This window comes from Ruegeria sp. P8, from assembly GCF_056534665.1.
Window position 1 is genome coordinate 615,779 of the sequence record NZ_JBQERC010000001.1, and the last position, 56,637, is coordinate 672,415.

Below are 56,637 nucleotides of genomic sequence, written 5' to 3' on the forward strand. Positions count from 1 at the left end.
CCTTGAACACGCGCCCGACTTCGCCGCGCACGCGGATTCGCCCGAACGCGCCTTCCAGCGTGCGCTTCACCTCGCCCGAGACCTCGGAAACCGTGTATTCAGGGGTGTTTTGGCCCGGAATCGGGTCATCAAGCAGGTCGGACATTTCAGCGCCTTGTTTCAAATGCTCACCCAGCTTAGAACGCCGCGCAGGCGAGGCCAAGCAGATCGGAGACGACCCCATGAACATCCTTATTCTCGGCAGCGGCGGGCGCGAACACAGCCTGGCCTGGGCGGTGATGCAAAACCCCAAATGCGACCGTCTGATCGTGGCGCCGGGCAATGCCGGGATCGCTCAGATCGCGGATTGTGCCGCTCTGGATATCGAAAACGGCGGGGCCGTTGTCAGCTTTGCCGAGGAAAACGCGATTGATTTCGTGATTGTCGGCCCCGAGGCCCCCTTGGCCGCCGGAGTGGCGGATCGCCTGCGCGAAGCCGGGGTGCTGGTTTTCGGACCGTCCGCCGAAGCGGCCCGGCTGGAAGCCTCAAAAAGCTTTACCAAGGAAATCTGTGACGCGGCACATGCGCCCACCGCTGCCTATGCGCGGTTCACCGCGCCCGAACCCGCCAAGGCCTATATCCGCGAACAGGGAGCGCCCATCGTGGTCAAGGCCGATGGTCTGGCCGCGGGCAAGGGCGTGATCGTGGCCATGGACGAAGACACGGCGCTTGACGCCATTGACGACATGTTCGGCGGTGCCTTTGGTGGCGCGGGGGCCGAGGTCGTGATCGAAGAGTTTATGGACGGCGAAGAAGCGTCTTTGTTTGTTCTGTGCGACGGCCAAGACATCCTGTCCATCGGCACGGCACAAGACCACAAGCGGGTGGGTGATGGTGACACGGGCCTGAACACCGGGGGGATGGGTGCCTATTCTCCCGCGCCGGTTCTGAGCGCGGAAGTTGAAGCGCGTGCGATGGAAGAGATCGTGCGCCCCACCATTGCCGAGATGAAGCGCCGGGGCACGCCGTTTCAGGGAATTCTCTATGCGGGGCTGATGATCAAGGACGGCCAGCCGCGCCTTGTGGAATTCAACGTCCGTTTTGGGGACCCGGAATGTCAGGTCCTGATGATGCGTCTGGGCGCGCAGGCGATGGACCTGTTGCATGCCACCGCCGAAGGGCGGCTGGGCGAGATGCGGGTCAACTGGGCCGATGATCACGCGATGACGGTCGTGATGGCGGCCAAAGGTTATCCGGGAACCTACGAGAAGGGCACGGTCATCAAAGGATTGGACGGCTTGCCCGAGGACAGCAGCAATATGGTGTTTCATGCGGGCACAAGCGAGGCTGCGGGGCAGGTGCAGGCCGTCGGCGGGCGCGTTCTGAACGTGACCGCGCGCGGAAAAACGCTGCAAGAGGCGCGCGACCGGGCGTACCAGATGGTTGATGCCGTGGATTGGCCCGAAGGGTTCTATCGCAGCGATATCGGCTGGCGTGCTTTGGAGGGATGATCGGGCAGGGGGCTTTGCCCCCCTCGGCCTTTCAACCGCTCATCCCCTCAGGATATTTATGGCCAGATGAAGAAGCGGATCAGCAATTCAAGGCTAATGTGAGATTGTCGCGCTGTTTGAGCGGACCGAGGTCCGTCAGATGCCAGCCATCCTGATAGGAAACACGGATGATCCGCGACCAGTCTGCGCTGGCGAGGATCATTTCGGGATGGTCGCCACAGCTCCTCAGGCCGCCGGAAATGAAATCCTCACCGATCTTGTGGTTGGTCAGGCCGGGCAGAGCAGCGATTTCGGTCAGTCCACCATCTTTGAAGCGCCAGATGCGCAGGGTTTTGGCCAGGTGGGGGCGATCGATATAGGCGATCTCGATATTGCCGTCACCATCCAGATCAGCAGCACCGACCGGGGCGAGCCAGCGGAATCGTGCGCCGATATGAGGTGTGGCTGCGATTTTTTCTCCAGCGGCGTTGTAGATCGCAAGCTGAGCGCCGGTTGTGTCCTGCGTTTCAACGACAATTGTTTCAACCGCGCCGTCCCTGTCGATGTCTGCCAGACGCGGCGCGAGGTCTTCGAATACACGGTCCTGTGGCAGGCGAACCGTTACGACTGTGTCATTGACCACAAGTTCTAGCGCGCCGTATTCGATATTGTCACCCAAAACGCCATGCGCGTATCGCGTGGTTGGTTCCGCGAAGCGGGCGTCGGTGATGGTATCCGCCGCGACGGCGATTGGCAGCGCGCACCACAGGCCAATAGGGAGCAAAGCGCTGCGCACCCGACATTGCCACAGGCGGGCGGGCTGACGCGGCGCTTTGTTGGGCATCAGATCTGCTTTTCGGGCATCTGGACAATCAGGCCGTCCAGCGCGTCGGTCACCTTGATCTGGCAGGTCAGGCGCGAGCGGGCCGGGTCGGGCTCATAGGCGAAATCCAGCATGTCTTCTTCCATGTCGTCCTTGGCCGGGATCTTCTCGACCCAGTCGGGGTGGACATAGACATGGCAGGTCGAGCAGGCGCAGGCACCGCCGCAATCGGCCTCGATGCCGGGAATATTGTTGTCACGGGCCCCTTCCATGACGGTCAGTCCGTTGGCGACCTCGACAGTGTGCTCGGTACCGCCATGCTCGACATAGGTGATCTTTGCCATTGCGTGCGTCTTCCTTTTGCGATGTTCGAAACCTTCCTTAGTGAAGGGAGTTAGGTGTTTCCAGCCTCATTTGCGACTCCTTACGCCGTGTCTGGACTTTCCTGTATTTTTGTTCTATTTTTGTTCCTATGCTTATTGCCCCTTTTCACCGCGCGGTTTCAAACCGGGACTGGCCGCGACCGCCGTCCTGTTTGCCCTCCGCCCAGCTGGAGGCCCCGCCCGAAGGGGCGCGTGTGGCCGTGGCCGGGCTGGTGATCCTGCGGCAGCGGCCGGGGACGGCCAAAGGCGTGATCTTTCTGACGCTTGAGGATGAGACCGGGGTCGTCAACGTGGTGGTCTGGCGCAAAATCTACGAACGCTTCCGCCGTGCGGTGATCTCGGGGCGGTTGCTGAAGGTGACAGGCCGGATGCAGCGGGCGCATTCGGTGACCCATGTAATCGCGGAAGAGATCGAGGATATCTCGGACATGCTGGACCTGCTGGTGCAGGGGCAGGGTTAGATCTGTCGTGCGGATCAATCCGACATAGTCCATCGCAGTGCCGCAAACCCGCGCCTGAAGAACGGGCGATATGTTTTCTTTGCCTCAAATGCGCGTTTAAGGCGCTTTTCCGCCACTTGAACGCGGGATGGTCGACTCTCCGGCGCCGGGCGCGTAGTGACACGCATCTTTGCGCATCGGCTTGCGTCAAAGCTCGGGCCGGATTGCGCATCACTCAACGTCTTTTCAGAGTCAGTTCGGATGCCCAACGCAACACACCAAGGATCGCTCGAAAAAACCGTCTCACGGGACGAAAGCCGGATTTCCGACCGTCTGGCAGAGCTCTCGGAACTCACGCGTTCAGCGGGATATGTTCATACCGCCCGAATGATCGATGAGGCGCTAAGCGCTTATTCCTTCGAACGCAGACAGGCTGAGACTGCAAAAAGGCTTCGGTCAGAGTTGCAGCAACTCAAGCGGATTGAGGCGTCGCGCTCGTCTGACGAAACGGATCGAAAGCCGCATTTGGTTCCGAACTTTCGGTCCCGGCGGTCGGCAAAACCCGATGGGATGCTGTTCGACAGGGCCGAGCGTTCTGACGGCGCAGCCCAGAAAGCCGGGGCGCGCAAAGGGCAGGCCGCATTTGTCCTGACGACCCGGATGCGTGTTGACGGGCGGAACGTTGCAAGGCTGCGCAATGGGCACTGGACAGGAATTTCCATGTCTTTCCCCGCGGAACCTGAATTCCAGTTTCGCTGACAGGTCGCCCGGCGCCAAGGATCCGCCGCCGGGGGCGTTGCAGGGCAGGATTCAGAGGGCAAACTAGGTAACCAATGCGATCGCGGAAAGGATCGAGGATATTCCGGGGATACAGGATGTTTTGGTGTGGGGGAGAGGGTTAGTCCGCTTTGCGGGACAAAACGGACTTCGACAGAATAACGGCTGCTATTCAGCCTCTGCCTGCACGATCGCGATGGCCACTGGTACGCGATATATATTCTTGTCGCGGAAAATAGCGCTTACCGCATCGGTTACTTGATCCCGAATTGCTTCAATCACTTCCGGCTTCTGACCCTTGATAAGCTGGGATGCCGCAACCGTTGCCGTTAGGAAAATATCGAATAATTCACCCGGTTCATCCAAGAGCCAATGCGTCGTGACATTTTCATGGGAAACCATGCGCAAGCCAGATGCCTGCATCATCGCCTTCGCTTCGTCGGGCCGCGCAAAAGCGAAAAGGTCCGGCTGAGGGGGGGCATCGGAAAAATCTGCATTCGTCTTTATCGCTCCAAACACAGTTCCGAATGCCGGAGAAACATCTGGGGCCGCCCAAGTTGCCATCAAGAAACGGCCCCCGGTACGCAGCACTCTGTTGATTTCATCTAACGCTTTCGGTTGCTCAGGTAAGTGCATCATACCAAAGTTGCAGACCACCTGATCGAATTGGCCGTCAGCGAAAGGAAGTGCTGCGGCGTCACCTTGCTGAAGAACAGCATCTGGTGCGGTCTCAGCTGCTAAGGCAAGCATTACTTCCGAAAAGTCTAAGCCAGTAACACGTGAACCCGCCTCGCTAAGCATTGCGGTCAAGGCGCCTTGACCGCAACATAAATCAAGAACCGACATTCCTTTTGGCGATCCACGATTGATCAACTCTTGGGCCGCATAGTCCGTGACAGGGCCAAACTTTCTTACATAAGCGGAGACAATGCTCTCGTCGGCCCAGCCGAGGCGCTCGCGGGCTGCGAATTCGCCAAAATCTTGCATATTTCCCCCGTCCTCCATCTGGCATCCTCATAGGCAGTTGAATGATAGATGAAAACAGAGAGGTCAGCTACGGCCTCAAAGCAGCCCATAAGTCTTACCGCTTGAACAAAACGCTCTGCGCCTGCTTGTCCCGGTGATCCCCTCGCAACTCGGCATACAACGCGCGTCCGGCCTGAACGGCTGGGCGGGCGCTGACGGTCTCCAGCCAGCGGGCAAAGTGCGGCTTGTCCTCCAGCACCTGCTGCTGGCCTTCCCACAGGCTGGCCCAGCCCCAGATCGACATGTCGGCGATGGAATAGAAATCGCCCGCGACATACTCGTTTTCGGCCAGCCGCCGGTCCAGTACGCCGTACAGGCGCGCGACCTCGGCGCGGTAGCGGTCCTTGGCATAGGGCAGGTCCTGTGGCGGGTCCAGTTGCGGGGCGTATTTCAGGAAGTGATGCGCCTGACCCGCCATCGGGCCAACGCCTCCCATCTGCCACATCAGCCATTCCTCGACCGCGATCCGGTCGCGCTCGGTCCTGCCATAGAACCGCCCGGTCTTGCGGGCCAGATACATCAGGATCGCGCCGCTTTCGAAAACCGAAATAGGTGCGCCGTCCGGCCCGTCGGGATCGACGATGGCGGGCATCCGGTTGTTGGGCGCGATCTTCAGGAACCCGGGGTCGAACTGGTCACCCTTGCCGATATTGATCAGATGGGTGGTGTAGGGCAGCTCCATCTCCTCCAGGGCGATGGAAACTTTCCAGCCATTCGGTGTCGGCCAGAAATACAGATCAATCGGGTCAGCCATGTGTTCTCCTGATGTTGACGGGGATCATGCGGGTTTCTGCCGGTTCGGCAAGTACCGCTTACGAAAGCGTGACCGAACCGCAGGCCGGGCTTGACCGAGAACCGCCCGAGGCGTATTGCGATCCTGAAGCTACGTGGCGATTTGTTACCGGATTGCGGGCCACGCTAAACAACACCGCTAAAAGGTCAGGATGAAAGACCCCTTTCGCTTGGCCGCGTCTGGGGTTTTTTGTTTGCCTCCACCCGAGGCTGAAAGGATTGAGATGAGCGAGAACTGGAACAAACGCACCCAAGCCGTCCATGGCGGCATCCGTCGCAGCCAGTATAACGAGGTGAGCGAGGCGATTTTTCTGACGCAGGGTTTCGTCTACGAAAACGCTGAACAGGCCGAGGCCCGGTTTCTGGAATGTGGCCCGGACGAGTTCATCTATGCCCGTTACGGCAACCCGACCGTGTCCATGTTCGAGCAGCGCATCGCGGCGCTGGAAGGCGGCGAAGATGCGTTTGCGACGGCCTCGGGTATGGCCGCCGTCAACGGCGCGCTGACCTCGATGCTGAAGGCCGGGGACCATGTCGTTTCGGCCAAGGCGCTGTTCGGCTCGTGCCTCTATATCCTTGAAAACATCCTGAGCCGCTATGGCGTGGACGTGACCTTTGTTGACGGCACCGATCTGGAACAGTGGAAGGCTGCGATCCGCCCGGACACCAAGGCCGTTTTCTTTGAATCCATGTCGAACCCCACGCTTGAGGTGATCGATATCGCCGCCGTGGCCGATCTGGCCCATGCGGTCGGAGCCGTTGTCGTGGTGGACAACGTGTTCTCGACCCCGGTGTTCTCGCGCGCGATCCAGCAGGGTGCGGATGTGGTCGTCTATTCAGCGACCAAGCATATCGATGGGCAGGGCCGTGCGCTGGGCGGTGTGATCATCGGAACCAAGGACTTCATCCGAGGAACCGTTGAACCCTATCTTAAGCATACCGGCGGCGCGCTGAGCCCGTTCAATGCGTGGATCATGCTCAAGGGCCTTGAGACGATGGCGCTGCGGGTCAATGCACAGGCCGAAAGCGCGCAAAAGATTGCCGAGGCGCTGGAAGGGCACCCGGCATTGGAACGGACGCTTTACCCCGGTTTGAAAACCCACGCCCAGAACGCACTGGTTCAGACCCAGTTGGGCGGCAAGGGCGGGACTGTGCTATCGTTGGACATCAAGGGCGGCAAGGATGCGGCGTTTGCCTTCCTGAACGCGATGACCATCCCGGTGATTTCGAACAATCTGGGCGATGCCAAATCCATCGCGACGCACCCGGCGACAACAACGCACCAGCGTCTCAGCGACGCGCAGAAGGACCAGCTGGGCATTACACCGGGCCTGATCCGCTTTTCCGTCGGGCTTGAGGATGCCGGTGACTTGCTGGCCGACATTCAGCAAGCGTTGGAAGCCTCGCAGAAATAAACCAAAGCCCCCCGCGCCCTTTTCGTGCGTGGGGGGCAGGTTGCCTGCCCACGCGGCCATTTTGTTTCGGGCGGCTGACAGGCGTGCCACCCGCTGTTCCCACCTTCAAAAGGCGCTAACTGTTGCGAGATGACGGTTTTGCGCCGGATTTTTCAATCCGGGCTGCTATTGCCGACGTATCGGGTTAGACTGGTAATAGACCATCAGTCATATATAGTCCGACGACCAACCAAGGAACCGCCGCTGATGAATGTTCACCCGCGCGACATTGATGAAAAACCGGATCGGGACAAGGCCGCCGAGGCTTTGAACGTTCTGCGGCAATGGGCCAAATCTGCCTCGGAAGCCGAGATAAACCAGCTTGACCCGGCTGTGGCCCGGCTGCTGCCCGGTTTGGCAGCGGGCAACTATCCGCCTTTTTCGCGCGCTTACCCCGATGACTTTACCGTCGATGCGGCGTACCGCGCATCCTTGCCGGATTTGCAGAACGGCCCGTCCAGCCTGATCCGAGGGGCCAAACAGCAGATTCAACATGTGGGTATTTCGAACTTCCGCCTACCGATCCGGTTCCACCGGAAAGAGGGCGAAGACCTGACGCTGGAAACCTCGATCACCGGTACCGTCAGCCTTGAAGCCGAGAAAAAGGGCATCAACATGTCCCGGATCATGCGGTCTTTCTACAAACATGCGGAACGGACCTTCAGCTTTGAGGTCATGGAATCCGCCCTGGACGATTACATGTCCGATCTGGACAGCTTTGACGCCCGTATCCAGATGCGCTTTTCCTACCCGGACAGGATCAAAAGCCTGCGCTCGGGCCTTGAGGGGTATCAGTATTACGATATCGCGCTGGAACTGGTCGAACAGAACGGTGTGCGTCAGAAGATCATGCACCTTGACTATGTCTATTCCTCGACCTGCCCCTGTTCGCTGGAACTCAGCGAACATGCCCGGTCGATGCGTGGTCAGCTGGCGACGCCGCATTCGCAGCGCTCCGTCGCGCGGATTTCGGTTGTCGTGGATTGCGATGCGGATTGCCTGTGGTTTGAAGACCTGATTGCGCTGTGCCGCCGTGCGGTTCCGACGGAAACGCAGGTCATGGTGAAGCGCGAAGATGAACAGGCTTTTGCCGAATTGAACGCAGCTAATCCGATCTTCGTCGAAGATGCCGCGCGCCTGTTTTGTGCCGAGTTGCTGGCAGATCATCACGTCGGTGATTTTCGCGTTGTCGCAAGCCATCAGGAAAGCCTGCACAGCCATGACGCCGTGTCGATTCTAACCGAAGGCCCAACCTTCGCCGCGTCCAGCCTTGACCCGAAACTGTTCACGACCCTGTTTCACGTTGGCTGAACGTCTCGGGTAAGTGGCTAGAATTTAATCAGAGATTTACCTGATCGGCGCTCATTCGCCGCAGCGCAGCAAAAATGCTGCAATTGCGCGAAAAACTCCTGTATCCTGACGGGGAATGCAGCTTCGGCACACCGGCGCGCTCAATGGTGTGTCACCCGAAAGGAAGCCGAGACGTGAGACGCCTTGGACTGCAAGACCCCAACCTCCGCCCGGACCACCCGAGCGGGCAGGGCGCTTTACCCTCACTCTTCTGGCTGCATCGTTTTTACAGGAGATCTATGGAATGAATCCGATTACCCAACCACTGGAGCTTCAGGCCGCGGCTATACGCATGGCTGGCTATGCGATCGTCAACCAGATCAAGATTGCACAGATCATGACCCGTTCGGCGCTTGAACTGCCGATGGTGCCGGTCCACGCCCTGCATCTGGCAGCATCAGCACCGGGTCCAGTGGTGGAAGCTCCGGCGGAAAAACCGGCGGCCAAACCCAAACCTGCCGTGGCGCGCACGAAACGCGTACCGGTGAAATCATCAACGCCCAAGAAAAAGCTGGCCCGCAAACCTGCACCGGCCAAGCCGGCGGCCAAACCGGTCGAGTTTTCAGCCAGCCCGCGGCCCAAGGCGGCACCCCCGGCGGCAGCCAAACCGACACCAGCGGTTAGTGATGAAAAAGCAGTAAAACCTGTTGAATCCGCGGCGACACCTGCGACCGAAAGCGTGTCGCCCGTAACGCCCAAGCCCGCCCCTGCGACACCGGCGCCTGTTCAGGCAGCGCAGGTCAGGCCGACACAGGCCGATCCTGCCCCGGCCAAGGTGCAGGCGAAACCAGCCCCGGCGACGGAACTGCGCAAACCGCAGGCGCGAAAATCACGCGCCCCGTCCAAACCGCCTGTGATGCCCGGAACAGATGTCAAAAACTGACAGGTAAACCGGGATCATCTGCTTGACACGGTCGGGTTGGCACGCCAACCCTGCGCGTCATGATGGATCTTCGCCCGGTCGGATATGTGATTGGCTTGCTGGTCGCCATTCTTGGGGCGACCATGCTGCTGCCTATGCTCGCGGACCTGATCGAGGGGCGCGGCGAATGGCCGGTATTTCTGGAAAGCGCCATTATCACGACGCTGACCGGGACCGTTCTGGCGATGAGCTGCTCGAACGGTGTGGGCGAAGGGCTGACCATCCGCCAGACCTTCCTGTTGACAACCGGTGTTTGGGCGGCGCTGCCCCTGTTTGGGGCAATTCCGTTTCTGTTCGGTGAAACCGAGCTGCGCTTTGTCGACGCGTATTTCGAGGCGATGTCCGGCCTGACAACAACAGGTTCAACGGTGATTTCCGGGTTGGATACCCTGCCGCAGGGGCTATTGCTGTGGCGTGGTATCCTGCAATGGCTGGGGGGTATCGGGATCATCGTTGTCGCCATGGTGTTCCTGCCCGAATTGCGTGTCGGCGGCATGCAGATCTTCCGCTCGGAAGGCTTTGAAACAATGGGTAAAATCCTGCCTCGCGCGCAAGAGATCGCGGGTCAGATTTCGCTCATCTATGTTTTCCTGACACTGGTTTGCGCGCTGGTTTACGCCGGTCTGGGAATGAACTTTTTCGATGCGCTGGTACATGCGTTGACAACGCTTTCGACCGGTGGGTTCTCGAACTATGACGCCTCGTTCGGAACCTTTTCGGGCCCCGCCGAATATGCGGCGTCGGTGTTCATGATATTGGCGGCGCTTCCTTTTGTGCGCTATGTCCAGTTGGCAAACGGCCATACAGCGTCCTTGTGGAAAGACAGTCAAATTCGCGCGTTTCTGGCGACCATTCTGGTTCTGGTCATCATCATGTCGATTTTCCTGACATCGGTCTTTCCGCATCACTGGGAACAGGCGTTTCGGGAATCTCTGTTCAACATCACCTCGATCATCTCGGGCACCGGCTATGCCAGTGTCGATTACATGGGTTGGGGCAGCTTTCCGATCATGATGTTCTTCCTGATCGGCCTGATTGGCGGCTGCGCGGGTTCGACCGCATGCTCGATCAAGATATTCCGCTACCAGCTGCTATTCGCCTCGATCAAAAGTCAGATCAAACGGATCAGGTCTCCGCATGGCGTGTTCGTGCCGCTCTATGATGGGCGGCCCGTGGGGCAGGGCATTCTGACCTCGGTGATGAGCTTTTTCATGTTCTTCGTCCTGTCGATGGGCGTGCTGTCCTGGGCGCTGGCGCTGACCGGCCTGGACTTCATCACAGCCGTTTCCGGGGCAGCGACCGCGCTGGCCAATGTCGGTCCCGGTCTGGGCGATCAGATCGGACCAGCGGGCAATTTCGCAAATCTCAACGACACGGCTAAATGGTTGCTGACAATCGGGATGCTGGTCGGGCGACTCGAGCTGTTGGCCGTTTACGCGATCTTCACTGTTCAATTCTGGAGAGGCTGATGAAAAGACCCCTTGGCGCGCAGATTTCGCATATGCTCAAGGATCGTGGCGTGGACGTGATTTTTGGTATACCCGGCGTTCACAATCAGGAAATGTATCGCGGCATGGAAGAGGCTGGCATCCAACATGTTCTGGCCCGTCACGAACAGGGGGCGGGGTTTATGGCCGATGGGTATGCCCGCGCAACCGGCAAGCCGGGGGTTGCCTATGTGATCACCGGGCCCGGCCTGTGCAACATCATGACGCCGATCGGGCAGGCCTACAGCGACTCGGTGCCGATGCTGGTGGTGTCGTCCTGCCTTGATGAAACACAGGCGCTGCGCGGCCAGTTGCACCAGATGAAGGACCAGCGCCTTGCGGCCGGAACCGTTGCACACTGGTCGGCACAGGCCAACACCGCCGAGGCCGCCTATGCGCTGGTCGAACGCGCCTTTGAAGAATTCGAGCTGTCGCGCCCGCGCCCCAAGCACATTCAAGTGCCAATCGCGCAGTTGCAGGCCGAGGCTGACCCGGCACCTTTCCCCAACCAGCCTGCGTTGCGCACCAAGGCGTTGCCGCCTGACGTATCGCCGGTTGTCTCGATGCTGAACCTTGCGCGCAGGCCGCTGTTCATTCTTGGGGGCGGTTGCAAGTCCAACGACTGGCGGCAGATTCTGACACAGCTTGGGGCTGCATGTTTTACTACATATGCAGGGCGCGGGCTGCCGGGCGCAAACTATCCGCTGGATTTCGGCGCGTCGCTGCCGCGCCCAGGCAGCGCCGAGGTTATCGCCTCGGCGGATCTGGTCATCGCGGTCGGCGCCGAATTGGGCGAGGTCGATCTGTGGCGCAGCGACCTTGGGCATTCGTCAACGCTGATCCGCGTTGACCTTGATCCCGAAGTCCTGTCGGACCACCATCGCGCCGCGATCAAACTGCAAACCGACAGCGAAAGCTTTGCCCGCGCCTTGTGGCAGGCGACCGAAAACCTGAAACCGGCAACCGGCTGGTCGCCCGACGAAATATCCGAAACCCGCGCCCGGTGGCGGGCCGAGGTGGATGCCGAACGGCCCGGAATTGCAGCAGTGGCCGATGCGCTGCGCGCCGCGATGCCCGCTGATACCATGATCTATTCCGACATGACCCAATTCGCCTATGTCGCGAAAGAGGTGTGGGACATGGCCTACCCGCATCACTGGCACCATCCGACCGGGTTCGGAACGCTGGGCTATGGTTTACCGGCCGGAATTGGCGGCGCGGTGGCACGGCGCGGCAAACCAACTGCGGTTATCGCCGGGGATTACGGGTTCCACTATACGATGCAGGAACTGGGTGTTGCGGTCGAACTGGGTTTGTCGCTGCCGATCATCCTGTGGGACAATGGCAAACTGAAAGAAATCGAAGACAGCATGGTCCGCAGCCAGATCGCGCCCAATGCAGTGGTGGCGCATAACCCGGACTTCTGCAAGCTGGCCGAGGCTTTTGGCGCGCGCGCCTCAGCCCCTTCATCTCTGGCTGAGATGCAGAGCGCGGTTCGCGCGGCGTTCGATGCACCTGTCCCGACCTTGATCCACGTGACCCCGGACATTCTGTAACAAATAAAAGCGCCGCAGGTTCATGCGGCGCTTTGATGTTTCAATGTCTGGTTTCAATGTCTGCGCGGGCTTAGTCCCAGCAGTGCACCAGAACCGTCATTCCGGTCGCGCGCCGGTTCAGCTCGTTAGGGGAAATCCGGGTGGTTTCCTCGCTTGACTGACCGGAAACGCCGGCTTTCGTCAGGATTTCTGTCAACCGCTCGACCGTTGCCGCAAGGCTGACCGATGCGGGCAGGGTGCGCCCCTCGGACGGTGTGGGCAGCAGCATACCAACCACGTTGCCGCTGTCGTTGAAGACCGGCCCGCCCGCATCGCCGGGCTGTGCGTTCAGCGCCAGCCGTTTGACACTTGTCTCGCCGTTCAGGCCGCGGATATCCGCGATTTGGCCGTAGGTCAGCGTCGGTGCGCCCAAAGCCCCCTGATAGGAAAAGCCGGATACGGCCACTTCGGACTGGATGCGCGGCTGGGTGGTACTGAAAGCAGCAACACTCATCGGTGCAAGGGCTTTTGCAGGGCGCAGGACCGAAACACCAAGCTCCGGGTCGGTCAGCGCCAGCTGAACCTCCTGATCCCCCTCCAGGGTGATCCGGGTGCAGCTTTCGGCGGCTTCAGATACCGTCAGAACCGTACCGTCCGCGCCAGCGAAAAAGCCCGACCGCGACAACCGGGGCTTGCGGATCTGAAGACCCGAGACCAGATCGATGCGCTGTTCCGCATCCGCACCGGCGGCGGCATCCAGAACCGCGTCGGTTGTGCTCAGGCTGGTCGCCATCGCAGCCAGAACACGCAGGCGGCGCGCCTCGTCCCCTTCGGGCCAGACCAGCGTAAAGCCCTTGATTTTCCCATCGGCCAGCCGCGCCTGCGTGAATGACACGATCCCATTGCCGCGCCCTTCAAGGGTGAACTGGTCGCGGCCCAGCTCGCGCGGGCCGTTCAACGGTACAATCTCAAGCGACTGCATCACCTCGTAAAGGGCGCGCAACGTGTTCTTGTTACCCTCCTGACTGATCAAAAGGGCCTGGGCGTTCATATCCGAGGCGCTTTTGAAATGTACGAACGGAGCTTCATAGCGGTCAAAGCTGACTGTACCCAACGGCATATCCAGCGCAATTCCGGCCGCGTCGTCGGAATACCGGTCCATCCCGGCCGAGATCAGCGGCGCGTTGTATTCATCCATCAGGGCCTTGCGCTGCACCGTGGTCAGAACGCCCGTCGCCTCATAGCCGTTGAACCGCTGCCAATCGCCCATCGACCGGCGGGTTCCCTGACCGAAAGCGCCATCGATGGTCGAATTATAGAAACCCGCCGCCTGAAGGGCCGTTTGCAGGTCTTTCCGTTCCTGCGCGGTCAAAAGACGCTCGGATTGCAGCGCTTGTGCGCGGGTTTCATCCGAAACCTGTGGGGTCGTAACCGCCACGGGTTCTTCCGCCTGTGCTGCCGGTTCCGTCGGCGCGCTTACGACGTCGCGGTTTACCGCGTTTTCGCCGACGGGCCAGAATTGCTGCCCCAACGCGCTTGAAAACGCGACAAAGCTGTCACGCGGGATCTGTCCCTCAGCCCGGTATACGCGCAAAACCTGCTCGGCATCGCCGCGCGAATAGGGGCCAATGACGATGGCATACCAGCCACTGTTCAGCCGAAACCCGTTCACATCGGGCAGGGTGCTGGCATAGGCTTGCGCCCGGTCCTGCGCTTCGCGCAGCGACGGCTGCGCCTCGACCTGAACCCAGACGCCGGGGTCTTGTTGTGCGGTCGCGGCGCGCAGGCCGACCAGAAGAAACAAAAGAATTGCTGAAAATACGCGTGTCATTGTCTGCCCGTGTTATGCGGTGTTTGTACTGAGGTGCAGAATACGCGATTTCATTTGCCAAATACCATGCTGAGAATGCGGGGAATTTGTGGTGTGGCCGCGCAGATACAGCCACAGCCCAAAGCCCCGTTGACGCCCCTCGGCCCCTTGCATAGGAAGGGCCAAACCGACCGGAACCGGGCGCACGGGGCGCCCAGAGGGAATGTCATGACCGAACCGACCAGCGCACCGCGTTCATTTCAGGAAATCATCCTCAGGCTTCAGTCCTACTGGGCCTCGAAAGGCTGTGCGATTCTGCAACCCTATGACATGGAGGTCGGGGCAGGGACGTTCCATCCCGCAACCACCTTGCGGGCGCTGGGATCCAAGGCATGGGCCGCAGCCTATGTTCAGCCGTCGCGCCGTCCCACGGATGGGCGTTATGGCGAAAACCCGAACCGGCTTCAGCATTACTACCAGTATCAGGTGCTGATCAAACCCAGCCCTCCGGATTTGCAGGAGCTGTATCTGGGCAGCCTTCAGGCCATTGGCATCGACATGGATCTGCATGATATCCGCTTTGTCGAAGACGACTGGGAAAGCCCCACACTGGGCGCATGGGGGCTTGGCTGGGAAGTCTGGTGTGACGGAATGGAAGTCAGCCAGTTCACCTATTTCCAGCAGGTCGGCGGCCATGACTGCACGCCTGTCTCGGGCGAGCTGACTTATGGGCTCGAGCGTCTGGCCATGTATGTGCTGGGCATCGACCACGTGATGGACATGCCGTTCAACGATCCGCAATCGCCCAGCCCACTGAAATACGGCGATATCTTCAAGCAGACGGAAGAGGAATACGCCCGCTGGAACTTTGACGTGGCCAATACCGAGGTTCTGTTGCGCCATTTCGAAGAGGCCGAGGCTGAATGCGCCACTATCCTGGCGCAGGCGCATGACGATCCGAAAACCGGCAAGCGCATCATCATGGCGCACCCGGCTTATGACCAATGCATCAAGGCGTCACACATCTTCAACCTGCTGGATGCGCGGGGCGTGATCTCGGTCACCGAACGGCAGGCCTATATCGGGCGCGTGCGGGCGCTGGCCAAGCAATGCGCGGATGCCTTTGTGCAGACCGAGGCCGCCGGGTTCAGCGCCGGATGAGGCGATCAGGCCAGCCCCGGCAACAGGGCTTTCAGGCCGTCCGCAATCATGCTGACGGCGATAGCCGCAAGAATCATCCCCATAAAGCGGCTCATGATCACGCGCGCGGTGTCGGACAGGCGTTGGGCCAGCCAGGCCGCGTTCCAGAACGTGATCAGAAGCAGGCCAACAACGGCAAGGAATACGCCTGCATAAACAAAGGCTTCTATAGGCTTCTTGATCTGGTGTGCATACAGGATCAGCGTGGTGATGGTGCCGGGGCCGACCAGAATGGGAAAGGCCAGCGGATAAAAGGCGACGGTGTCGGGTTCGGGGTAAGCGTCCTTTTCCCCCTTCGTCCCGTGATGAGAGGTGCTTTCGTGTCCGTTCAGCATGTTCAGACCGATCATCATGACAACCAGACCACCGGCGACGCGCAGATGATTGACGCTGATGCCAAAAAGGCCAAGCGCCTGACTGCCGACCAAGGCAAAGGCACCGCCAAGGATCAGGCAGTAGATCACGGTTTTGACCGCAATCTTGCGCTGTTCGGCGGCAGACAGGTCCTGAGTGACGCTCAGAAACACCGGCAGGTTGGTGACCGGGTTCATGATCGCAAACAATGCGCCGAAAAATCCGACGGCAAGGGTGGATTCCATCGCGTTGACCTCGTTTCTGCCTGTTCCCCGATGAAACCTGTCCTATTTTACAAGAACTTGAAAGAGGCGGCCTGAAAGATGACGGGAAAACTGCTGGCAATTCTTCTGCTGCTGTCGGCCATCGTGGCAGGCCTCGGCATGTATTATCTACAGGTCTACGGCTATTATTATGAGGTCGAACCGCAACCGGGGCAGGACGTTGCCCTGATGACGGATGCAGGCGGTGTGCCGGAACCCATCGCCTATTCCGGGTTTCAGGCAATCGACGCCGACAGTTCGCCTATTCGGTATCGCGCCTGTTTCGAGACCGAATTGTCGCCGGACCAGATGGCTGGATACGTGCCTGTCGAAAACTCCAAACCCCTGACCGCACCGGGATGGTTTGAATGCTACGATGCGGTGTCTTTGGCGGAAGCGCTTGAATCCGGGCAGGCGCGGGCGTTCATGGGGGTGAAGAACATCCATTTCGGCGTCGACCGGATCGTGGCGATCACCGCGGATGGCAAGGGCTATGTCTGGCATGCGTTGAACAATTGCGGTGAAAAAGCCTATGACGGTACCGCCGTGGGCGAGGAATGTCCGCCGCGCCCGGAAAACTGAAGGAGCAGACCTTGGGCCATGTCATAGAAATCCCCGATTTCCTGACGGCCACTCTGGGGTTTGCGGTCTTTCTTATCGGGGCCGAGATCAATGCCCGTGTGGCAACCCTGCGCAATTTCAACATCCCGGAACCCGTGACAGGGGGCCTGCTGGCTTCGCTGGTTGTTCTGACGCTCTATTTGGTATTCGGGATTGAACTGTCCTTTGGCCTGACGGCCCGCGATTTCCTGCTGGTCCTGTTTTTTGCCGGGATCGGCCTGAATGCCCGCCTGTCTGACCTCATTGCGGGCGGTAAGCCGTTAATCTTGCTTTTGATTCTCACACTGGCGACGATTGTCTTTCAGAATGTGATTGGTGCCGCTGGGGCGGCGATCTTCGGCTATCCCGCACAGGCCGGTGTGTTGTTCGGATCGGCCGCTCTGATCGGTGGGCACGGTACGGCAATCGCATGGGCGCCGGACGTGGCGCAGGCAACGGGGTTAGACGGCGCGACCGAACTGGGTGTGGCCGTCGCCACCCTTGGATTGGTGCTTGCCGCGCTAGTTGGCGGCCCGATTGCGCGCCTGCTGGTCGAGCGGCGCGGCCTGAAGCCTGACCGCCCTGACGAAGAACCCAGCGTCGGATTGCCCGATGAGCATGACGGGCACACCACAAGCATCGATCATCTGACCGTCATGCGCGTCCTGCTGCACCTGAACCTGGCGATCATCTTGGGATATGCACTGAATGAATCAATTGCTGCCGCCGGGCTGAAACTGCCGCTGTTCGTGCCTTGCCTGATCATGGGCATCGTGATCGCCAATCTGCGGGACGCGCTGTTTCCCGGCGCTCCGAAAGTGTCGCGCACACCATCGCTGGCGCTGATTTCGGAATTTGTGCTGGGCGCGTTTCTGGCAATGTCGCTGATGAGCCTGCAACTCTGGACCATTGCGCAGCTTGGCATGGCCATTGCCGTGATCATGACAGCGCAGACGGTGTTCGCGGTGCTGTTCGTCCTCTGGGTGCTGTTCCCGGTCATGGGGTCCAACTATCGCGCGGCTGTACTGGCCGCCGGATTTGGCGGCTTTGCGTTGGGGGCCACACCCACCGCTATCGCAAATATGACAGCCGTGACCAAGCGATATGGCCCATCGCCTATTGCCTTTATCGTGCTGCCCCTTGTATCCGCCTTCTTTGTGGATATCGCCAATGCCATCGTCATTCAGACGATCGTCAATTTCTAAGGACCGACAATGCCCGACCTGCTGATCGAACTGTTCTCCGAAGAGATCCCCGCACGGATGCAAGCCCGTGCCGGCGAGGATCTGAAAAAGCGGATTACCGATGGTCTGGTCGAGGCCGGTCTGACCTATGCAAACGCAGCCGCCCTGACCACGCCCCGCCGCCTGACGCTAGCGGTCGAGGGGCTGCTGGCGAAAAGCCCCACCATCCGGGAAGAACGCAAGGGTCCAAAGGTCGGCGCGCCTGATAAAGCAATCGAAGGGTTCCTGCGCGGCGCGGGCCTGACCCGTGATCAGCTGGAAGAACGCGAAACGCCCAAGGGGGCCATCTATTTCGCCACCATCGAAAAGGCCGGTCGCCCCGCGGCTGAGATCATTGCCGAAGTGCTCGAAACCACCATCCGCAATTTCCCTTGGCCTAAGTCCATGCGCTGGGGCAGTGGCAGCTTGCGCTGGGTGCGTCCGCTGCATTCGATCCTGTGCATTCTGACGGATGAGGCCGGGGCGCAGGTCGTGCCAATGGATGTCGATGGCATTTCGTCCGGCGACACCACAGCAGGACACCGCTTCATGGCGCCCAGCCGCTTTTCGGTCACGTCCTTCGACGATTACGCGGCCAAGCTGAAGCGGGCTTTCGTGGTTCTTTCCCCCGAGGAACGCGCCCAGCACATCTGGAACGACGCCCAGAACATGGCCTTTGCCGCCGGTCTTGAACTGGTCGAAGATCAGGGCCTGCTGGCCGAGGTCGCCGGGCTGGTCGAATGGCCGGTCGTCCTGATGGGGCAGATTGACGACGAATTCCTCGACCTGCCGCCCGAGGTGCTGCAAACCTCGATGAAAGAACACCAAAAGTTCTTCTCGGTCCGCAATCCCAAAACGGGCCGGATTGAACGGTTCGTCACCGTTTCGAACCGCGAAACCGCGGACAATGGCGCGACCATTCTGGCGGGCAATCAGAAAGTGCTGTCGGCCCGTCTGGCCGACGCCAAATTCTTTTGGGAAAATGACCTGCGCATCGCCAAATCGGACATTGCACAGTGGACCCGCGCGCTGGAAAACGTCACCTTCCACAACAAACTGGGAACGCAGGCCGACCGGATCGGGCGCATCGCCGCGCTGGCCCGCGAACTGGCCCCAGTGACCGGAGCCGATGCTGATCAGGCTGAAAAATCCGCGCGCCTGGCCAAGGCCGACCTCAGCTCGGAAATGGTCTACGAATTCCCCGAACTCCAGGGCCTTATGGGGCGGTATTACATCGAAGCGGCAGGCGAAGATGCCGCCGTGGCCGCTGTCGCGCAAGAGCACTACTCGCCTTTGGGGCCGTCGGATGATGTGCCCACGGCTCCGCTGTCGGTGACCGTTGCATTGGCCGACAAGCTGGACACGCTGGCGGGGTTCTGGGCGATTGATGAAAAGCCTACCGGCTCAAAAGACCCGTTTGCCCTGCGCCGTGCGGCGCTGGGGGTTATCCGGTTGATTTTGGAGAACAATGTTCGAATTGGCTTGGATAACCTGTTTGCAAAGAGGATTGTGCTGTTTTTTGCAAACAAAGACATATCTCGCTTGTTAGAGAAAACTCACCAAATAAAGACTTCCCTGTCTGAAGCGAAAAAAGAAACTCTAGGCGATGAAGTTGCTAACTTGGTTCAGCAGAGTCTTAAAGAAGAGTTGAGAGACGAGGCGAGAGGCAAAGTACTCTATGCAAAGTATCTGGGCTACGAATTGCTTGCCTTCTTCCATGACCGTCTAAAGGTCTTCCTACGTGAAGAGGGCATTCGCCATGATGTGATCGACGCTTGCATAGAGTTGGAGCAAGATGACGACCTCAACCTGCTGGTCAAACGCGCCCGTGCGCTGAACGCGGTGATCGCGACCGAGGATGGCGAGAACCTCGTGCAGGGCTTCAAGCGCGCCAACAACATCCTGACCCAGGCCGAAGAAAAGGACGGGGTGGAATATTCCTACGGTGCGGATGTGAAATTCGCCGAGACCGACAGCGAAAAGGCATTGTTTGCCGCTTTGGATTCAGCACAGGCGCAAATCGAACCCGCGCTGAAATCCGAAGATTTCCCCACGGCCATGGCCGCCATGGCCGGGCTGCGCGGGCCGGTGGACGCGTTCTTTGAGGATGTGCAGGTCAACACCGACAATGACATTGTTCGCCGCAACCGGCTGAACCTGCTCAGCCAGATCCGGCAGATCTGCTCCAGCGTGGCCGATCTGACCCGGATCGAAGGGTAAACGACCGGGCGCGCTGGCAGGCGCGCCCACAACGCACTTGCGTGAAGGGCGCAAGCGCTTATGCTGCACGCAAACCAAAAGGTGCTGCAGTGCAGAATAATCCGAATACGACGCTCATTACATCCGACGCGCCTGTCACCGCCCATAGGCATGGCGGGCGGGCCAAATGTCTGCAACGTCTGGTCCGGCTGGACCTGCCGGTGCCCCGAACCGTTGCGTTGTCATTTGATGCCGTTCACCAGATCGCAGAAGGGACAACCCCGGATATTGCGGCGATCCTCGAACAGTTCGATCCGACCTCGTTGCTATGCGTCCGGCCCAGTTCCGAAGACCCCGATTGGGGTGGTCCCGGCGCGGTTCTCAATATCGGAATGAACGATGCCCGTTATGTCGACCTGTCCGACACCATGGGGGCCGAGGCCGCCGCAGCCCTGTATCTGAGGTTCGTTCAAAGCTATGCGATCCACGTGGCGCGGCTGGATGCGGATGTGTTTGATGACATTGACGCTGATGGCCGCGAGGGGCTGCGCCATTCGCTGCGCGCCTACGAGGATGAAACCGACGAGGTCTTTCCGCAGGACAGGGGCGAACAGCTGATCGGCGTTTTGCGCTCAATGGCACGTGCATGGGACGGGACGTCCGCGCGCTTGCTGCGGCAGGCCAAGGGGGCACCCGCTGACGCCGGGCTTGGGTTGGTCATTCAAGAGATGATCCCCGGAGTAGGGAAAGGGGAGTGCGGATCGGGCGTTCTGCAACTGGTTGATTCCACAACCGGAATGCCACAGATCACCGGTCGCTACCTCAGCCAGAGCCAGGGGCGCGATGCACTGGGCAAAGATGTGGCCGCCCTGTTTCTGGAAAAAGACCCGCGCGGCCCCTCGCTGGAAGAGGTCGCGCCCAATGCTTTTGCCGATGTCAAAACGCATGCTGCCCTGATGCGCGAGAAACTGCGCGAAGAGATGCAGGTCGAATTCGTCATTCAGGACGGCACTGTGCATATTCTGGATGGCGTCCGGGTGCAGCGATCGGCTCGCGCGGCCATGCGCATTGCCGTACGTCTTGCCGAAGACGGTATCATACCGCCGCAAGAGGCGGTGATGCGTGTCGACCCGCACGCGCTGAACGAACTTCTGCACCGTCAGGTCCACCCTGATGCGCGCCGTGACGTGCTGACCACGGCCATTGGTGCCAGCCCCGGTGCCTCGACCGGCAAGATCGTGTTCACCTCGGCCGAAGCACAGGCCAGTGCCGCCCGTGGCGAGGCGTGTGTTCTGGTGCGCCGGGAAACCTCGCCCGAGGATGTGCGCGGGATGCACGCTGCTGTTGCGGTTCTGACGGAAAAGGGCGGCATGACCAGCCACGCGGCCGTGATCGGGCGCGGATTGGGCCTGCCCTGTATCGTCGGGGCCTCGGAAATGCGGTTTCAGACGAAAGACAAGATGCTGACCGCACCGGATGGGCGGGTATTTAAAACCGGCGATATTGTCACCATTGACGGCAGCTCGGGTCAGGTTCTGGCCGGTCAGCCCGCCATGCTCGAGGCCGCGTTGGATGACTGTTTCCAGACGCTGATGGGCTGGGCCGATGCCGAGCGTGACATCGACATCCGCGCCAATGCCGACACACCGGCTGATGCGCAGACGGCCCGGAACTTTCAGGCTCAGGGGATCGGTCTGTGCCGGACCGAACATATGTTCTTTGATCCCGGCCGTCTGATCGTGATGCGCGAAATGATCTTTGCGCAAACCTCGGCGGGCAGGGCGGCAGTGCTGGAACGCCTGCTTCCGATGCAGCGCGAGGATTTTGTTCAGCTGTTCAGGATCATGGAAGGCCAGCCTGTCTGCATCCGCCTGTTCGATCCACCCTTGCATGAATTCCTGCCGACAACGCGCACCGGGCAACGGGAACTGGCCGAGGCACTGGACCTGCCCGTGTCCGACGTCGAACGCCGGGTTGAGGCGATGACCGAATACAACCCCATGCTGGGACTGCGCGGCGTTCGTCTGGGTGTCACCGTGCCCGAGATCTACGACATGCAGGCGCGTGCGATTTTCGAAGCCACACTTGAAGCCCGAAAAAACGGTGCCCCGGTGGTGCCCGAAGTGATGATCCCGCTGGTTTCCGCCAAGCGCGAGGTTGAACTGGTCAAATCCCGCATCGACTCGGTCGCCGCCGCCGTTGAATCGGAACGGGGGCAGAAGTTCGAATATCGGCTGGGCGTCATGGTCGAAACACCACGCGCCTGTCTGCGCGCGGAAGAGATCGCGCCGCAGACCGCCTTCATGAGTTTTGGTACAAACGACCTGACGCAGATGACCTACGGCCTGTCCCGCGACGATGCCGGTCGTTTCATGTCCGCTTACGTGCGGCAGGGGGTCTTTACCGAAGATCCGTTCCACGTCCTTGATCCGGACGGGGTGGGTGAGTTGCTGAAACTCGGGGCGGAACGCGGACGTGCCGCGAAGCCGGATGTGACCCTTTCGGTCTGTGGCGAACACGGTGGAAACCCCGAATCAATCGCCATCTGTCGCGATCTTGGATTCGACTATGTGTCATGCTCACCGTTCCGGGTTCCGGTCGCTCGGCTGGCTGCCGCTCAACTGGCGATTTCCTCCAGACTTGGGGGTTGACACTGCGCTGAACCCCAAGGAATAGTGGGTTATCCGGTCACTCGTAGGCGAAAAATATTTTCGCTACGGGCAATTTTCCACTTGCTTTTTTCAAGATACTGGACCTTTGCCTCAGTCTGGGGTATCAGCCTCGTCGCGCCCGCCGGGGGAGGGTATGGCGCGTGATGTGCCTGTGCGAGGTTATCTGATGCTACGTTACATATTGGCTGTTGCCGCAGTGGCGGCAACCGTGCTGCCGAGTGCGTCCTTCGCCGAGAAGGAAGCGACTGATACTGCAAAACAAGAACTTGTCGCCCGCAGCGAGCTGCCAGCGCAAAGTTTTCGGGACTATTTCAAGCTGTTCCAGCCCCGCAAGGCGGTTGAACCTGTCGAAGTGTCCTTCTCCAAAGACTGGCTTGACCAGCAACCAAAGGCCACGGGCGGTGAAAACTGGGAATGCCTGTCCGAAGCCCTGTACTTCGAGGCGCGCGGCGAAAGCGTGCGCGGCCAGTTCGCGGTTGCCGAGGTGATCCTGAACCGGGTCAAAAGCAGCCGTTTCCCGGATTCCCTGTGCGGGGTGATCCATCAGGGGACCGGCAAGAAATACCAGTGCCAGTTCACATACACCTGCGATGGCCGCAAGGAAGTCATCCACGAGAAAAAGGCGTATGAGCGTGTGGCGAAAGTCGCGCGGGCTGCCATTGATGGCGTGGCGGATGAGTTGACCGAAGGGGCAACACATTATCACACGACGTCGGTTCGCCCATCCTGGTCGCGGGTCTACAAACAGACGGCGAAAATCGGCGTGCATGTTTTTTACCGCCACAACTACCGGACAGCGAGCAACTGATTGACGCACCCGCGCTGGAAGCTTGCTGGCGTGGGGCAGGTTGCATCCTATATTGCGGGCCAGGAGGCCCGTGATGATTTTGAACCGCAGACACCTTTTGCAAACGGCTGCAGCAGCATTGCTGATGCCGCGTGTGGCCAGCGCGGGTTTTGCACCGCTTAATGCGCGTGTAGCCAAACACCCGATCGCGCCGGCAAGTTATCCTGAAACGGAAGTCTGGACATATGACGGGTCTGTCCCCGGCGTTGAACTGCGCGTCAGGCAGGGCGACCGCATCCAGCGCACCCTGATGAACCAGCTTCCGCAGGCCACGTCTGTCCATTGGCACGGCATTCGCATCGAAAACGCCATGGATGGCGTACCCGGCCTGACACAGGACGCGGTCGAGATGGGCGCAAGCTTTGATTACTCTTTCTCCGTTCCCGATGCAGGGACCTATTGGTACCATGCGCATAACCAGTCGATGGAACAGGTTGCGCGCGGGCTTTACGGGCCGCTGATCGTCGAAGACACCGTGGCCCCCGATGTGGATCAGGATCTGGTGCTGATGCTGGACGACTGGCGGCTTGATCCGGAAACCGCCCAGATCACGGATGATTTCGACAATGGCCATGACCTCAGCCATGCTGGTCGGCTGGGGAATATCATCACTGTCAACGGATCCCTTGACCCGCGCGTTCAGGCGCGACGGAACGACCGTCTCCGGCTGCGCCTGATCAACGCCTCCAATGCGCGGATTTTCGACCTGGATCTCGACGGGTTGTCGGGTTGGATCGTCGCCCTTGACGGTATGCCACTGGAAACGCCGATCCCAATGTCGGGGGCTTTCCCAATCGCCCCGGCACAACGCATCGATCTGGTTGTGGATGTCGTGGCTGCGGGCGATACGGCAAGTCTGGTGAGTGTTGAACGCGACGGTGCCTTTGGCATCGTTCGGTTCGATGTCGACGAACCTCTCGCACCCGCGCCACGACAAGGCGTGGCAGCGTTGCCGCCCAACCCTTTGCCAGTCATCGAGGATGTCTCATCCGCACCATTGCACCGGATGTCCCTGCAAGGCGGGGCGATGCGCTGGCTGGACAACGCCCGGATCGGGGACACTGAATTGTCAGGCCAGGAATTGGCGCAGTTGGGCCGGTTCTGGGCCCTGAATGGTTATGCGGAACGCCCGTCCGACCCGTTTCTGGACGCCCGGACCGGGGGTCTTCACAGGATCGAGTTCGTCAATGAAACAGTCTTTCCACATGCCATGCATTTGCACGGTCACCACTTCCGACTGATCCAGCCGGACGGATCGCTTGGCCCTTGGCGCGACACTGTTTTGGTTGATCGCGGACAAACCCGCCAGATCGCGCTGGTCACGGATAATCCGGGGGACTGGCTGTTGCATTGCCATATGCTGGGACATGCCGCTTCGGGTATGATGAGCTGGTTTCGCGTCACATGACGCCGCATTCGGCGGTTGGAATGGCGTTTGTTTGAATGTTATAGGCCCTTGCAACGCCTATAGTGGGCAAGCCCTGCAACAAGCCGAAAAGGCCGGACCCATGAGTTCTGAAATCCGACTGGCATTTGCGCACCCGTCCGAACGGTCCGAGGCGACCTCGCCCCGAGGGCCGCTGGACCGCATTTCTCTGCGCGACCATATTGTCGAGGTTGAAATCGGTGCGTTTCAGGCCGAGCGGGGAACAACCCAGCGGATCTGTTTCAACATCGTGGTCGAAGTCCGGTCTCTGACCGACCCGATTGACGACGATGTGGATCGCATCCTGTCTTATGACCGGGTAACGGAATCCATTGCCTATGAACTCGCGGCCGAGCGTCTGAACCTGCTTGAAACCCTGGCCGAGCGTGTGGCCGAACGTATCTTGCATGAACCTCAGGCTGTAAGAGTCTTTGTTCGCATCGAAAAACTGGATCGCGGTCCGGGCGCTCTTGGGGTCGAGATCGTGCGCGGGAAAGACTCGGTTCATCACGATGTGACCGAGGAAGACCGCCCGCATCCCCGTCTGGTCTACCTGTCGAATGACGCCATCGCCTCGGACAATCTGACCGGGTGGATCGACCAGTTGCAGAACCGCCAACGCCCGCTGATCCTGTGTGTGGGGGCGTCAGACCTGGCTGCGCCGCAAACCGGCCACGCAATGACACAGCGCCGGATTGACCTGCTTGCGATCGAGCAAAACGCGTGGGTTCTGGCCGCACGCGATCACCGCTGCAAGGTGGTTTCAACCCGGACGGAACTGGACTGGGCCATGAAGAACGGCCAGATCTGTGTCTGGGCCCCGTCCAAGATCGTTCTGGACGCGGTGGATGGTCCTTCTGCCGCGCCATCCGACGCCGTGGCTTTGGCCGCATGGTTTGCCGCGACCTTTGAAGCCAGTGAAATGATGGTCATCGGCGGCGAATTGCCGAAAGCGCCCAAAACCCCGCTGCGGGCTGTGGCCGTGGATCAGGCCCAATTGTGAGCATCTATTTCAGACCGCTGGTTCAGCACGGCCAGATCCGGCCCGCTGGTGCGTATTCTCTGGCCGGTCAATCCCTGTGGTTTACCCATGTCGAGGCGCTTGGGCGCGATACCGCTCCGCAGATCATGGCGGCATCGGACATTCCCAGTGGGACGTTGGAGCGCTTGACCGGCCCGCGCGCACCCATCGCCGGGCTGGATATGCAGGTGCCGCATATCATGGGCATTCTCAACACCACGCCTGACAGTTTCTCGGACGGGGGCGTTCACAGCTCGGTCGAGGCCGCCCGCGATGCCGCCGCCCGGATGGTGGCGCATGGGGCCACCATTCTGGATGTCGGCGGGGAATCAACGCGCCCGGGTGCAGATTTCATTCCGGCAGATCAGGAAATTGCCCGCACCCGCCCGGTGATCGAGGCGATTCGCGCGCAAACGGATGCCCTGATTTCAATCGACACCCGCAAAGCCAGCGTCGCCAAAGCGGCGTGTGCGGCGGGCGCAGGGCTGGTCAACGATGTCTCGGGGTTCACGTTCGATCCCGAACTGGCACCGTTTTGCGCCGCCAAGGGCACACCGGTCTGCGTCATGCATATGCAAGGCGATCCGGCCACGATGCAGGAAAACCCCAGCTACGACAACGTGTTGCTGGATGTTTACGACTTCCTCGAACCCCAGATCGCTCTGCTGGAGAACCTGGGACTTCGGCGCGATCTGATCATCGTCGATCCGGGCATCGGTTTCGGCAAGACCGAAGACCATAACCTGACCTTGCTGCGCAATCTCAGCCTGTTTCACGGGCTTGGCTGCCCGATCCTGCTGGGCGTGTCCCGCAAGGGCTTTATCGGAACAATTGGACGGGAACCGGACAAGACTGCCCGCGCTCCGGGTTCAATTGCCGTGGCTTTGGCCGGATTGTCCCAGGGCGTGCAGATCATTCGCGTTCACGACGTCGCCGAGACTGCTCAGGCCTTGCGCCTATGGGCTGCTGTCCGGTAATCCGGTCTCACGGAAAATCACGGAGTGACACCAATGCGCAAGCTGTTCGGAACCGACGGGGTGCGGGGCACGGCCAACACGCATCCGATGACGGCGGAAATGGCGTTGCGCATCGGGGCTGCGGTGGGGCGCTATTTCCGGCGCGATGCGACCGGTGTGCACCGGGTCGTCATCGGCAAGGACACGCGCCTGTCCGGCTATATGCTGGAAAACGCGCTGACCGCCGGTTTGACCTCAACAGGAATGAATGTGCTGTTGCTGGGGCCGGTCCCCACGCCTGCGGTGGGTCTGATGACGCGCTCGATGCGGGCCGATCTGGGTGTCATGATCTCGGCCAGCCACAACCCGGCAGAGGACAACGGTATCAAGTTCTTTGGCCCCGACGGCTATAAACTGTCCGATCAGGCCGAGATAGACATCGAAAAGCTGATCGACGAAGGTGTCCGGCCTGCTCAGGCCCAGAACATCGGACGGGCGCGTCGTGTTGATGACGCCCGGTTCAGATACGGCGAGCGTGTGAAATCCTCGCTGCCGCGCGATGTGCGTCTGGATGGCCTCAAGGTGGTGATCGACTGTGCCAATGGCGCCGCCCACCGCACCGCGCCCGAGGTTCTTTGGGAACTGGGCGCAGACGTGATCCCGGTTGGCATTGCGCCCAACGGAAAGAACATCAACCTCAACTGCGGATCGACCAAGCCGCAGCTGGCCGCCGAAACCGTCGTGGCGCATGGCGCTGACGTTGGTGTCTGTCTGGACGGCGACGCGGATCGGGTCGTTATCGTCGACGAAACCGGTCAGGTCGCCGATGGCGATCAGCTTATGGCATTGCTGGCGACGGCCTGGAAAAAATCTGGGCAGTTGAAAGGCAATGCTCTAGTGGCCACCGTGATGTCCAATCTGGGGCTTGAACGGCACCTGTCGTCACACGGAATGCGGCTGGAACGCACAGCCGTCGGCGACCGCTATGTGGTCGAACGTATGCGCGAAGGTGGCTTCAACCTGGGCGGTGAACAATCCGGTCATATCGTGATGAGCGATTATGCCACCACCGGCGATGGCCTGATGGCCGGTCTGCATTTTCTGGCCGAGATGGTTCTGTCCGGTCGCAAAGCCTCGGACTTGTCCAAGCAATTCGAAACCGTGCCGCAGCTGCTGAAGAACGTCCGCTATGCCAACGGTCAAACTCCGCTTGAAGTTCAAAGCGTTAAAGCTGCCATTGCCGATGCCGAGGCGCGGCTGAACGGGCAGGGCCGGTTGCTGATCCGCAAATCCGGCACCGAGCCGCTGATCCGCGTTATGGCCGAATGCGAGGATGACGCGCTGCTGTTACAGGTCGTCGACAGTATCGTGGCCGAGGTCGAAGCCGCCGCAGGCTAGCGCCCGAACAGAACCCTGCGCAGGCTGAACCACTGGCTGATGGCCATGCCCGTCAGGATCAGGGCCAGGGCGACGTAGAATCGCAGGGGCAGGGCCTCGGACAGGATCCAGGCCCCGAACACCATCGACCAGATCGGCACCTGATAATTCACCAGCGTCAAAAACACCGACCCGGCGCTGCGGGTGATCGAAACCCGCAGCAAATTGGCGAATGCTGTGGGGATCAGGCCAAGCACGATCAGGGCCAGCGATGGGCGGTAGCCCTGCCATGTGGGGATGCCTTCGACCAGCAGCATGATGGGCACCAGCAGAACAGCGCCGACCAGCAGGGTCAGCGCAGCCAGCGCCAGCGGCTCGACCGGCGGGCAGCGCCGTGTCAGGATCGATGTCGAGGCATAGCAGAGGGCAGCCGAGACACAGGCCAGCTGCGCCAGCGGCTCGGTCCCCTGGCCCAGCTTTGCCAGACCGGGTCCGATCAGGACCAATGCGCCGGAAAACCCAAGGCACACGCCCAGAAACCGACGCAGGTTCAGCGGCTCATCGGAAAAGAAATGCGCCAGCGGCAGCACCATCAGCGGAATTGCGGCCATGGACAGCCCTGCAAAGGCCGAGGGTACATATTGCTGCCCCCAGCTGAGCAGCATGAAAGGCACCGCAGTCGACAACACGCCAATCAGCAGGATTGATGTTGTCAGCGCGGGTGTCAAAACCGGCATACGGCGCCCGGTGATCCGCATCAGGACAAGCAATGTCACCGCACCCAAAGTGGTGCGCGATGTCGCCACGGTAATCGGGCCATAGCCTTCCAATGCCATCGCGACGACCATGAATGTGCCGCCCCAAATAAGCCCCAGCGTGAAAACGCCGCTCCAGTCCTGCTTCGTGGGTTGTTCAACCATTCCATCCCCTTATCCCGCGTGCGCGCCGGTGTCACGGGCTGATCTTGACTTTATGTTAGTTTCCACTTACCGTAAGCAATGACTTACGATATGACATTTTCAGCTTTGGGCGATGCGACCCGCAGGCAGGTGTTCGAAGCCGTCGCCAGCCAGCCTCAGGCAGTGGGCGAACTTGCGTCAAAGCTGCCGGTAAGCCGACCGGCCGTCTCACAACATCTCAAGGTGCTGTCTGATGCTGGGCTGGTGACATGCCACGCGAAAGGGACGCGCCGGATCTATGCGGTGCGCCCCGAGGGGCTGGCAGAGCTGCGCAGATGGCTCGACCGTTACTGGAGCGACGTGATGAACAGCTTTGCAGATGAGGTGAACAGAGCGGGAGAGAGGCCATGACAGACCCGATTGTCAAAACGATTGTCGTAAGTGCCTCAGCTGCGCGTGCTTTCGACATCTTCGTCAACCGCATCGGTACATGGTGGCCGCTGGACAGCCACGCGGTGTCCGCATCGCAGGGACAACCGGCAAGGGACGTGGTAATTGAACCCCGGATCGGTGGCGCGGTCTATGAGGTCATGTTCGACGGAACCCGTGCCGACTGGGGTGAAGTGCTGGCGATCGAGCCCGGCCGATCCGTGGCATTCACCTGGCATCCGGGCACCAACAGCGGGTCTCCTACGCGCGTCGATGTGCGTTTTGAGGATTGCGGTTCGGGGAAGGCCAAAGTCACCTTGACGCATTCCGGCTGGGACGTCTGGGCAGATGAAGCGCCCCAAAAGCGCGGCGGCTACGATACGGGATGGGATTTCGTGCTGGGCGAATGTTTTGCCAATGCAGTCTGAAAATGAAAAAGGGCGACCGCCTGGGCCGCCCTTTGCCTGACATCGGTCAGACTTAGTTCTTTTCTTTGTCGACCATCTTGCCGGCCGAGATCCACGGCATCATGCCGCGCAGCTTGGCGCCGGTCTCTTCGATCATATGCTCGTCATTGGCGCGGCGCGACGCTTTGATGGTCGGCTGGCCAACGGCGTTTTCCAGCATGAAGTCACGGACGAATTTGCCCTGCTGGATGTCGTCCAGAACCGCTTTCATGCGGGCCTTGGTCTCGTCGTATTTCAGGATGCGCGGACCGGTGACATACTGGCCATACTCAGCCGTGTTCGAGATCGAGTAATCCATGTTGGCAATGCCGCCTTCATAGATCAGGTCGACGATCAGCTTCACCTCATGCAGACACTCGAAATAGGCCATCTCGGGTGCGTAACCGGCCTCGACCAGAGTTTCAAAGCCGCAGCGGATCAGTTCGACCAGACCACCGCACAGAACGGCCTGTTCGCCGAACAGGTCGGTTTCGCATTCTTCGCGGAAGTTGGTCTCGATGATGCCCGAGCGGCCGCCACCGATGGCCGAGCAGTAGGACAGGCCGATTTCCAGCGCCTTGCCGGTTGCATCGTTGTGAACCGCGACCAGGCAGGGCACGCCGCCGCCTTTGGTGTATTCGCCGCGCACGGTGTGGCCAGGGCCTTTGGGGGCCATCATGATGACGTCAACGCCGTCTTTCGGCTCGATCAGCCCGAAATGGACGTTCAGACCGTGGGCAAACGCGATGGCGGCACCGGGCTTGATGTTGTCATGGACGTATTTCTTGTAGGTCTCGGCCTGCAATTCGTCGGGCATGGTGAACATGATGACGTCGCACCAGGCAGCCGCCTCGGCGATGCCCATCACTGCCAGACCTTCCGCTTCGGCTTTCTTGGCCGAGGGCGAGCCTTCGCGCAGGGCGATGACCAGGTTTTTGGCGCCCGAGTCGCGCAGGTTCAGCGCATGGGCGTGGCCCTGGCTGCCATAGCCCAGGATAGCCACTTTCTTGTCTTTGATCAGGTTGATGTCGCAATCGCGATCGTAATAGACGCGCATTTTGCCGGTCCTTTCTGGTTTGGTTGGGGCGGTTCTACCTGCCGCGCGTCGGATTGGCGATAGGGTTGGGCTTGAGTATTTGTAAAAAAGATGAAGAATAATTCTTGAAAACGGAAAATACTGAAAAAATCATGCTTGATGATATCGACCGGCGCATTTTGCGTCACTTTCAGGCGAACCCCAGCCTGACCACCGCGGAACTTGCCGATCTGTGCCGGATCAGCGCAGGTGTTTGTTGGCGCAGGCTGGAAAAGATGCAGGCAGCCGGGATCATCGAAGGGCAGGAGGCGGTGATCGACTGGGCCGCGATGGGCTATGCTGTCGAGGTCTCGCTTCGGATCACCCTGGACAAGACACAGGCCCGCGCCTTTGACGAGTTTATGGAAGAGGCCCGCAACGTGGCCGAGGTGATCGAAATCCAGACATTTCTGGGCCGGGTGGATGTCCGCCTGTCGGTAATTGCGCGGGATATGAAGCACTATCAGCAGCTTTATCGGGACCGGATCCTGACCCTGCCGCATATCGCCGATATCGAAGCGCTGATGCATATCGCGCGGGTCAAGCGGGACGAGGTGTTGCCGGTATGATCGAGCTGGATGAGATTGACCGCCGTCTGCTGCGTGCGTTGCAACAGGACGCCACCCAAAGCGCAGGTGCCCTGGGTCGGAGGTTCAACCTGTCTCAGCCCGCCACCTGGCGGCGTATCCGCAGGTTGGAGGACGCCGGGATCATCAAGGGCCGGCGGCTGCGTCTGAATGCCGAGGCGCTGGGATTCGGTGTGACCGTGTTTCTGGGGGTCAAGCTGGCGCGCAAGGGACAGATCAGCCTTGAGGATTTCGAACGCGCGGTCAGCGCCATCCCCGAAGTGCAGACCGTCGAGCATGTTCTGGGATTGTACGATTACCGCTTGCGCGTTGTGGCGCGGGACCTGTCCGATTTCGAACGCGTGTTGCGGCGCCGGATCATGACGTTGCCCGGCGCTGGCGATGTCGAGGCGAACGTCCTGCTGAGCGAGGAACGGCTGCCCGGACCGATTGGATGACCTGCCTTAGTATCTGGTGCGGATGTAATACCCGGGATGATGGGTCAGGCGGGCAAACGTGATCGGTTTGTCTTCTTTCCAGGTGGTACGCTCCATCTGGATCATCGACGCGCCCGCCGTGGTGCCCATGAATTCCGCCAGCCTTGCGTCAGCGGAAATAGCGCAGAACGCGACCTCGGCATCGTTGAACGGAGCGGCATTCAGCAGCCACTCATGCGGTCCTTGCTGGGTCAGGTCGGCGTTTTCCACATCGGGGACGGTTTCGATATTGATCCAGCGCTCTTCAAGTTGGAACGGGCGGTTGTCCGCGTAATGCATACAGACGACATGCAGAACCCGCGTCTCGGCGGGGACATCAAGCTGAGAGGACAGCCAGCGGGGGCAGGGCTCGACAGTCCGTTCCACCAGCGCATAGCGATAGGCGGCATTCTGGCTTTCGACCATCTGTCTCGCCAGTGAGAATTCCAGCTTGGCGTGTTTGCTGGGCTCTTTCTTGACCCGCGTCCCGCTTTTGCGCTTGCGTTCGATGAAACCCTGATCGGCCAGTTCCCTGAGGGCACGGTTCACCGTCGCGCGGGCGCAATTGAATTCTTCGGCCAGTTGCGTTTCGGTCGGCAGTAATGATCCCTGAGGCCACACGCGGCTTTCAATACGTCGTTTTACTTCATCTCGAACGGACTGGAAGTTAATACGCTTTTGTATCGTCACAGGAAAAATATCCCTTCAAGTAAAAAGTGTGCGCATCTGTTCAGAAGCAAGCAGAAGTGTAAAGGGGAAGTGACACTGGTTGGCGTCATTTTCTTGTGTTCCCAGTGTTATACAGCACCGAATGGGTCGATTTTACCCGCATTCCGTCGCGTCACTTTTTGTCGCGAAATGGCTTTACTGGCCAAGGTAAAGAGACCAAGACTGCACTGACGATATTGAAAGGACGCCATATGCCTGCCTTGCTGAAGAACGTTGACCCGAACGGGCTCGAAGAATTCTCGGTCGTATTCACCGATCGCTCGCTGAACCACATGTCCCAAAAGTTTCAGGGGGTAATGCGCGACATCTCGGCCATGCTGAAAGAGGTGTACAAGGCAGACGGGGTGGCCATCATTCCGGGCGGCGGTACCTATGCGATGGAGGCGGTTGCCCGGCAATTCGCGCGCGGGGCGGATGTTCTTGTGGTCCGGAACGGGTGGTTTTCGTACCGCTGGAGCCAGATCATCGAAAGCGGCGCCCTGACCAGCTCGACCACCGTGATGAAGGCGCGCGAGACCGGAAATGCCAGCCCGTCCCCCTTTGCGCCCGCACCGATTGACGAAGTCGTCGCAACGATTCGCGAACAGAAACCCGGCGTTGTGTTCGCACCGCATGTTGAAACGGCGGCGGGTGTCATCCTGCCGGATGACTATGTGACCGCCCTGGCCAGCGCGGCGCATGAGGTGGGTGCATTGATGGTGCTGGATTGCATCGCATCCGGGTGTGCCTGGGTGGATATGAAAGCCACCGGCGTCGACGTCCTGATCTCGGCCCCGCAAAAGGGCTGGAGCGCATCGCCTTGCGCCGGTCTGGTCATGCTGTCCGAACGGGGCGAGGCGCGTCTGGAACAGACGAGCTCGGACAGTTTCGCCATCGACCTGAAGAAGTGGCGCCAGATCATGCAGGCCTATGAAAACGGTGGTCACGCCTATCACGCCACAATGCCCACCGATGCGCTGCTGGCTTTCCGCGATACCATGGCAGAAACCAGGGGGTACGGGTTCGAAAAGCTGCGCAAGGCGCAATGGGCATTGGGCGACGGCGTGCGGGCGATGTTGAAGGAGTATGGTATTGTCTCGGTGGCTGCTGACGGTTTCGGCGCGCCCGGCGTTGTGGTCAGCTACACCTCGGACCCCGAAATCCAGAACGGCAAGAAATTTGCCGCTCTGGGGATGCAGATCGCGGCCGGGGTGCCGCTGCAATGTGACGAACCCGAAGGCTTCAGCACCTTCCGTCTGGGCCTGTTCGGATTGGACAAGCTTTATGATGTGGACGCCACCATCGCGCGCCTGAAGCGTGTGCTGGATCAGGTTCTGTAAACGGGCCGGGCCTTAGCGAACGCCAAGGCCCATCTGCATCAGCGTCTTGCGCACAGGCGGCAGGGAATACAGCGCGCTCAGCCCCATTGCGCGCGCATCCCGCAGCGGGCGCGCCTCGATCATCGAGGCGCGGTTCAGCAGATCAATCCCTTTGACCCGCATCTCGATCTCGGTGTGGCGCGCCTTGTGATAGGCGTCCAGCATCTGCGCGTCGCCCAGATCTTCGGGCCGGGACTGCGCCAGATCCAGCAGGCAGCGCAGATCGCCCAATGACATGTTCAGCCCCTGCGCGCCGATCGGTGGCACCACATGCGCGGCCTCGGCCATCAGGGCAATGCGCTCACCCGCCAGCCGTTCCGCGGACTGGCTGATGATCGGCCAGATCGTCCGGCGCGATGCCAGCCTCAAGGGGCCAAACAGGCCACAGGACCGTTCCGTCATCGCAGCCTCAAACGCTTCGGCATCAAGGGTCAACAGGTCAACGGCATTCGGCCCGCGTTCCATCCAGACAATGGCGGACGAGGGCTGCCCCTGCCAATCGGGCAGCGGAACCAGCGTGAACGGCCCGCCAGACCTGTGTATCTCGGTCGAGACATTCTCGTGCGGAATAGGATGCGTCACCGCAAACGCCAGCGCTTTCTGCCCATACCGTGTTGTATGCACTTTGATACCGGCGGCCTCGCGCATGGGAGAGTTGCGCCCATCTGCGGCCAGCACCAGCTTGCAGCGGATGCGGCTGCCGTCGCTCAGGCCAACGCGGGCTTCGGCAGTGCGGGTGAACAGGCTGACGGTCCCGGTGCCGGGGCGGAAATCGACATTCGGCAGCTCTGCCAGCCGCGCGACCATCTCCCGGCGCAACAGCCAGTTGGGCAGGTTCCAGCCAAACGGTTGCTCGGAAATGTCAGCGGCGTTGAAATCGCGTATGACGCGGGGTTCGGGCACGTCCCCGCCGGCATCGACAATACGCATGATCTGCAAGGGGGCCGCATGTGCATCCAGCCGTGCCCACAGGCCGCATTGCTCCAGCAGGCCGCGCGCAGGTTGCAGAAAGGCGGTGGTGCGCAGGTCGGACCCGTCCACATCCCGTTCGGTGATCGGTGGCGCGGGATCTACGCACACCACGTCAAACCCGGCGGTTCCAAACGCCGCCGCTGCGGTCAGACCGGCGATTCCACCGCCGGAAATCAGGATGTCACAACGGTCAGTCATGGCGCCTCTCATCAGTTCGGGCAGACCCTAGTTCGGTTCCACTCCCTGTGCCAAGTGACATCCTGTCCCGTATCTCAGCCGCGTGAGATCAGGATCAGGACCAGGAACATCACCGGCACCATCATCAGGGCAGGGATGTAAAGGCCGGGAAGACCAAACACCATGGCCGAACAGCCCCACATGCTGAGGACCGCGCCGACGGTATAATACAGGTCCTCCGCCTTGGCGTTGGCGGCGTCGCGGGCCAGCCACCCGAAAACCGGAATTGCAAAGAATAGGCGCTGCCAAACCGGCAGGCGTCCGGGCATCTCGATCGCACTCATGGGGCTCTCCGTTCTGTTCGTCGCTCCAGCGCATATAGGGCTGCGCATGCGGGTGCAGAACGTACGGATCGTCGCAGTGTGACAGGCTACCGCAGGCGGGCCAGAAATGCGGTCAGATCATCCGTGTGATGGTGGATGTGATCGGCCTCATGCGGGTCCGGGGCGACATGAACCGTGCGCATTCCCATCTCATGCGGGGCGGCCAGATTACGCGGGTCATCCTCGAACATGGCGGCCTTGTCAGCCTGAATGCCATCCTGTGCAAAGATGGCTTCAAAGGCGGCTTTCTCGGGCTTTGGCCGATACCCGGCATGTTCGACGCCATAGATTGCATCAAACAGCCCCGAAAGCCCGCGCGCCTGCAAAACCCGCTCGGCGTAGGGTGCGCTGCCATTGGTGTAGACGATGCGCCGTCCGGGCAGGGCGCGAATGTGATCGGCCAGCTCTGCATCCGGGTCCATATGGCTCATGTCCACCTGATGCACCGCGTGCAGATAGGGCTCGGGGTCCAGATCATGTTCGGCCATCAACCCGGCCAGCGTAGTGCCGTATTGGCGCCAGTACTGCCCGCGCAGCCTGTCGGCCTCGGCCCGGTCCACGCCGATGGCCTGCACCACGTAATCCGTCATCAGAACTTCGATCTGATCGAACAGCTGCATATGCGGCGGATAGAGGGTGTTATCCAGATCGAATACCCATTGCGTGACATGACTGAAGGACGGTTTGACCATGGCTTGGGTTTAGGGCGCGGGCGGGGTGTTTTCAATGCCGTACTTGATTGACGCCCCCAGAGACGGATAGACATGTCCGAACGAGGAGACAGAATACCCCATGAGCCAGACCCGATCCCCCACCAAGGATGCCTATAGCCTGATACTCGAAGCCATTGATGTCGGCGTCTACAAGCCCGGCGATCGTCTGGTGGAAAGCGAGCTGGCAGAACGGTTCGGGGTGTCGCGCACCCCGATCCGCGAAGCGTTGCAACGCCTGGAAACCCAGTCTCTGCTGGAACGGGACGGTCGGTCACTGATCGTGGCGTCGCTGGACCACAACCAGATGGCCGAGCTTTATATCGTGCGGCGCGAACTGGAAGGGCTCGCCGCGCGGCTGGCTGCCAAACACGCCACCGAAGAAGAGATCAGGGTTCTTCAGGACATGGTTCTCGAAGATGACAAGCTGGTGGGCGATCCGATGGCGCTGTCACGTGCCAATCGGCGCTTTCACGAACAGATCCATCTGGCCTCGCACAACCGCTACCTTGTCCAACAGCTTGATCTGGTGCACCGGACTATGGCCTTGATGGCGACCACGTCGCTGGCCGTGCAGGGGCGCGGAGAAATTGCCCAGAGCGAACATAAAGGCATCGTCGAAGCCATTGCCGCGCGCGATGAAGAGGCGGCGGGGCGGGCGCTCAAGGACCATATCTCGATCGCATTCATGACGCGCCTGAAGCAGGACGCAAGCCGCCGCGACAAGTGATTGTCAGGCCAGCGGCTCGTCTTCGCTGGCCTGTCCGTGCTGGGTCTTGTCCCAGAAAAACGGGTTGGTCGCCAATTCCCACAACGCCTTGTAACCGGCAATCACGCCCAGCGGGAAATACAGAAACATCGTCGGAACCCAAGGCAAAAGAAACCGCCGCTCACGTGCGGATACGGCGATCAGACCAACACCGATACTCAGCCCCTCTGCCATCAAAAACAGCCCGATCAGCGCGGTAGAGGTTGAATGCGGCACGATATTATCCATCGGATTGGCCAGCCCCAGGCTTGACAGCCAGAATACCCAGAGGACGGGCGCCAGCAGAAATTGCCCCAACGTGCCCAGAAAGAACGCCTGAAGGCCCAGAAATCTGGCACCTCCAAGGTCACGCCACAGCTTTTGCGGGCTGCGCATATGCACCAGATACGTGACCATGAACCCCTTGAGCCAGCGCGAGCGCTGTTTGACCCAGGGCCAGGCCCGGAAATTCGCCTCTTCATATGTTGTGGTATCCACCATTTCGGTCCGGTACCCGGCCCGGTACAGCCTTACGCCCAGATCAGCATCCTCGGTGACGTTATGGGCATCCCAGCCGCCCAGTTCCAACAGCTTGTCGCGACGGAAAAAGAACGTGGTGCCCCCAAGTGGCACCACCAGCCCCATGCGGGCGATCCCCGGCAGGATCACGCGGAACCAGCTGTTGTATTCGATGGTAAAGCAGCGTGACCGCCAGTTGGTGCGCGGGTTGTAGTAATCCAGAACCCCTTGCAGGCACACCACATCCGGCGCGGCCTGGGTGAAATGCGCCACCACGCGCTCGATCTGATCCGGTTGTGGGGCGTCCTCGGCATCCCAGACGCCGACGAAGTCGCCCCGGCAGAAATCCAGCGCGTAGTTCATGGCGCGCGGTTTGGTGGTCAGCCCGTTCAGCTCGGGCACCTCGACGATGCGCATCCAGCTGGGCAGGCTCACTTGTGCAAGGGCATTGCGCGTCACGTCATCCTTTTCCTCAAGCACAAGGATGACATCCAGCAACGCCTTGGGATAGGTCAGCCGCTGCAGCCTGTGCACCAGAGCATTTGCAATCTCGCGCTCCTTGTACAATGGCACCATGATCGACACGCAGGGTTGCCGCAATGTGATGGCCGCTTCGGTGTGGTCCGGCTGCGTTCTCAGGCGATGCCAAAGATAAGCCAGCGTGCCAGCCGTCCGAAAGACCGCAAAAAGCACCAGAGTTCCCACAGCCATGCCCAGCATCGCCAGCAGGCCAAAGGACGGGAATACGGCAAACAGCCCCAGCACACACAACAGGGCCACCGAAGGCCCCACGCGCGACCTAAGGGTCCAGTTGCGGCAGCTTTGCACGGGATCAACCCGCGTTTCCGCCGATCTGGCCAAAGACCCCGAGAATTGCCGCGCAATCGTCCGATCGATCTGATCGGATGCCGCCAGCACCGGGATCACGGCATAATCGCATTCCCGCATCCCGGCGGTCACGGTTGCGAACCGGTCGGGCCGGGCGGTGGCCACCAGAACAAGGGGGCCAATCCGCATCCAGGGGATGACATTGTGTTTCAGCCAGAAGTCGACCGGCATTAACCCGCTCAGTTCCGGCATCGGCGGGATCTGTTCAAGATCGGCAATCTGCCAGCCGGATTGCGCAGACAGCGCGCTCAACACGTCCTGCCGGGTGGCATAGCCTTCTCCGACCAGTATCTCTCCCAGCGGTGCGTTCTGTCTGGTTTGCTGGCTCAGCGCATGGTCCAGCTGGGATCGGGTGATAGCCCCGGTTTCCAGCAGGCAGGTGCCCAACGGTTTCCGATACCCGGGCGCGGGGATCGGTGCGGCGGACGTGAAATCCAGAAGATCAAGCTCAGCCATAACAAAACCCTGGCGCAGTTACCTGCGCTCAGGGTTGTTCGATCAGGGTTAACACCCGGTTAACACTGCACAGACAAGCAGTTATGCCTGAATTTTCTTCTTTTCCATGGCCTCGGCGAAACGCTCGAACAGATAGAAACTGTCCTGCGGTCCGGGCGATGCCTCGGGGTGGTATTGCACCGAATAAACCGGCCTATCCGCCATGCGGATACCGCAGTTCGAACCGTCAAACAGCGACCGGTGGGTTTCCACGACGCCATCCGGCAGGGATTGCGCATCGACAGCAAAACCGTGGTTCATCGACGTGATCTCGACTTTGCCGGTGTCCAGATCCTTGACCGGGTGGTTCGCGCCATGGTGGCCATGGTTCATCTTGACCGTCTGACCTCCCAGCGCCAGCGCCAGCATCTGGTGTCCAAGGCAGATGCCGAACACAGGCAGGTCTGTCGTCTCCAGAATCTCTTTGATCATCGGCACGGCGTATTCGCCTGTTGCTGCCGGATCGCCGGGACCGTTCGACAGGAACACACCGTCGGGCTGATGTGCCAGCACGTCGGCTGCGGTCGCGGTTGCGGGCAGAACGGTAACATCACATCCGGCGGATGCGAGGCAGCGCAGGATGTTGCGCTTGGCGCCATAGTCTACGGCAACAACCTTGTGGGCAGGGGCCTTCTGACGCTGGTACCCATCCGGCCAGGCCCACCGCATCTCATCCCAGCGATAGCTTTGGGCGCAGGTGACTTCCTTGGCCAGGTCCATGCCCTCCAGCCCGGCAAAACCGCGCGCGGCGGCGACCAGCGCCTCGATGTCGAAATTTCCCTCGGGGTCATGGGCCAGCGCCACATGCGGCGCACCTTGCTGGCGGATTGCCCGGGTCAGGCGGCGGGTATCGACACCCCCGATGGCGATGCGCCCCCGGCGGGCCAGCCAATCCTTGAGCTCCTCGGCCGAGCGCCAGTTCGATGGCTCGGTCGGATCCCATTTCACAACCATGCCAGCGGCGACCGGATCACCGGTTTCGTCATCCTCGGGGTTCACGCCGACATTGCCGATATGAGGGAAGGTGAAGGTCACGATCTGCCCGGCATAAGACGGGTCGGTCATGATCTCCTGATATCCGGTCATCGCCGTGTTAAAGCACAGCTCGGCCACGGTTTGCCCGGTCGCGCCGAAGCCTGCGCCGTAAAACAGGGTTCCATCGGCCAAAGCCAGACATGCGGTGGGCTTGGACGGGGCATTCGGGGCCATGGCGCGACTCTCCTGTAGGGTAAATCGGCGCATACCTAAGGGGGTTGGGCGTCTGGGTCAAGTCTGTTCAATTTTTGCGCTGTTGTTGTTTTTCAATGGGTTAGATGGATCGACCCCCGGTTGTATCAGGCTTTTTGTTTCTATATGGTCGGGGTTCCGTTGTCATGGGGATGGACAAACCAAATGGACATGCGATCACGGGTGAATGCCGCCCTGAAGCAAGCAATGAAAGACAAAGCAGCCGAGCGTCTGTCGACACTGCGGTTGATCAACGCCGCCATCAAAGACCGCGACATCGCGGCACGTGCGTCCAGCAATGAAGAAGCAAAGGGATGCAGCGACGCAGAGGTTCTTGAAATCCTTGGGAAAATGACCAAGCAGCGCAAGGAAAGCGCCCGCGCCTACGAAGAGGGCGGTCGCCTGGATCTGGCCGAACGCGAGATTCGCGAAGTCGAGGTGATCGAGGAATTTCTGCCCAAACAGCTGGACGACGATGAGGTCAGCAAGGCCATTCAAACCGCCATCACGGCAACCGGCGCGGGTTCGATCCGCGATATGGGCAAGGTGATGGGCGAGTTGAAGACGCGCTACACTGGCCGGATGGATTTCGGCAAGGTCGGTCCGATGGTCAAGGATCACCTGTGCGCAGCCTCAAACGGCGACTGCTGAGGCACTGGGCCCCGTGAATTGCTACTGCGCGACTGGCTCGCGCAGTCTTAGGACCAGCTCGTCATAAAGCGTGATCCGCTCATCTTCGGACAGAAACGCCCCGATTTCGACCTCGCGCCCGTCTCCGACAAGGGTGACATAATGCGGAACCGGGCCGCCTTTCTTGTGCATCGCGGGCCGTGCCCAATAGCGGTTGCAAGACCATTCGTGTTGCTCTTTGCCGGGGGTGTGGTGCACCAGCCGCGCATGTGTGCCCGACAGGGTCAGAACCTCGAAAACACTGCGGGCGCGGTAGTTGGTCTTGATGGCCAGCCAAAGCCCCAGCACAGTGATCAGCAGGAACGGCAGCAGCCCCCACAGGATCACGGAACCAAGCGTGGCCAGCAATGGGATCAGGCCAAACAGGAACACCGACAGGATCGTGATCATCGCGCCCCGCGGCGGCAGCGAGTTATGCGGCCAAAGCCGCAGTTCCTGTTCGGTTTCCGAGGTCTGATTCCACGTATAGGGCATACCGCGAACATAGCGCAGCGCCGCCTCATGTCGACGGGTTTTGATCAGACGACGTGGCCGACCCGAGACCAGGACAGGGCGTCATCCAGACGATCGTCACCCCAGAACACCTCCTGCCGGACAACAAAGCTGGGGGCGCCGAAAACACCCAGTTTGACGGCGGTTTCGGTTTCCGCCTCAAGGGCTGCGACGATGTCGTCGCCTTGCGCGCGCGCCAGGGTCAGTCGGGGGTCTTGCTGACACCGCAACAGCGCCTCGGACAGCGCACTTTCGCGCCCGGCTTCCACCCCTTCCTCGAACCAGATGCGATAGAGCGTTTGGGTGAACGTCACGCCCCAGCCATCCATCATTCCAAGCAACGCAACCTGATTGGCCAGTGGCAGATTGGAAATCGGATGGGGCGCGGGCAGGTTGGCGTGGATGTGGTACTTGGCACAGCGGCGTTCGATGTCGCGCCACATGTAAGCCGATTTCACAGGCTTTCCAGCAAAAGGGATATTCTGCTGGGCCGACATCACTGTGCGCACGTTGAACGGGCGCCAGTTCACCGTGGCGTCATGCTGGGCGCACCATTCCTCCAGACGCATCACGGTCAGGAAGCTGTACGTGCTGCCAATGGAATACCAAAAGTCGATCTCGGGCATTGCCGACCCTCCGACTGTTCCGTCCGCACATCATAGCCGATTTCGTCGCACTTGGCGAACGCAGGGTGAGGGCAAAGAAAAACCCCGCCACCTGGGCGGGGTTTTCTTGGTTCAGATCGGGATCAGTGCGCGTGGCCCTTGTCCCAGTCTTCCTGCTTGGGCAGCTGCTCGAACGTGTGCTCGGGCGGCGGCGTGGGCAGGGTCCATTCCAGCGTATCCGCATACTCGTTCCAGTAGTTGGGCCGGGTCTCGCGTGCGCCACGCAGCAGGGCGTAGATCACGATGCCGAAGAACAGCAGGAACGAAGCGAACGAGATGAACGCACCAATCGACGAAACATAGTTCCACTGCGCGAACGCCTCGGGATAGTCGATGTAGCGGCGCGGCATGCCCTGACGACCCAGGAAGTGCTGCGGGAAGAAGGTCAGGTTGGCGCCGATGAAGAACATCCAGAAGTGAACCTTGCCCCAGAACTCGGAATATTGGCGACCGGTCATTTTCGCGAAGTAGAAATACATCCCCGCAAAGATCGCAAAGACGGCACCCAAGCTCATCACATAGTGGAAATGCGCAACCACATAGTAGGTGTCGTGATAGGCACGGTCCACGCCAGCCTGCGACAGAACCACACCGGTCACACCGCCAACGGTGAACAGGAACAGGAAGCCGAAGGCAAACAGCATCGGTGTCTTGAACTCGATGGAACCGCCCCACATGGTCGCGATCCACGAGAAGACCTTAACGCCTGTCGGAACCGCGATGACCATCGTGGCCAGCATGAAATAGGCCTGCTGACGCAGCGACATGCCAACGGTGTACATGTGGTGCGCCCACACGACAAAGCCCAGCACACCGATTGCGATAATCGCCCAGACCATCGGCAGATAGCCAAAGATCGGCTTGCGCGAGAAGGTCGCGATGACATGGCTGATGATGCCGAAACCGGGCAGGATCACGATATACACTTCCGGGTGGCCAAAGAACCACAGGATGTGCTGATACAGGATCGGATCGCCGCCACCGGCCGGATCAAAGAAGGTAAAGCCAAAGTTGCGGTCCATCAGCAACATGGTGATCGCGCCCGCCAGAACCGGCAGCGACAGCAGAATCAGCCACGAGGTGACGAAGATCGACCAGCTGAACAGCGGCACCTTGAACAGGGTCATGCCGGGGGCACGCATGTTCAGGAAGGTGGTGATCATGTTGATCGCGCCGAGGATCGAGGAGGCGCCCGATACGTGCACGGCAAAGATCGCAAGGTCCATGGACATGCCGCCCTCGGTCGTGGACAGCGGCGGGTACAGAACCCAGCCCACGCCCGAACCCATCTGATCGTTACCACCCGGGCTCAGCAGCGAGGCCACACCCAGCGAGGTACCGGCAACATAAAGCCAGAAGGACAGGTTGTTCATCCGCGGGAACGCCATATCCGGCGCGCCGATCTGCAACGGCATGAAATAGTTGCCAAATCCGCCGAACAGGGCAGGGATGACAACGAAGAACATCATCAGAACACCGTGATAGGTGATCATCACGTTCCACAGATGCCCGTTGGGTGTACATGGGTCGGCCATGAAGCCTTCCAGGCACATGTACTGAACACCTGGGTGCATCAGTTCAAGCCGCATGTAAACGGTCATCAGAACCGAGATCAGACCGGCCAGAGCCGAAACGATCAGGTACAGAATCCCGATGTCCTTGTGGTTGGTCGACATGAACCAGCGCTGGAAAAAGCTGCGCTGGTCTTCATGGTCGTGACCATGAATGGCTGCGTCTGCCATTATAGGTGCCTCCTGTTGCAACTACACCGCGCAGCCGGACCTCTCCAACGCGCGGGATTCCTGCTGGTTTTAGAATGCGTAGGGGCGACCTTCAATGGCCGAGTTTGATCTGGATCAAGATAAATGGCCGCACCCCCCTTGAAAACGGGTGTTCGAGAAGCCGGGATCTGAGCGTTCGGGGGGGGCTGGTGATACAGCGGGCCTAGCGCCTGTGTTCAGGTCGCCCGCAATGGGTCCGTCTCTCAAAGCTGACCGGAAAGGCGTGAACCTTTGCCTCTGGCCAATCACCCGAACCGAGGACAGGGAAGGGGGGTGTTGAGGCCAGAGTAACAATTGCTGCTCCCTGTCTGATTGACGGGAAAGGAGCTTTACGAATTCTAGGTGTCGGGGCGAATTGGGTTTGTCGATGAAACTCGTGGAAACAGAGGTTGTGAAGTGGTCAGGTAAGGTAAACCCGACTGGTAGCACAATGATTTGTGCCCATAAGGAGAACATGAATCAGGCGCACCGCCTGTGGTTGAGTGAGTGTTTTTATGACAAAGCAATGGGCTGGATATTTGGTGGTCGCATCGTCACTGGTGTGGTTTTGCTCCGGGTATGCGGCTTTGTCTGAGAGCGCCCCTGTTGACGTTTGGGAGCATTGCCGGTCTGACGATAGCTGTACGATTGAGTATGACCGTTTATCCACCCAAGGAGACGAGCCATACATGTTTCTCGGATATGTAATGGACTCTGAACAAGCTCGATGGAACCAGTTTCGAAAGGCAATTCACGCATATCCAGATGTGCAGAGTTGCCTCGTAGAAGAAGAACGAAACAAAAAACAACCAAACCTACTTAAGTTTGATTGGGACAGTGTTGGTACGGGGCAGGAAGCCGCAGTCTGTGTATTTCGGATAGCTAGAAGCCTGTCAAATCAAGATAGGATTCAAAACTGGTTTGCATACCATCAATTTGAGGTTGCAGGACCTCATAGGTATCGAAGCAAAAGCTTCGTGCCGACTAGAGAAAATCAACCGGTGGCATCAATGACCGGCTATTGGACGGTAGAGCAGTACCGCAAACAAACACCATCAATGATTAGAACCTTTACCGGTTTTGACACGGTAATAAGGTACGAAGTGATATTGAGCTTTTCTGAAGAAAATCAAACTGTTGGTGCATCAGTGCTTGCGACAACCAAGTAATTTTTCGGAGGGAAACCCATAGCAAACCTCCAACTTAGCCTTGAACCATATTGAGTTGACCTGAACGGGCGGTTTTCCTTACTTCTTGTAATGCGAACACTTAGGCAACTCGTAAAATGCTGCGAGCTGTTCTCCTGGTTTGGAAATGCGATAAGCTTAATCATCCGGAAATTCAGGCCCGTGCATGTCAAATGGCAACTAAGTCCGCACAGTGCACCTTCGACTTGAGCTTGATGAAGTATTCAAAAACTTAACCAGTTTACGTCCGATTAAGAGTTGCGAAATCTGTACTCTGCTGCGTAGGCAGGCATCACCTGTCGGGAACGTGCCGCATCTGTCTCTGAGGATGTGATCTCATGCCAAATCCAAGTGTAAAAAACGTACAACCCCCACTGAAAACCCGGTACATTTTGTACATTTCAGGGCTCAATCCCCCGGCTTGACCCGGCGGGGCGGGTGGACCACAACTCGGTCAAAAGCCCCTCAAGGAACGGATGGCAACCATGGTTTATGATCCCGACAACATCTTCGCCAAAATTCTGCGCGGCGAGATACCTTCGTCAAAAGTTTACGAAGACGCCGACACACTGGCCTTCATGGACATCATGCCTCGTGCCGATGGGCATTTGCTGGTGATCCCCAAAACGCCCTGCCGCAATGTGCTGGATGCCACGCCCGACCAACTGGCGGCGGTTATGAACACCGTTCAAAAGATGGCTCGTGCAGTGATGAAAGCCTTCGACGCGGACGGTGTAACCATTCAGCAATTCAACGAAACCGCAGGCGGGCAGGAGGTTTTCCACCTGCATTTTCACGTCCTGCCGCGTCATGACGGCGTGTCGATGCGCCCACCTGGTAAAATGGGTGATTTCGACCTGATTGCCGAACATGCGGAGAAGATAAAATTCGCTTTTTAGTCAATATCTTACGGTCTTTTTGTGATGTGGTGATCCGGACGATTACCCACACCCGCCCGCGCATATCGCCGTGACCGGAGACAAGATATCCCGAAACCCTTCCTTGGGACCGACCAAGTGACTCCATAGCCGGATAACGCAGAAATCGCCTGCTCCCTTGCAACGCGAATTGGCCATAAGATTAAGCGGGAAGGGGGAAATGAATTGCCGTTCCGATTTGGGGTCGGAACGGCAGACTCGTAACCAAACACTTCTCGGATTTCGAGGGCGAGCCCTTGATCACCGGTTTAACATACCACTCACTCTTGATTGGCAGTTTCATATTACTCGTTAACAACTCCGGTGTATCCCAGAGAATTAAAATTTGCCTAAAGAATACCGTAAAACTGGATCGTTCTTGGTAAATTGCGACGTGTTTCGGAAACAGAGCCTTCCGCCCATCCATATTGTTGTATCGGGGAGCGACAGAATCTGATTCGACGACTGCTGAACCCCAGACAGAATCAGGTTTCCGAAGCGCCAAAAACCTCCTCAAAGGTTGTCTTCAAGGCCGCATCAAGATCATCCATGGTGACCGGAAGACCCAAATCCACCAACGAGGTCACGCCGTATTCGCTGATCCCGCAGGGAACAATGCCCGAAAAATGCTCCAGGTCCGGTTCGACATTGACCGAAATGCCATGAAAACTAACCCATTTTCGCAAACGTAAGCCAATTGCCGCGATCTTGTCCTCTGCCGGTTTGCCGGTCACCGTCAGCGGTTTGTCGTCGCGCCGCACCCAGACACCAACGCGCCCGTCGCGTATTTCGCCGTGCACGTTGAATTCGGCCAGTGCTGATATCACCCAGTTTTCCAGCTGCTTCACAAATTGGCGCACGTCGCGCCCGCGCTTGTTCAGGTCCAGCATGACATAGGCCACACGCTGACCGGGCCCGTGATAGGTGTACTCGCCGCCGCGTTTGCTTGCATAAACCGGAAAGCGGTCAGGATCGGTCAGGTCTTCGATCTTTGCCGACGTGCCTGCCGTATAAAGTGGCGGGTGTTCCAGCAACCAGATGCACTCCGCCGCGTCACCGCGCGCAATCCCGGCGACGCGCGCCTCCATAAAGGCGGTGGCGTCGTCATAACTGGTCAGACCATCGGTGATTTTCCATTCCATGGCGGCCTCATATCCGCCCAAAGCGGGCAGGGGAAGAGAGGTCAGGCCGCTTCGGCCAAACACTGTTGCAGCACCCGAGAATAGGTATCGACCCCTTGTGCGCCCGTCAGCAGGTATTTTCCGCCAAATACCATGGACGGCACACCAGAGATCCCCCGGCTGGTCCAGAACTGCTGTTTCTCTCGCACTAAAGCGATATGCTCCCCGGTCTCAAGCACCTGCCGCGCAGTATCAGGGTTCAGCCCGGCAGAAGTAACAGCCTGCAACAGAACCTCAATGTCGGAAACGTCCTGTTGCCGGGTGAAATACGCGTCGAAAAGCGCAAGTTTCAATTGATGTTGCAGGCCCTGACCTTCGGCCCAATCCAGCAACTGATGCGCCTTGAATGTATTCACGATCCGGCTGTCTTCATCAAAGTTGAAGGTGAACCCCAGTTCCGCCCCGATCGCCGTTAGCCTGTCGCGTGCCTGCTGGCTTTGTTCAGGGGTCGAGCCATATTTCTCAGTGATGTGTTCCCGCAGGTTCTGCCCTTCAGGCGGCATGTTCGGGTTCAATTCGAACGGGTGCCAGCGAAGTTGGGTTTGGATGCCCTGCTGTTTCAAAGCCGCATCAAGCTGGCGAAACCCTACTATGCACCACGGGCACACGACGTCTGACACGATATCGACTTGGATGATTGGGCGGGTGTCGGGCGAGGTCATCTGCGGCTCCTGTCAGATCGAAACTGTGTTGTTTACCGGCTTAGATAAGGCTGCCGCGTGGGATTTTAAACCAGCGTGTTTTTGCCTCTTCACATCGCGCGCGCCAACGTCTATACGCCGCTCTACCAAGTCACTGGCAGTGCGGTCGTGGCGGAATTGGTAGACGCGCAGCGTTGAGGTCGCTGTGGGGTAACACCCGTGGAAGTTCGAGTCTTCTCGACCGCACCATCAAAAGTAAAAATATCCATAAAAAACAATATGATATCACCTGCGTATGGTGATTGATCCACCCATGCATCCACCTTTGTAATTGCTTGGATATTCTTGAGTATTGGTTTGTAGCAGCTGGCGGAGCAATATCTACACGAGCCAAGTCACAAAGAGCTTTTGATGCGATTTACTAGCTTAGCCGTGAAAGAGCACGTATTTACTCCGCGCCGCTAACTCTACGCCTATTTATTTCGGCTCCTCTTTATGACGCCCGCCCTTCGCTGCCGGAAACACAAGTTGCATCCGGCGACCGATTCAAATTCCTTCAAATCAATCAGTTAATACACTCACCTGTTCAATCATCTCAGACTTAACTTCCAACCGGTTTTCTTTCAGCAATACACCGACAACTCTCGTCAGCCGGATTGGGCGCGCTTCGATCTCGACGAACCCGAGGATGTGAGAGCGCACGGCCTTCTTCGCCTGGCTTGGAGCCGCCCCGTAGATCAACATCAGTCGCTATCCTTCAGCTCCGGCAGGGCGTGAGCCTGAGTCGCTCAGCCGCCTTTGCCGTGGTTGGCAAGCAAGAGGATGGCCCGTTGTCCGATTAGGGTTCGCGCGGTTGCTCGATTCATAGTGAATGCAAACAGTTTTTTGGAACTTCGATGGTGGCAAGCGTGTTGTGCATTGCTGCAATTTCCACTGGAGATTGCTGGCAGCGCGTCGATGAACACGTAGTAATATCCAAGCTTTGAGCTTGTGAGGGGATTTGGCTATGTTACATAGTTTTCTGGTGTTCGAACGTCTGACAGAAGATTTTTCAACATACTGAAAAATAAATACAATATCGAAAACGCCGATTTGGCTTCCAACAACAAGAAACGCACATGAGCAATGATCTGACATTTATCACAAACGACGAAGCGGGAAATCTGCGGGATCGGTTTTCGACGCTCATCAAAGCGACTAAGTTCTTTGATGTTCTAGTCGGCTATTTTTACACAAGCGGCTTCCACGCACTGTATCCCTCACTGGAGGGAACAGAACGGGTCAGAATTCTCATTGGGATTAGCACCAATCGAGAAACGTTTGATTTAATCCAACGGATTCAATCACACAAAGAAGTGAGGGATCAGTTTGGGCAGGCAATCCGAGACGAAATGGAAATGTCTGAAAACGAGCTCCATGTCGAAACTGGAGTGAAGAAGTTTCTTGAATGGCTGAAGTCAGGAAAGCTCGAAATTCGGGCCTATCCGGAACAGAAAATTCATTCAAAGCTCTATGTGATGAGCTTCAAGGACGGGCAGATAGACAGGGGTCGCGTTATCACCGGGTCCAGTAACTTTACTCAAAATGGCTTGGTCGAGAACCTTGAATTCAATGTCGAGCTGAAAAATCGTTCCGACTACGAATTTGCTCGCGACAAGTTTGAAGAGCTATGGGCGAGGGGTGTCGATGTCAGCGAGAAGTACATTGAGACCATTCAAAAAGATACATGGCTTCGAGAAGATATCAGCCCGTATGAGCTCTACCTCAAATTTCTGTATGAGTACTTTAAAGAAGAAATAAACGAAGAGGCAATCGACCATCGTTATCGACCAGAGAACTTCAAAGAGCTGAAATACCAAGACCATGCGGTTATCAACGCGCGGAAAATTGTTGATGAGCATGGCGGTGTCTTCCTCTCGGACGTGGTAGGTCTTGGAAAGACCTTCATGGGAACGATGTTATGCCAGGAGCTGAACCGTAGGGTTCTTGTACTGGCTCCTCCGCATCTGATTGACGAAGATAACCCTGGAAGCTGGGAAAATGCTTTCCGGACCTTTGGTTTTAGGGCTCGGGATTATTCTTGCCGTTCGGTCGGCGTTCTTGACCGTGTTATTAGCAAAAATGAGCACCAAGACTTTGATATAGTACTTATCGACGAAGCGCACCGGTTCCGCTCTGAGCAAACAGAGACCTATGCCAAGCTGGCTGAAATCTGCCGTGGAAAGAAGGTCATCTTGGTCACGGCAACACCGTACAACAACACTCCGAGTGATCTTCTTGCTCAGATCAAGTTGTTCCAGAAAACTCGGCAGAGCACGATCCCGAACCTTCCAGATGTTGAAGGTTTTTTCAAAAGCCTGGAACGTAAACTGAAGGGTCTGGACCGCCAGGCCGATAAGGAAGCATACATTTCAACTACTAAGGAAAACGCAGCTCTGATCAGAGATCGTGTGCTCAAGCATTTGATGGTTCGTCGGACCCGCAAAGAAATTTCAGAATACTATGGTGACGATCTTCGCCAGCAAGGAATGAGTTTTCCTGACGTTGCTGAGCCTCAGCCAATTTTCTATGAATTCAACCCTGAGGAAGACCGCATTTTTTTCCGTACGATGGAGCTTGTGACGCAAGATTTCATGTACGCACGATATACACCAATGCTGCATCACAAAGGCAGCATGACGGCCATGGAGCGGCAGAGTCAGCAAAACATGATGAAATTCATGAAGATGCTACTCATCAAGAGGCTTGAGAGCAGCTTCTTTGCATTTACCCAAACTCTGGATCGTTTCATTGCCTCTTATGACCGCTTCATTCAAGAATTTGAGGACGGGACGGTTTATGTAAGCGCCAAGCACACTCAGAATATTTTCGAGTACTTAGAGCGAGGAGACCTTGATGGGGTTGACCGTCTGATCGAAGAAGGAAAAGCCGAGAAGTTCCCAGCTGAGGAATTTGACGAGAAACTAAAAGCTGAACTCTATGCTGATCGACATATCCTGCGGGAAATCAAGGATATGTGGAAGAAGGTGAAGCGCGATCCAAAGATACTAGCTTTCAAAGAGGCACTCGAGACGCAAGCGCCGATTCATGATGGAAAATCCATTATCTTCACTGAATCAAAGGAGACGGCGAATTATCTCGAGGAACAGCTTCAGAAGGAGTTTGCAGGGCAGATCGTATGCTATACTGGCTCCAACTCGGCGGCTGAGCGCGAAGAGGTTATTGCAAATTTCGACGCGAATGCGAAGCAGCCCAAAGATGACTTCAAGCTGCTCATCACAACAGATGTCTTGGCAGAAGGCGCGAACCTCCACCGAGCAAACGTGGTCATTAACTACGATATTCCGTGGAATCCAACGCGTATCATGCAGAGGGTAGGGCGAATTAATCGGGTGGATACACAACACGAGAAGATCCACACGTACACTTTCTTCCCAACTGATCAATCAAACGATCAAATCAAATTAAAAGAAGCAGCTGAAGCGAAGATTGCAGCCTTCATCTCGCTGCTCGGTGCTGATGCCCGATTGTTGACTGAGAGCGAAGAGGTTGAGGCTCACAGCCTATTCAGCCAGCTTCTATCCAAAGGCACCATTGAAGGAGATGAAGAGCCCGAGAGTGAGCTCAAGTATCTTCAAGAAATACGAGCTATCCGGGACGAGAACCCGTCTCTTTTTGAGAAGATCAAACGCCTCCCGAAGAAAGCTCGCACAGCTCGAAAAGCTCAGGAAGCGACGTCGAGTTTATTGACGTACTTTCGCAAAGGAAAGCTTCAAAAATTCTTCCGTGTGAGCACCGACGACATCAACGCGGCTGAAGAGCTTGATTTCATTCAAACGGCTCAGGCACTCAAGGCGGATGCCCAAGAGAAAAGATCGAAGCTTGATAAAACCTTCTACGCTTTGCTGGAAAAAAACTCGGAAATGCTCACGCGCTCAACCGATATTGAGGAGGAAGAGTTCTCGACCAAACGGGGGAGCAGGGACAACGCAGCACGGCTATCGAAAGTCCTGAAGGCGAAGCAGGTGCGGACCTTTCAAGGCTTTACAGACGATGACGAAGAGTACATTGCACAAGTTATAGGGGAGCTTGATGCGGGGGGGATACCTAAGAAAATCTCGCAACGCATCTATGCAAAAGTTGAGAAGACACCGGAGTTCTTGCTGAACCCTTTGAAGCTATTGGCTCTGCTGAAGTTGGAACTTCCAGCGGCTTTCTTGCAACCCAACCAAGCTGAACAAGGGCAGGGCAAGGGAGCTGCCAAAGAGATCATTCTTTCTGAGTATTTTAACGCGGTAGAATAATGAACAGAACTGAAGCCATTTCACTCGTCAAAGACGCCTTCGACGCTCACTTTTCAGCAGAAACATTCGGGCGCTTCATCAGTAACCTTTTTAATGGTGAGTACACTCGGCTCGATAAGCGCCGGGATGGGCAGTATGTCCGAGAAGCGTTCCGTTCGTTTATTCAAGGATACCGGCTTCTTGGGACGTACCAGGACGCTGAAGGAACAAGTCTAGACATCCTTGTGGTGACGCTTCAGCGTGAAAGTTCTCTTGATAGAGCCCGTACCGCACAGAGGAACTTTATTGCTGACTACCTGAAGAAGAACGGTCGAGATGCAGCGCTTGTTGCTTTTCTTTCGCCTGATCAACATGACTGGCGCTTTTCGCTTGTGAAACTTGAGTATTCACTCGGGGTCAAAGACGGGAAGCTGAAGACAGAAGAGGAACTCACTCCAGCAAAGCGGTGGTCATTTCTTATTGGTCCTCATGAGGGTAGCCACACGGTGCAAAGCCGTTTTGTGTCATTGCTGCAAGATGGTCAGAAGCCGCTTTTGAAAGAGCTCGAAGAAGCTTTCAGTATTGAAAGCGTTACAGATGAGTTCTTCAAGAAGTACTGTGACCTTTTCTTTCGGATGAAGGAGTCTCTCGATAAGCTTTTGGAGAGCGATCCTGCTATCAAGGCGGACTTTGAAGCAAAGGAACTTACGACCGTTGATTTTGCCAAGAAAACTCTCGGTCAGATGGCTTTCCTCTACTTTCTCCAAAAGAAAGGGTGGTTTGGTGTAGCGCCAGAGAAGCCGTGGGGCACCGGACCCAAAGACTTTCTTAGGCGGCTTTTTAGCCGTCGAGAGAATTACGGAAAGAACTTCTTCGATGATGTGCTTGAACCGCTGTTCTATGAAGCTTTGGCACAAGACAGAGGCGTTGAGGCAATCTACCCTCGGCTTGACAACTGCCGGATGCCATTCCTGAACGGTGGGCTCTTCGAGCCTATGAATGGCTATGCCTGGGAAACAACCAATATCTGTCTTCCTGATGAGCTGTTCTCGAACTCAAACCGCACTCCAGAAGGCGACAAAGGGGACGGCATCCTCGACATTTTCGACCGCTATAATTTCACAGTCAATGAGAGTGAACCGCTCGAAAAAGAGGTCGCAGTTGACCCAGAAATGCTTGGTAAGGTCTTTGAGAACCTGCTCGAGGTAAAAGATAGGAAGAGCAAGGGAACGTTCTACACGCCGCGTGAGATCGTACACTTCATGTGCCAGGAAAGCCTTATCAACTTCCTGAGCAGTGAGTTGAATGACGTTGTTCTTCGTGCGGAAATTGAAGCATTAATTCGCAACGGTTCACAGATCATTGAGAACGACGCAATGGTCCTTGAGAAAGGGAGGGAAGGCACCTACAAATTCATGCTCCCTGAGAATGTACGTTCCCGTGCCAGTGAATTGGACCAAGCTCTCGCTAACATTAAGGTATGCGATCCAGCGGTGGGTTCCGGAGCCTTTTCTCTCGGTATGCTCAACGAGATTGTGCAAGCGAGGCAAGCTCTGGCTGTGCATCTTCGTCGTGACCAGTCGGCGTTTGAACTCAAGCTCCACAGCATCTCTCATTCGCTATACGGCGTTGATATCGACCCCGGGGCTGTTGAGATTGCAAAGCTTCGGCTTTGGCTTGCTTTGGTAGTTGAGGAAAATGAGCCGCATCCGCTTCCGAACCTTGAGCACAAGGTAATGCAGGGGAACAGCCTCATCTCCAAGTACGAAGGTGTACAGCTTTTTGATGAGAGTTTCCTTGAAGAGGCCAATCACCTCGAAAAAGAACGTGCTCATGTTGATGCGCGTCTGTCCGAATTGCAACGAGAGTACATTACGCTTCACAGCCAGGACGCCTTGTCCCCCGTGAAAAAGCAGGAGTTGGAGCGCGAAGTTCGCTCTCTCAACAAAAGGAAAAAGGCGCTCAATGCTCCTGATGAGTTGCAGGGGCAAGAGCTCAGCATTTTTGATGCTCCAGGCAAATTTCAGCAAGAGCAAGAGAAGGCTGAGCGTCTCCAGAAAAAAATTGATCAATACATTTCAGAGTCTCAAAGAACCAAAAAACAGAAACTAAAAGAGGAAATTGAGCAACTCAAGTGGGAACTCATTGAGGCTTCGCTGAGAGAGCAAGACAAGCTTGATCATCTCGAAGAGATGAAGGCCCTGAGGCACAAGAATATCAAGCCGTTTTTCATTTGGAAGCTAGAGTTTAGTGATGTCTTCAAAGAAAATGGCGGCTTTGACGTGATCGTTGGAAACCCTCCGTATGGGGTTTCCAAAAAAGGTGATGAGCGGAAGATGGTGCTCTCTGAGCTCGGCAAAGTTCCGGATTTTGAGATCTATTATTTCTTTGTCCAACTTTCCAAGAAGCTGCTGTCCCCTAAAGGTGTCAAAAGCTTCATTATCCCAAACACATTCCTTTTCAATGTGTTCGCTTCTGGTTACCGGAAGTCGCTTCTAGACAACTGGAATATTCACCTCTTGCTGGATTGCACAGCTTTCAAGCTGTTCAAGGCTGCAACCGTTCATAATGCCATTACGGTTTTCCAAAACAACTACCGAAAGGTCTCGGATGTTGGTTACAAGAACACCCTAAACGCGGCGTCGTTTGAGGAACTTGCGGCGCGAAGCACCCTCAGAATTTCCAAAGCTGATCTTGAGATGAATAATGTCAATTGGGGGCTGGTTTTCAAACTTCCCCAAGAAGTTTTATCAATTGTTTCTCAGATTAAATCTGTAGGAAAACCGTTGTCACATAGATTCCCAAACATAAGCCAAGGATTGATTGCATATGATAAGTACCAAGGGCAGTCCGATGAAATAATTAAGGCCCGGGCTTATCACTATACTGAAGAGACGAAGGTCGGATTGAAAGAGTGGTTGTGGGGAGAGGATGTGACCCCATATCAAGTGAACTGGAATGGGAAAGAGTACATCGACTACTGTGATGGAATTGCGAATCCACGTGACCCAAAGTATTTCCGCGGAAGCCGTGTGCTGGTCCGAGAGATCACGAACCCAAAGATTTTTGCAGGATTAACCGGTGAAGAACAGTACCATGATCCTGCAATCATAGCTATCTTGGCTAGCGGGCAGGATGCCAAAGTTCTGCTCGGTATTCTAAACTCAAAGCTTGCAACCTTCTTTCACTTTAACGCGTCCCCCAAAGCAACAAAGGGGGCATTTCCGAAAATTCTTGTGAAAGATATTAAGGACTTCCCGATCCCACCTTTTGAGGGGGGATCTGGTGTGGCTGAGTTAGTTGACAGCATCATTGCGGCGATAGAGGACGAAGACCACGCCGAAAGAAAGGCACTGGAAGCTGAACTAGATGAGCAGCTGTACACTCTTTATGGTTTGTCTGAAGCACAAAAGCTGATTTTGAGGGAACTGGAGTACTGAACGGGTAGGCTATGTCAGGGCGATAGCGCTAGCCGGGGCCGGGTTAACCGAGCATCCCCTGATTCCCGCTGAAGGTATAGGCAGCGGCGGCTTTTGCCGCCTTCGCACCCTTCTCAATCTGTCGCTTGAGGATCGCGGCAAGTTTTTTCATAAGGTTGGGATCGTCAATATCGGGATTTGCTTCAAAGGCTGAGCTGCTTAGATCGTTGGCACGATTTCTGGCAAAGATTCTTGCCTGCGGCAGCAACTCGTCGGCTGCTTTTGCCAGTAGCTGCTCTTCGGGGTCTATCCTTTGGCCACCGCTTGTAAGATTTTCAGTAACGCGTTCTGGCGCTGGATCATTGCCTGATTGCTCTGGTGAATTTTCTCCTGCCCCGCGATGATCAGTCTCAACAGATCCCTCAAGCTCTTTTCTGGATTCTGGGGTGTTGCGTCTTCGGTCATTCAAAATCTCCTTTGTTTCGTGAATAAGGGCCGCAACTTCAGCGGCGGGAATTTTCAGGGTACGATTGGCGTTGTGATTTTTCACTCCTTCCGGCGTTTCGATCATGATCCGGCTCCGGCCTCGGCCTTCTGCGACTGCCTCGGCCAGCTCTAGGCCGTTGTTGTTGATCAGTTCGGCCAGCCTTGCGGGCTGTTCTGATCGGGGCAGCTCGGCCAGCTCCTTTAAGCTCTGTCGCAAGGTGGGCAAGTCGAAGTCGCGGCGCCTGGCTTGCTGGTGGTCATTGTGGCTGTAGGCGGCGCGAGGCTTGTCCTCGTCGGCAAAAGCTTCGGCCAGTTTGTCGGCCAGCTTGTCGTGGCCTTGTTCGCGGAGTCTCAACTCCGCAAAGTCGTTTCGCGGCCCAGAGGTGAGCTGGTGGCCGAATTTCAATTCACAA

51 protein-coding genes, 1 tRNA gene and 1 riboswitch (2 of these 53 only partly in view) are annotated in these 56,637 nt (G+C 58.0%); of the genes, 30 read left to right on the forward strand and 22 right to left on the reverse strand.

Features of this window, described 5'->3' with window-relative positions; translation table 11 throughout:
* Nucleotides 1-145 carry the start of an exodeoxyribonuclease VII large subunit gene (gene xseA, locus ACR0BZ_RS03080; protein ID WP_480919419.1) on the reverse strand. 1,340 nt of this gene lie to the left of the window's left edge, so only the first 145 of its 1,485 coding nucleotides appear in the window; the start codon lies at nt 143-145; the stop codon falls past the left edge of the window.
* 76 nt (nt 146-221) lie between these two features.
* On the opposite strand from xseA, the gene purD reads away from it, so the two are divergent.
* On the forward strand, nt 222-1,490 hold the full coding sequence (gene purD / locus ACR0BZ_RS03085; RefSeq protein WP_480919420.1) for a phosphoribosylamine--glycine ligase: 1,269 nt from the start codon (nt 222-224) through the stop codon (nt 1,488-1,490).
* A gap of 79 nt (nt 1,491-1,569) precedes the next feature.
* On the opposite strand, the gene ACR0BZ_RS03090 is transcribed toward purD, so the two are convergent.
* The gene (locus tag ACR0BZ_RS03090; RefSeq protein ID WP_480919421.1) at nt 1,570-2,313 is read right to left on the reverse strand and encodes an FG-GAP repeat domain-containing protein; all 744 of its coding nucleotides are present in this window, start codon (nt 2,311-2,313) and stop codon (nt 1,570-1,572) included.
* On the reverse strand, nt 2,313-2,636 hold the full coding sequence (locus ACR0BZ_RS03095; protein ID WP_209504265.1) for a 2Fe-2S iron-sulfur cluster-binding protein: 324 nt from the start codon (nt 2,634-2,636) through the stop codon (nt 2,313-2,315). Before ACR0BZ_RS03095 ends, ACR0BZ_RS03090 begins: the two co-directional genes overlap by 1 nt.
* A 128-nt stretch (nt 2,637-2,764) precedes the next feature.
* Here ACR0BZ_RS03095 and ACR0BZ_RS03100 point away from each other — a divergent pair, with 128 nt between their 5' ends.
* Complete coding sequence (locus ACR0BZ_RS03100; RefSeq protein WP_480919422.1) at nt 2,765-3,136, forward strand: OB-fold nucleic acid binding domain-containing protein; 372 nt, start codon at nt 2,765-2,767, stop codon at nt 3,134-3,136.
* A 240-nt stretch (nt 3,137-3,376) separates the two neighbouring features.
* The gene (locus ACR0BZ_RS03105; protein WP_480919423.1) at nt 3,377-3,874 is read left to right on the forward strand and encodes a hypothetical protein; all 498 of its coding nucleotides are present in this window, start codon (nt 3,377-3,379) and stop codon (nt 3,872-3,874) included.
* Nucleotides 3,875-4,060: 186 nt separating this feature from the next.
* Here the strand turns inward: ACR0BZ_RS03105 and ACR0BZ_RS03110 are convergent, their stop codons facing one another.
* Complete coding sequence (locus ACR0BZ_RS03110) at nt 4,061-4,897, reverse strand: class I SAM-dependent methyltransferase (protein ID WP_480919424.1); 837 nt, start codon at nt 4,895-4,897, stop codon at nt 4,061-4,063.
* Between the two features lie 76 nt (nt 4,898-4,973).
* Nucleotides 4,974-5,672 (reverse strand): glutathione S-transferase N-terminal domain-containing protein, encoded by a 699-nt coding sequence (locus tag ACR0BZ_RS03115; RefSeq protein ID WP_480493443.1) that lies wholly within the window; start codon nt 5,670-5,672, stop codon nt 4,974-4,976.
* Nucleotides 5,673-5,795: 123 nt separating this feature from the next.
* Nucleotides 5,796-5,873: riboswitch (SAM riboswitch) on the forward strand.
* Nucleotides 5,874-5,934: 61 nt separating this feature from the next.
* On the opposite strand from ACR0BZ_RS03115, the gene metZ reads away from it, so the two are divergent.
* The 5 genes from metZ (at nt 5,935) to ACR0BZ_RS03140 (ending at nt 12,479) form a co-directional block, all read left to right on the forward strand.
* The gene (gene metZ, locus ACR0BZ_RS03120) at nt 5,935-7,125 is read left to right on the forward strand and encodes an O-succinylhomoserine sulfhydrylase (protein WP_480919425.1); all 1,191 of its coding nucleotides are present in this window, start codon (nt 5,935-5,937) and stop codon (nt 7,123-7,125) included.
* A gap of 246 nt (nt 7,126-7,371) precedes the next feature.
* Nucleotides 7,372-8,475: a GTP cyclohydrolase FolE2 gene (gene folE2 / locus ACR0BZ_RS03125; RefSeq protein WP_480481445.1), complete on the forward strand. Its 1,104-nt coding sequence runs from the start codon at nt 7,372-7,374 to the stop codon at nt 8,473-8,475.
* Between the two features lie 283 nt (nt 8,476-8,758).
* Nucleotides 8,759-9,397, forward strand: coding sequence for a hypothetical protein (locus tag ACR0BZ_RS03130; RefSeq protein WP_480919426.1), 639 nt, complete (start codon nt 8,759-8,761; stop codon nt 9,395-9,397).
* A 59-nt stretch (nt 9,398-9,456) separates the two neighbouring features.
* The gene (locus ACR0BZ_RS03135; protein WP_480481441.1) at nt 9,457-10,905 is read left to right on the forward strand and encodes a TrkH family potassium uptake protein; all 1,449 of its coding nucleotides are present in this window, start codon (nt 9,457-9,459) and stop codon (nt 10,903-10,905) included.
* Nucleotides 10,905-12,479 (forward strand): 5-guanidino-2-oxopentanoate decarboxylase, encoded by a 1,575-nt coding sequence (locus ACR0BZ_RS03140; RefSeq protein ID WP_480919427.1) that lies wholly within the window; start codon nt 10,905-10,907, stop codon nt 12,477-12,479. Before ACR0BZ_RS03135 ends, ACR0BZ_RS03140 begins: the two co-directional genes overlap by 1 nt.
* A 70-nt stretch (nt 12,480-12,549) precedes the next feature.
* On the opposite strand, the gene ACR0BZ_RS03145 is transcribed toward ACR0BZ_RS03140, so the two are convergent.
* Nucleotides 12,550-14,289, reverse strand: coding sequence for a serine protease (locus ACR0BZ_RS03145; RefSeq protein ID WP_480919428.1), 1,740 nt, complete (start codon nt 14,287-14,289; stop codon nt 12,550-12,552).
* A 207-nt stretch (nt 14,290-14,496) separates the two neighbouring features.
* On the opposite strand from ACR0BZ_RS03145, the gene ACR0BZ_RS03150 reads away from it, so the two are divergent.
* Nucleotides 14,497-15,429 carry a glycine--tRNA ligase subunit alpha gene (locus ACR0BZ_RS03150; protein ID WP_267363360.1) on the forward strand — a complete coding sequence of 311 codons (933 nt, stop codon included), beginning with the start codon at nt 14,497-14,499 and terminating at the stop codon, nt 15,427-15,429.
* 5 nt (nt 15,430-15,434) lie between these two features.
* Here ACR0BZ_RS03150 and ACR0BZ_RS03155 read toward each other — a convergent pair whose 3' ends face one another.
* The gene (locus ACR0BZ_RS03155; RefSeq protein WP_267363361.1) at nt 15,435-16,067 is read right to left on the reverse strand and encodes a MarC family protein; all 633 of its coding nucleotides are present in this window, start codon (nt 16,065-16,067) and stop codon (nt 15,435-15,437) included.
* A gap of 78 nt (nt 16,068-16,145) precedes the next feature.
* Between ACR0BZ_RS03155 and ACR0BZ_RS03160 the strand changes: the two genes are divergently transcribed.
* From ACR0BZ_RS03160 to glmM, 9 genes are all read left to right on the forward strand, one after another.
* The gene (locus ACR0BZ_RS03160; RefSeq protein WP_480919429.1) at nt 16,146-16,667 is read left to right on the forward strand and encodes a DUF6446 family protein; all 522 of its coding nucleotides are present in this window, start codon (nt 16,146-16,148) and stop codon (nt 16,665-16,667) included.
* Entirely contained in the window at nt 16,643-17,890 is a 1,248-nt protein-coding gene (gene gltS, locus ACR0BZ_RS03165) for a sodium/glutamate symporter (RefSeq protein ID WP_480919430.1), read from the forward strand. The genes ACR0BZ_RS03160 and gltS overlap by 25 nt, the downstream gene beginning before the upstream one ends.
* Nucleotides 17,891-17,899: 9 nt before the next feature.
* Nucleotides 17,900-20,128, forward strand: coding sequence for a glycine--tRNA ligase subunit beta (glyS, locus tag ACR0BZ_RS03170; protein ID WP_480919431.1), 2,229 nt, complete (start codon nt 17,900-17,902; stop codon nt 20,126-20,128).
* An 89-nt stretch (nt 20,129-20,217) separates the two neighbouring features.
* The gene (locus tag ACR0BZ_RS03175) at nt 20,218-22,758 is read left to right on the forward strand and encodes a putative PEP-binding protein (protein ID WP_480773612.1); all 2,541 of its coding nucleotides are present in this window, start codon (nt 20,218-20,220) and stop codon (nt 22,756-22,758) included.
* Nucleotides 22,759-22,945: 187 nt separating this feature from the next.
* Nucleotides 22,946-23,587 (forward strand): cell wall hydrolase, encoded by a 642-nt coding sequence (locus ACR0BZ_RS03180; RefSeq protein WP_480919432.1) that lies wholly within the window; start codon nt 22,946-22,948, stop codon nt 23,585-23,587.
* Between the two features lie 73 nt (nt 23,588-23,660).
* On the forward strand, nt 23,661-25,034 hold the full coding sequence (locus tag ACR0BZ_RS03185; protein ID WP_480919433.1) for a multicopper oxidase family protein: 1,374 nt from the start codon (nt 23,661-23,663) through the stop codon (nt 25,032-25,034).
* 100 nt (nt 25,035-25,134) lie between these two features.
* A complete protein-coding gene (locus ACR0BZ_RS03190; protein ID WP_480919434.1) occupies nt 25,135-26,055 on the forward strand; it encodes a dihydroneopterin aldolase in 921 nt (306 codons plus the stop codon).
* Nucleotides 26,052-27,050 carry a dihydropteroate synthase gene (gene folP, locus ACR0BZ_RS03195; protein WP_480913959.1) on the forward strand — a complete coding sequence of 333 codons (999 nt, stop codon included), beginning with the start codon at nt 26,052-26,054 and terminating at the stop codon, nt 27,048-27,050. The genes ACR0BZ_RS03190 and folP overlap by 4 nt, the downstream gene beginning before the upstream one ends.
* Before the next feature lie 33 nt (nt 27,051-27,083).
* Nucleotides 27,084-28,427 (forward strand): phosphoglucosamine mutase, encoded by a 1,344-nt coding sequence (gene glmM / locus ACR0BZ_RS03200; protein WP_480919435.1) that lies wholly within the window; start codon nt 27,084-27,086, stop codon nt 28,425-28,427.
* Here glmM and ACR0BZ_RS03205 read toward each other — a convergent pair.
* On the reverse strand, nt 28,424-29,326 hold the full coding sequence (locus ACR0BZ_RS03205) for a DMT family transporter (RefSeq protein WP_480919436.1): 903 nt from the start codon (nt 29,324-29,326) through the stop codon (nt 28,424-28,426). The genes glmM and ACR0BZ_RS03205 overlap by 4 nt on opposite strands.
* Nucleotides 29,327-29,404: 78 nt before the next feature.
* Here ACR0BZ_RS03205 and ACR0BZ_RS03210 point away from each other — a divergent pair, with 78 nt between their 5' ends.
* Both ACR0BZ_RS03210 and ACR0BZ_RS03215 read left to right on the forward strand, forming a co-directional pair.
* A complete protein-coding gene (locus ACR0BZ_RS03210; RefSeq protein ID WP_480476548.1) occupies nt 29,405-29,716 on the forward strand; it encodes an ArsR/SmtB family transcription factor in 312 nt (103 codons plus the stop codon).
* On the forward strand, nt 29,713-30,162 hold the full coding sequence (locus ACR0BZ_RS03215; RefSeq protein WP_480919437.1) for an SRPBCC domain-containing protein: 450 nt from the start codon (nt 29,713-29,715) through the stop codon (nt 30,160-30,162). Before ACR0BZ_RS03210 ends, ACR0BZ_RS03215 begins: the two co-directional genes overlap by 4 nt.
* A 52-nt stretch (nt 30,163-30,214) precedes the next feature.
* Here the strand turns inward: ACR0BZ_RS03215 and ilvC are convergent, their stop codons facing one another.
* The gene (gene ilvC, locus ACR0BZ_RS03220) at nt 30,215-31,237 is read right to left on the reverse strand and encodes a ketol-acid reductoisomerase (protein WP_267363386.1); all 1,023 of its coding nucleotides are present in this window, start codon (nt 31,235-31,237) and stop codon (nt 30,215-30,217) included.
* Nucleotides 31,238-31,368: 131 nt separating this feature from the next.
* On the opposite strand from ilvC, the gene ACR0BZ_RS03225 reads away from it, so the two are divergent.
* A complete protein-coding gene (locus ACR0BZ_RS03225; protein WP_480476554.1) occupies nt 31,369-31,824 on the forward strand; it encodes an Lrp/AsnC family transcriptional regulator in 456 nt (151 codons plus the stop codon).
* Nucleotides 31,821-32,279, forward strand: a complete 459-nt coding sequence (locus ACR0BZ_RS03230; protein WP_209504239.1) for an Lrp/AsnC family transcriptional regulator — start codon at nt 31,821-31,823, stop codon at nt 32,277-32,279. The genes ACR0BZ_RS03225 and ACR0BZ_RS03230 overlap by 4 nt, the downstream gene beginning before the upstream one ends.
* Before the next feature lie 6 nt (nt 32,280-32,285).
* Here ACR0BZ_RS03230 and ACR0BZ_RS03235 read toward each other — a convergent pair whose 3' ends face one another.
* Entirely contained in the window at nt 32,286-32,987 is a 702-nt protein-coding gene (locus ACR0BZ_RS03235) for a GntR family transcriptional regulator (RefSeq protein ID WP_480919438.1), read from the reverse strand.
* A gap of 230 nt (nt 32,988-33,217) precedes the next feature.
* On the opposite strand from ACR0BZ_RS03235, the gene ACR0BZ_RS03240 reads away from it, so the two are divergent.
* Nucleotides 33,218-34,345 (forward strand): aminotransferase class V-fold PLP-dependent enzyme, encoded by a 1,128-nt coding sequence (locus tag ACR0BZ_RS03240; protein ID WP_480831836.1) that lies wholly within the window; start codon nt 33,218-33,220, stop codon nt 34,343-34,345.
* A gap of 12 nt (nt 34,346-34,357) precedes the next feature.
* On the opposite strand, the gene ACR0BZ_RS03245 is transcribed toward ACR0BZ_RS03240, so the two are convergent.
* The 3 genes from ACR0BZ_RS03245 to ACR0BZ_RS03255 all read right to left on the reverse strand — a co-directional run bounded on the left by ACR0BZ_RS03245 (nt 34,358) and on the right by ACR0BZ_RS03255 (nt 36,608).
* Entirely contained in the window at nt 34,358-35,554 is a 1,197-nt protein-coding gene (locus ACR0BZ_RS03245; protein ID WP_480537594.1) for a UbiH/UbiF family hydroxylase, read from the reverse strand.
* A 74-nt stretch (nt 35,555-35,628) separates the two neighbouring features.
* Nucleotides 35,629-35,877 carry a hypothetical protein gene (locus ACR0BZ_RS03250; protein ID WP_209504235.1) on the reverse strand — a complete coding sequence of 83 codons (249 nt, stop codon included), beginning with the start codon at nt 35,875-35,877 and terminating at the stop codon, nt 35,629-35,631.
* Between the two features lie 86 nt (nt 35,878-35,963).
* Nucleotides 35,964-36,608, reverse strand: coding sequence for a pyrimidine 5'-nucleotidase (locus ACR0BZ_RS03255; RefSeq protein ID WP_480476564.1), 645 nt, complete (start codon nt 36,606-36,608; stop codon nt 35,964-35,966).
* Between the two features lie 100 nt (nt 36,609-36,708).
* Between ACR0BZ_RS03255 and ACR0BZ_RS03260 the strand changes: the two genes are divergently transcribed.
* Nucleotides 36,709-37,356 carry a GntR family transcriptional regulator gene (locus tag ACR0BZ_RS03260; protein ID WP_267363400.1) on the forward strand — a complete coding sequence of 216 codons (648 nt, stop codon included), beginning with the start codon at nt 36,709-36,711 and terminating at the stop codon, nt 37,354-37,356.
* Nucleotides 37,357-37,359: 3 nt separating this feature from the next.
* Here ACR0BZ_RS03260 and ACR0BZ_RS03265 read toward each other — a convergent pair whose 3' ends face one another.
* Both ACR0BZ_RS03265 and carA read right to left on the reverse strand, forming a co-directional pair.
* Nucleotides 37,360-39,237, reverse strand: a complete 1,878-nt coding sequence (locus tag ACR0BZ_RS03265; protein WP_480919439.1) for a glycosyltransferase — start codon at nt 39,235-39,237, stop codon at nt 37,360-37,362.
* Nucleotides 39,238-39,318: 81 nt separating this feature from the next.
* Complete coding sequence (gene carA, locus ACR0BZ_RS03270; RefSeq protein ID WP_480537598.1) at nt 39,319-40,485, reverse strand: glutamine-hydrolyzing carbamoyl-phosphate synthase small subunit; 1,167 nt, start codon at nt 40,483-40,485, stop codon at nt 39,319-39,321.
* Between the two features lie 183 nt (nt 40,486-40,668).
* Here carA and ACR0BZ_RS03275 point away from each other — a divergent pair, with 183 nt between their 5' ends.
* Nucleotides 40,669-41,154, forward strand: coding sequence for a GatB/YqeY domain-containing protein (locus tag ACR0BZ_RS03275; protein WP_480505598.1), 486 nt, complete (start codon nt 40,669-40,671; stop codon nt 41,152-41,154).
* Between the two features lie 21 nt (nt 41,155-41,175).
* Here ACR0BZ_RS03275 and ACR0BZ_RS03280 read toward each other — a convergent pair whose 3' ends face one another.
* The 3 genes from ACR0BZ_RS03280 to ctaD all read right to left on the reverse strand — a co-directional run bounded on the left by ACR0BZ_RS03280 (nt 41,176) and on the right by ctaD (nt 44,092).
* The gene (locus ACR0BZ_RS03280; RefSeq protein WP_480899645.1) at nt 41,176-41,667 is read right to left on the reverse strand and encodes a DUF2244 domain-containing protein; all 492 of its coding nucleotides are present in this window, start codon (nt 41,665-41,667) and stop codon (nt 41,176-41,178) included.
* 44 nt (nt 41,668-41,711) lie between these two features.
* The gene (locus ACR0BZ_RS03285) at nt 41,712-42,311 is read right to left on the reverse strand and encodes a DsbA family protein (protein WP_480919440.1); all 600 of its coding nucleotides are present in this window, start codon (nt 42,309-42,311) and stop codon (nt 41,712-41,714) included.
* 122 nt (nt 42,312-42,433) lie between these two features.
* Nucleotides 42,434-44,092 (reverse strand): cytochrome c oxidase subunit I, encoded by a 1,659-nt coding sequence (ctaD, locus tag ACR0BZ_RS03290; RefSeq protein WP_267366169.1) that lies wholly within the window; start codon nt 44,090-44,092, stop codon nt 42,434-42,436.
* Nucleotides 44,093-44,625: 533 nt separating this feature from the next.
* Between ctaD and ACR0BZ_RS03295 the strand changes: the two genes are divergently transcribed.
* Nucleotides 44,626-45,279: a hypothetical protein gene (locus ACR0BZ_RS03295; RefSeq protein ID WP_480919441.1), complete on the forward strand. Its 654-nt coding sequence runs from the start codon at nt 44,626-44,628 to the stop codon at nt 45,277-45,279.
* Between the two features lie 494 nt (nt 45,280-45,773).
* The gene (locus ACR0BZ_RS03300; RefSeq protein ID WP_480919442.1) at nt 45,774-46,196 is read left to right on the forward strand and encodes an HIT family protein; all 423 of its coding nucleotides are present in this window, start codon (nt 45,774-45,776) and stop codon (nt 46,194-46,196) included.
* A 503-nt stretch (nt 46,197-46,699) separates the two neighbouring features.
* Here ACR0BZ_RS03300 and lipB read toward each other — a convergent pair.
* Together lipB and ACR0BZ_RS03310 are read right to left on the reverse strand one after the other, a co-directional pair.
* Complete coding sequence (gene lipB / locus ACR0BZ_RS03305) at nt 46,700-47,356, reverse strand: lipoyl(octanoyl) transferase LipB (protein WP_480485966.1); 657 nt, start codon at nt 47,354-47,356, stop codon at nt 46,700-46,702.
* Between the two features lie 41 nt (nt 47,357-47,397).
* Nucleotides 47,398-48,057, reverse strand: coding sequence for a DsbA family oxidoreductase (locus tag ACR0BZ_RS03310; protein WP_480485965.1), 660 nt, complete (start codon nt 48,055-48,057; stop codon nt 47,398-47,400).
* 141 nt (nt 48,058-48,198) lie between these two features.
* Between ACR0BZ_RS03310 and ACR0BZ_RS03315 the strand changes: the two genes are divergently transcribed.
* Nucleotides 48,199-48,285 (forward strand) — tRNA-Leu (locus ACR0BZ_RS03315).
* A 312-nt stretch (nt 48,286-48,597) separates the two neighbouring features.
* Here ACR0BZ_RS03315 and ACR0BZ_RS03320 read toward each other — a convergent pair.
* On the reverse strand, nt 48,598-48,780 hold the full coding sequence (locus ACR0BZ_RS03320) for a hypothetical protein (RefSeq protein WP_480919443.1): 183 nt from the start codon (nt 48,778-48,780) through the stop codon (nt 48,598-48,600).
* Nucleotides 48,781-49,154: 374 nt separating this feature from the next.
* On the opposite strand from ACR0BZ_RS03320, the gene ACR0BZ_RS03325 reads away from it, so the two are divergent.
* Together ACR0BZ_RS03325 and ACR0BZ_RS03330 are read left to right on the forward strand one after the other, a co-directional pair.
* Complete coding sequence (locus ACR0BZ_RS03325) at nt 49,155-52,340, forward strand: helicase-related protein (protein ID WP_480919444.1); 3,186 nt, start codon at nt 49,155-49,157, stop codon at nt 52,338-52,340.
* Nucleotides 52,340-55,759 (forward strand): Eco57I restriction-modification methylase domain-containing protein, encoded by a 3,420-nt coding sequence (locus ACR0BZ_RS03330; RefSeq protein WP_480919445.1) that lies wholly within the window; start codon nt 52,340-52,342, stop codon nt 55,757-55,759. The genes ACR0BZ_RS03325 and ACR0BZ_RS03330 overlap by 1 nt, the downstream gene beginning before the upstream one ends.
* A 43-nt stretch (nt 55,760-55,802) precedes the next feature.
* Here the strand turns inward: ACR0BZ_RS03330 and ACR0BZ_RS03335 are convergent, their stop codons facing one another.
* On the reverse strand, nt 55,803-56,637 hold the 3' portion of the coding sequence (locus tag ACR0BZ_RS03335; protein ID WP_480919446.1) for a hypothetical protein. 413 nt of this gene lie beyond the right edge of the window; 835 of the gene's 1,248 nt are visible here — the last part of the coding sequence; the start codon falls outside the window, past its right edge — the gene reads right to left on this strand; its stop codon occupies nt 55,803-55,805.

Coding starts and splice junctions, on each gene's coding strand:
- purD (WP_480919420.1), top strand. CDS start 222: ATGAACATCCTTATTCTCGGCAGCGGCGGGCGCGAACACAGCCTGGCC.
- ACR0BZ_RS03090 (WP_480919421.1), bottom strand. CDS start 2,313: ATGCCCAACAAAGCGCCGCGTCAGCCCGCCCGCCTGTGGCAATGTCGG.
- ACR0BZ_RS03095 (WP_209504265.1), bottom strand. CDS start 2,636: ATGGCAAAGATCACCTATGTCGAGCATGGCGGTACCGAGCACACTGTC.
- ACR0BZ_RS03100 (WP_480919422.1), top strand. CDS start 2,765: ATGCTTATTGCCCCTTTTCACCGCGCGGTTTCAAACCGGGACTGGCCG.
- ACR0BZ_RS03105 (WP_480919423.1), top strand. CDS start 3,377: ATGCCCAACGCAACACACCAAGGATCGCTCGAAAAAACCGTCTCACGG.
- ACR0BZ_RS03110 (WP_480919424.1), bottom strand. CDS start 4,897: ATGGAGGACGGGGGAAATATGCAAGATTTTGGCGAATTCGCAGCCCGC.
- ACR0BZ_RS03115 (WP_480493443.1), bottom strand. CDS start 5,672: ATGGCTGACCCGATTGATCTGTATTTCTGGCCGACACCGAATGGCTGG.
- metZ (WP_480919425.1), top strand. CDS start 5,935: ATGAGCGAGAACTGGAACAAACGCACCCAAGCCGTCCATGGCGGCATC.
- folE2 (WP_480481445.1), top strand. CDS start 7,372: ATGAATGTTCACCCGCGCGACATTGATGAAAAACCGGATCGGGACAAG.
- ACR0BZ_RS03130 (WP_480919426.1), top strand. CDS start 8,759: ATGAATCCGATTACCCAACCACTGGAGCTTCAGGCCGCGGCTATACGC.
- ACR0BZ_RS03135 (WP_480481441.1), top strand. CDS start 9,457: ATGATGGATCTTCGCCCGGTCGGATATGTGATTGGCTTGCTGGTCGCC.
- ACR0BZ_RS03140 (WP_480919427.1), top strand. CDS start 10,905: ATGAAAAGACCCCTTGGCGCGCAGATTTCGCATATGCTCAAGGATCGT.
- ACR0BZ_RS03145 (WP_480919428.1), bottom strand. CDS start 14,289: ATGACACGCGTATTTTCAGCAATTCTTTTGTTTCTTCTGGTCGGCCTG.
- ACR0BZ_RS03150 (WP_267363360.1), top strand. CDS start 14,497: ATGACCGAACCGACCAGCGCACCGCGTTCATTTCAGGAAATCATCCTC.
- ACR0BZ_RS03155 (WP_267363361.1), bottom strand. CDS start 16,067: ATGGAATCCACCCTTGCCGTCGGATTTTTCGGCGCATTGTTTGCGATC.
- ACR0BZ_RS03160 (WP_480919429.1), top strand. CDS start 16,146: ATGACGGGAAAACTGCTGGCAATTCTTCTGCTGCTGTCGGCCATCGTG.
- gltS (WP_480919430.1), top strand. CDS start 16,643: ATGTCCGCCGCGCCCGGAAAACTGAAGGAGCAGACCTTGGGCCATGTC.
- glyS (WP_480919431.1), top strand. CDS start 17,900: ATGCCCGACCTGCTGATCGAACTGTTCTCCGAAGAGATCCCCGCACGG.
- ACR0BZ_RS03180 (WP_480919432.1), top strand. CDS start 22,946: ATGCTACGTTACATATTGGCTGTTGCCGCAGTGGCGGCAACCGTGCTG.
- ACR0BZ_RS03185 (WP_480919433.1), top strand. CDS start 23,661: ATGATTTTGAACCGCAGACACCTTTTGCAAACGGCTGCAGCAGCATTG.
- ACR0BZ_RS03190 (WP_480919434.1), top strand. CDS start 25,135: ATGAGTTCTGAAATCCGACTGGCATTTGCGCACCCGTCCGAACGGTCC.
- glmM (WP_480919435.1), top strand. CDS start 27,084: ATGCGCAAGCTGTTCGGAACCGACGGGGTGCGGGGCACGGCCAACACG.
- ACR0BZ_RS03205 (WP_480919436.1), bottom strand. CDS start 29,326: ATGGTTGAACAACCCACGAAGCAGGACTGGAGCGGCGTTTTCACGCTG.
- ACR0BZ_RS03210 (WP_480476548.1), top strand. CDS start 29,405: ATGACTTACGATATGACATTTTCAGCTTTGGGCGATGCGACCCGCAGG.
- ACR0BZ_RS03215 (WP_480919437.1), top strand. CDS start 29,713: ATGACAGACCCGATTGTCAAAACGATTGTCGTAAGTGCCTCAGCTGCG.
- ilvC (WP_267363386.1), bottom strand. CDS start 31,237: ATGCGCGTCTATTACGATCGCGATTGCGACATCAACCTGATCAAAGAC.
- ACR0BZ_RS03225 (WP_480476554.1), top strand. CDS start 31,369: ATGCTTGATGATATCGACCGGCGCATTTTGCGTCACTTTCAGGCGAAC.
- ACR0BZ_RS03230 (WP_209504239.1), top strand. CDS start 31,821: ATGATCGAGCTGGATGAGATTGACCGCCGTCTGCTGCGTGCGTTGCAA.
- ACR0BZ_RS03240 (WP_480831836.1), top strand. CDS start 33,218: ATGCCTGCCTTGCTGAAGAACGTTGACCCGAACGGGCTCGAAGAATTC.
- ACR0BZ_RS03245 (WP_480537594.1), bottom strand. CDS start 35,554: ATGACTGACCGTTGTGACATCCTGATTTCCGGCGGTGGAATCGCCGGT.
- ACR0BZ_RS03250 (WP_209504235.1), bottom strand. CDS start 35,877: ATGAGTGCGATCGAGATGCCCGGACGCCTGCCGGTTTGGCAGCGCCTA.
- ACR0BZ_RS03255 (WP_480476564.1), bottom strand. CDS start 36,608: ATGGTCAAACCGTCCTTCAGTCATGTCACGCAATGGGTATTCGATCTG.
- ACR0BZ_RS03260 (WP_267363400.1), top strand. CDS start 36,709: ATGAGCCAGACCCGATCCCCCACCAAGGATGCCTATAGCCTGATACTC.
- ACR0BZ_RS03265 (WP_480919439.1), bottom strand. CDS start 39,237: ATGGCTGAGCTTGATCTTCTGGATTTCACGTCCGCCGCACCGATCCCC.
- carA (WP_480537598.1), bottom strand. CDS start 40,485: ATGGCCCCGAATGCCCCGTCCAAGCCCACCGCATGTCTGGCTTTGGCC.
- ACR0BZ_RS03275 (WP_480505598.1), top strand. CDS start 40,669: ATGGACATGCGATCACGGGTGAATGCCGCCCTGAAGCAAGCAATGAAA.
- ACR0BZ_RS03280 (WP_480899645.1), bottom strand. CDS start 41,667: ATGCCCTATACGTGGAATCAGACCTCGGAAACCGAACAGGAACTGCGG.
- ACR0BZ_RS03285 (WP_480919440.1), bottom strand. CDS start 42,311: ATGCCCGAGATCGACTTTTGGTATTCCATTGGCAGCACGTACAGCTTC.
- ctaD (WP_267366169.1), bottom strand. CDS start 44,092: ATGGCAGACGCAGCCATTCATGGTCACGACCATGAAGACCAGCGCAGC.
- ACR0BZ_RS03295 (WP_480919441.1), top strand. CDS start 44,626: ATGACAAAGCAATGGGCTGGATATTTGGTGGTCGCATCGTCACTGGTG.
- ACR0BZ_RS03300 (WP_480919442.1), top strand. CDS start 45,774: ATGGCAACCATGGTTTATGATCCCGACAACATCTTCGCCAAAATTCTG.
- lipB (WP_480485966.1), bottom strand. CDS start 47,356: ATGGAATGGAAAATCACCGATGGTCTGACCAGTTATGACGACGCCACC.
- ACR0BZ_RS03310 (WP_480485965.1), bottom strand. CDS start 48,057: ATGACCTCGCCCGACACCCGCCCAATCATCCAAGTCGATATCGTGTCA.
- ACR0BZ_RS03320 (WP_480919443.1), bottom strand. CDS start 48,780: ATGTTGATCTACGGGGCGGCTCCAAGCCAGGCGAAGAAGGCCGTGCGC.
- ACR0BZ_RS03325 (WP_480919444.1), top strand. CDS start 49,155: ATGAGCAATGATCTGACATTTATCACAAACGACGAAGCGGGAAATCTG.
- ACR0BZ_RS03330 (WP_480919445.1), top strand. CDS start 52,340: ATGAACAGAACTGAAGCCATTTCACTCGTCAAAGACGCCTTCGACGCT.